Source organism: Glycomyces albidus (genome assembly GCF_009451885.1).
Lineage (GTDB): Bacteria > Actinomycetota > Actinomycetes > Mycobacteriales > Micromonosporaceae > Glycomyces > Glycomyces albidus.
Window position 1 is genome coordinate 57,672 of sequence record NZ_WIAO01000005.1, and the last position, 57,253, is coordinate 114,924.

Annotated in this window: 49 protein-coding genes, 3 tRNA genes and 1 pseudogene (2 of these 53 only partly in view); 42 read left to right on the forward strand and 11 right to left on the reverse strand. The window is 69.7% G+C overall.

All coding sequences use genetic code 11. From position 1 onward, the window contains the following. From GFD30_RS06130 to GFD30_RS06175, 10 genes are all read left to right on the forward strand, one after another. Positions 1–67 carry the end of a HelD family protein gene (locus GFD30_RS06130; protein ID WP_153024452.1) on the forward strand. 1,898 nt of this gene lie to the left of the window's left edge, so 67 of the gene's 1,965 nt are visible here — the last part of the coding sequence; its start codon lies off the left edge, out of view; the stop codon is at positions 65–67. Between the two features lie 296 nt (positions 68–363). Further along, entirely contained in the window at positions 364–2,121 is a 1,758-nt protein-coding gene (locus GFD30_RS06135; protein ID WP_194201864.1) for an ABC transporter family substrate-binding protein, read from the forward strand. A gap of 207 nt (positions 2,122–2,328) precedes the next feature. Continuing rightward, on the forward strand, positions 2,329–4,017 hold the full coding sequence (locus GFD30_RS06140; protein ID WP_194201865.1) for an ABC transporter family substrate-binding protein: 1,689 nt from the start codon (positions 2,329–2,331) through the stop codon (positions 4,015–4,017). Between the two features lie 269 nt (positions 4,018–4,286). Beyond that, entirely contained in the window at positions 4,287–5,993 is a 1,707-nt protein-coding gene (locus tag GFD30_RS06145; RefSeq protein WP_153024328.1) for an ABC transporter substrate-binding protein, read from the forward strand. Positions 5,994–6,278: 285 nt separating this feature from the next. Next, positions 6,279–7,991 (forward strand): ABC transporter substrate-binding protein, encoded by a 1,713-nt coding sequence (locus GFD30_RS06150; RefSeq protein ID WP_153024329.1) that lies wholly within the window; start codon positions 6,279–6,281, stop codon positions 7,989–7,991. Positions 7,992–8,465: 474 nt separating this feature from the next. After that, positions 8,466–10,202: an ABC transporter family substrate-binding protein gene (locus GFD30_RS06155; RefSeq protein WP_153024330.1), complete on the forward strand. Its 1,737-nt coding sequence runs from the start codon at positions 8,466–8,468 to the stop codon at positions 10,200–10,202. A gap of 239 nt (positions 10,203–10,441) precedes the next feature. After that, positions 10,442–11,467 carry an ABC transporter permease gene (locus GFD30_RS06160; RefSeq protein ID WP_153024331.1) on the forward strand — a complete coding sequence of 342 codons (1,026 nt, stop codon included), beginning with the start codon at positions 10,442–10,444 and terminating at the stop codon, positions 11,465–11,467. Further along, positions 11,460–12,371, forward strand: coding sequence for an ABC transporter permease (locus tag GFD30_RS06165; protein ID WP_227995890.1), 912 nt, complete (start codon positions 11,460–11,462; stop codon positions 12,369–12,371). Before GFD30_RS06160 ends, GFD30_RS06165 begins: the two co-directional genes overlap by 8 nt. Before the next feature lie 2 nt (positions 12,372–12,373). Further along, entirely contained in the window at positions 12,374–13,519 is a 1,146-nt protein-coding gene (locus tag GFD30_RS06170; RefSeq protein ID WP_153024332.1) for an ABC transporter ATP-binding protein, read from the forward strand. A gap of 5 nt (positions 13,520–13,524) precedes the next feature. Further along, a complete protein-coding gene (locus tag GFD30_RS06175) occupies positions 13,525–14,559 on the forward strand; it encodes an ABC transporter ATP-binding protein (protein ID WP_153024454.1) in 1,035 nt (344 codons plus the stop codon). A gap of 950 nt (positions 14,560–15,509) precedes the next feature. Here the strand turns inward: GFD30_RS06175 and GFD30_RS28210 are convergent. Continuing rightward, a pseudogene (locus tag GFD30_RS28210) lies at positions 15,510–16,949 on the reverse strand (DUF222 domain-containing protein); the annotation flags it as partial. 60 nt (positions 16,950–17,009) lie between these two features. On the opposite strand from GFD30_RS28210, the gene GFD30_RS06185 reads away from it, so the two are divergent. From GFD30_RS06185 to GFD30_RS06210, 6 genes are all read left to right on the forward strand, one after another. Then, positions 17,010–17,092, forward strand: a tRNA-Leu gene (locus tag GFD30_RS06185). A gap of 516 nt (positions 17,093–17,608) precedes the next feature. Further along, positions 17,609–19,294 (forward strand): sensor histidine kinase, encoded by a 1,686-nt coding sequence (locus GFD30_RS06190; protein WP_322632997.1) that lies wholly within the window; start codon positions 17,609–17,611, stop codon positions 19,292–19,294. Then, entirely contained in the window at positions 19,294–19,716 is a 423-nt protein-coding gene (locus tag GFD30_RS06195) for a roadblock/LC7 domain-containing protein (protein WP_153024333.1), read from the forward strand. Before GFD30_RS06190 ends, GFD30_RS06195 begins: the two co-directional genes overlap by 1 nt. Then, complete coding sequence (locus tag GFD30_RS06200; protein ID WP_153024334.1) at positions 19,716–20,087, forward strand: DUF742 domain-containing protein; 372 nt, start codon at positions 19,716–19,718, stop codon at positions 20,085–20,087. The genes GFD30_RS06195 and GFD30_RS06200 overlap by 1 nt, the downstream gene beginning before the upstream one ends. After that, positions 20,065–20,667, forward strand: coding sequence for a GTP-binding protein (locus GFD30_RS06205; protein ID WP_153024335.1), 603 nt, complete (start codon positions 20,065–20,067; stop codon positions 20,665–20,667). The genes GFD30_RS06200 and GFD30_RS06205 overlap by 23 nt, the downstream gene beginning before the upstream one ends. Before the next feature lie 17 nt (positions 20,668–20,684). Continuing rightward, positions 20,685–21,287, forward strand: a complete 603-nt coding sequence (locus GFD30_RS06210) for a GAF domain-containing protein (RefSeq protein ID WP_153024456.1) — start codon at positions 20,685–20,687, stop codon at positions 21,285–21,287. 68 nt (positions 21,288–21,355) lie between these two features. Here the strand turns inward: GFD30_RS06210 and GFD30_RS06215 are convergent, their stop codons facing one another. Next, entirely contained in the window at positions 21,356–22,555 is a 1,200-nt protein-coding gene (locus tag GFD30_RS06215) for an acyl-CoA dehydrogenase family protein (protein ID WP_227995892.1), read from the reverse strand. 374 nt (positions 22,556–22,929) lie between these two features. On the opposite strand from GFD30_RS06215, the gene GFD30_RS06220 reads away from it, so the two are divergent. After that, positions 22,930–24,648: a bifunctional metallophosphatase/5'-nucleotidase gene (locus GFD30_RS06220; protein ID WP_153024336.1), complete on the forward strand. Its 1,719-nt coding sequence runs from the start codon at positions 22,930–22,932 to the stop codon at positions 24,646–24,648. A 153-nt stretch (positions 24,649–24,801) separates the two neighbouring features. Further along, on the forward strand, positions 24,802–25,581 hold the full coding sequence (locus GFD30_RS06225; RefSeq protein ID WP_194201866.1) for a Bax inhibitor-1/YccA family protein: 780 nt from the start codon (positions 24,802–24,804) through the stop codon (positions 25,579–25,581). On the opposite strand, the gene GFD30_RS27795 is transcribed toward GFD30_RS06225, so the two are convergent. Beyond that, positions 25,526–28,000 (reverse strand): FUSC family protein, encoded by a 2,475-nt coding sequence (locus GFD30_RS27795; RefSeq protein ID WP_153024338.1) that lies wholly within the window; start codon positions 27,998–28,000, stop codon positions 25,526–25,528. The genes GFD30_RS06225 and GFD30_RS27795 overlap by 56 nt on opposite strands. Before the next feature lie 57 nt (positions 28,001–28,057). On the opposite strand from GFD30_RS27795, the gene guaA reads away from it, so the two are divergent. Both guaA and GFD30_RS06240 read left to right on the forward strand, forming a co-directional pair. Beyond that, positions 28,058–29,602: a glutamine-hydrolyzing GMP synthase gene (gene guaA / locus GFD30_RS06235; protein ID WP_153024339.1), complete on the forward strand. Its 1,545-nt coding sequence runs from the start codon at positions 28,058–28,060 to the stop codon at positions 29,600–29,602. Positions 29,603–29,633: 31 nt separating this feature from the next. After that, positions 29,634–30,569, forward strand: a complete 936-nt coding sequence (locus GFD30_RS06240) for an NUDIX hydrolase (RefSeq protein ID WP_153024340.1) — start codon at positions 29,634–29,636, stop codon at positions 30,567–30,569. A gap of 48 nt (positions 30,570–30,617) precedes the next feature. On the opposite strand, the gene GFD30_RS06245 is transcribed toward GFD30_RS06240, so the two are convergent. After that, positions 30,618–31,868 (reverse strand): phosphatidylserine decarboxylase, encoded by a 1,251-nt coding sequence (locus GFD30_RS06245; RefSeq protein WP_153024341.1) that lies wholly within the window; start codon positions 31,866–31,868, stop codon positions 30,618–30,620. A 225-nt stretch (positions 31,869–32,093) separates the two neighbouring features. Here GFD30_RS06245 and GFD30_RS06250 point away from each other — a divergent pair, with 225 nt between their 5' ends. The 4 genes from GFD30_RS06250 (at position 32,094) to pcrA (ending at position 37,505) form a co-directional block, all read left to right on the forward strand. After that, entirely contained in the window at positions 32,094–33,209 is a 1,116-nt protein-coding gene (locus GFD30_RS06250) for a Cys-Gln thioester bond-forming surface protein (protein WP_194201867.1), read from the forward strand. Positions 33,210–33,599: 390 nt separating this feature from the next. Next, positions 33,600–34,703, forward strand: coding sequence for a Cys-Gln thioester bond-forming surface protein (locus GFD30_RS06255; RefSeq protein WP_153024343.1), 1,104 nt, complete (start codon positions 33,600–33,602; stop codon positions 34,701–34,703). Positions 34,704–34,960: 257 nt separating this feature from the next. After that, positions 34,961–35,224, forward strand: a complete 264-nt coding sequence (locus GFD30_RS06260; protein ID WP_153024344.1) for a chorismate mutase — start codon at positions 34,961–34,963, stop codon at positions 35,222–35,224. Positions 35,225–35,279: 55 nt separating this feature from the next. Then, a complete protein-coding gene (gene pcrA / locus GFD30_RS06265) occupies positions 35,280–37,505 on the forward strand; it encodes a DNA helicase PcrA (RefSeq protein ID WP_153024345.1) in 2,226 nt (741 codons plus the stop codon). On the opposite strand, the gene GFD30_RS27480 is transcribed toward pcrA, so the two are convergent. Together GFD30_RS27480 and GFD30_RS06275 are read right to left on the reverse strand one after the other, a co-directional pair. Further along, positions 37,502–38,269, reverse strand: a complete 768-nt coding sequence (locus tag GFD30_RS27480) for a M23 family metallopeptidase (RefSeq protein WP_153024346.1) — start codon at positions 38,267–38,269, stop codon at positions 37,502–37,504. The genes pcrA and GFD30_RS27480 overlap by 4 nt on opposite strands. A gap of 184 nt (positions 38,270–38,453) precedes the next feature. Further along, entirely contained in the window at positions 38,454–39,407 is a 954-nt protein-coding gene (locus GFD30_RS06275; RefSeq protein WP_153024347.1) for a biliverdin-producing heme oxygenase, read from the reverse strand. Between the two features lie 271 nt (positions 39,408–39,678). Between GFD30_RS06275 and GFD30_RS06280 the strand changes: the two genes are divergently transcribed. From GFD30_RS06280 to GFD30_RS06310, 7 genes are all read left to right on the forward strand, one after another. After that, complete coding sequence (locus GFD30_RS06280; RefSeq protein WP_194201868.1) at positions 39,679–39,960, forward strand: hypothetical protein; 282 nt, start codon at positions 39,679–39,681, stop codon at positions 39,958–39,960. A gap of 37 nt (positions 39,961–39,997) precedes the next feature. Continuing rightward, positions 39,998–42,523, forward strand: coding sequence for a putative bifunctional diguanylate cyclase/phosphodiesterase (locus tag GFD30_RS06285; RefSeq protein ID WP_153024349.1), 2,526 nt, complete (start codon positions 39,998–40,000; stop codon positions 42,521–42,523). Between the two features lie 97 nt (positions 42,524–42,620). Continuing rightward, positions 42,621–42,693, forward strand: a tRNA-Thr gene (locus tag GFD30_RS06290). A 75-nt stretch (positions 42,694–42,768) separates the two neighbouring features. Next, a tRNA-Met gene (locus GFD30_RS06295) sits at positions 42,769–42,840 on the forward strand. A 98-nt stretch (positions 42,841–42,938) separates the two neighbouring features. Next, positions 42,939–43,109, forward strand: coding sequence for a 50S ribosomal protein L33 (gene rpmG, locus GFD30_RS06300; RefSeq protein WP_407648983.1), 171 nt, complete (start codon positions 42,939–42,941; stop codon positions 43,107–43,109). Positions 43,110–43,158: 49 nt separating this feature from the next. Next, positions 43,159–43,548, forward strand: coding sequence for an FAS1-like dehydratase domain-containing protein (locus GFD30_RS06305; RefSeq protein ID WP_194201869.1), 390 nt, complete (start codon positions 43,159–43,161; stop codon positions 43,546–43,548). Then, entirely contained in the window at positions 43,545–44,039 is a 495-nt protein-coding gene (locus GFD30_RS06310; RefSeq protein ID WP_153024351.1) for a MaoC/PaaZ C-terminal domain-containing protein, read from the forward strand. The genes GFD30_RS06305 and GFD30_RS06310 overlap by 4 nt, the downstream gene beginning before the upstream one ends. Here GFD30_RS06310 and GFD30_RS06315 read toward each other — a convergent pair. Continuing rightward, positions 44,027–44,878: a 3-hydroxyacyl-CoA dehydrogenase family protein gene (locus GFD30_RS06315; RefSeq protein ID WP_153024352.1), complete on the reverse strand. Its 852-nt coding sequence runs from the start codon at positions 44,876–44,878 to the stop codon at positions 44,027–44,029. The two genes, GFD30_RS06310 and GFD30_RS06315, sit on opposite strands and share 13 nt — an antisense overlap. 25 nt (positions 44,879–44,903) lie before the next feature. Between GFD30_RS06315 and GFD30_RS06320 the strand changes: the two genes are divergently transcribed. The 11 genes from GFD30_RS06320 to GFD30_RS06370 all read left to right on the forward strand — a co-directional run bounded on the left by GFD30_RS06320 (position 44,904) and on the right by GFD30_RS06370 (position 54,804). After that, the gene (locus GFD30_RS06320) at positions 44,904–45,548 is read left to right on the forward strand and encodes a cob(I)yrinic acid a,c-diamide adenosyltransferase (protein WP_153024353.1); all 645 of its coding nucleotides are present in this window, start codon (positions 44,904–44,906) and stop codon (positions 45,546–45,548) included. 100 nt (positions 45,549–45,648) lie between these two features. Further along, positions 45,649–46,647 carry an ABC transporter substrate-binding protein gene (locus tag GFD30_RS06325; RefSeq protein WP_322633000.1) on the forward strand — a complete coding sequence of 333 codons (999 nt, stop codon included), beginning with the start codon at positions 45,649–45,651 and terminating at the stop codon, positions 46,645–46,647. A gap of 72 nt (positions 46,648–46,719) precedes the next feature. After that, a complete protein-coding gene (locus tag GFD30_RS06330) occupies positions 46,720–48,255 on the forward strand; it encodes a sugar ABC transporter ATP-binding protein (protein WP_153024354.1) in 1,536 nt (511 codons plus the stop codon). Then, on the forward strand, positions 48,252–49,301 hold the full coding sequence (locus tag GFD30_RS06335; RefSeq protein WP_322633001.1) for an ABC transporter permease: 1,050 nt from the start codon (positions 48,252–48,254) through the stop codon (positions 49,299–49,301). Before GFD30_RS06330 ends, GFD30_RS06335 begins: the two co-directional genes overlap by 4 nt. After that, a complete protein-coding gene (locus tag GFD30_RS06340) occupies positions 49,298–50,323 on the forward strand; it encodes an ABC transporter permease subunit (protein WP_153024355.1) in 1,026 nt (341 codons plus the stop codon). Before GFD30_RS06335 ends, GFD30_RS06340 begins: the two co-directional genes overlap by 4 nt. Before the next feature lie 134 nt (positions 50,324–50,457). Beyond that, positions 50,458–51,381 (forward strand): ABC transporter ATP-binding protein, encoded by a 924-nt coding sequence (locus GFD30_RS06345; protein WP_227995893.1) that lies wholly within the window; start codon positions 50,458–50,460, stop codon positions 51,379–51,381. Beyond that, complete coding sequence (locus tag GFD30_RS06350) at positions 51,378–52,229, forward strand: ABC transporter permease (RefSeq protein WP_322633002.1); 852 nt, start codon at positions 51,378–51,380, stop codon at positions 52,227–52,229. Before GFD30_RS06345 ends, GFD30_RS06350 begins: the two co-directional genes overlap by 4 nt. A gap of 6 nt (positions 52,230–52,235) precedes the next feature. Then, positions 52,236–52,463 carry a helix-turn-helix transcriptional regulator gene (locus GFD30_RS06355; RefSeq protein ID WP_153024356.1) on the forward strand — a complete coding sequence of 76 codons (228 nt, stop codon included), beginning with the start codon at positions 52,236–52,238 and terminating at the stop codon, positions 52,461–52,463. 103 nt (positions 52,464–52,566) lie between these two features. Continuing rightward, entirely contained in the window at positions 52,567–52,791 is a 225-nt protein-coding gene (locus GFD30_RS27800; RefSeq protein ID WP_153024357.1) for a ribbon-helix-helix domain-containing protein, read from the forward strand. Beyond that, complete coding sequence (locus GFD30_RS06365; protein ID WP_194201870.1) at positions 52,788–53,210, forward strand: type II toxin-antitoxin system VapC family toxin; 423 nt, start codon at positions 52,788–52,790, stop codon at positions 53,208–53,210. Before GFD30_RS27800 ends, GFD30_RS06365 begins: the two co-directional genes overlap by 4 nt. Before the next feature lie 154 nt (positions 53,211–53,364). Continuing rightward, positions 53,365–54,804, forward strand: coding sequence for an alkaline phosphatase D family protein (locus tag GFD30_RS06370; RefSeq protein ID WP_153024462.1), 1,440 nt, complete (start codon positions 53,365–53,367; stop codon positions 54,802–54,804). 40 nt (positions 54,805–54,844) lie between these two features. On the opposite strand, the gene GFD30_RS06375 is transcribed toward GFD30_RS06370, so the two are convergent. The 4 genes from GFD30_RS06375 to GFD30_RS06390 form a co-directional block, all read right to left on the reverse strand. Then, on the reverse strand, positions 54,845–55,282 hold the full coding sequence (locus GFD30_RS06375) for a DUF2550 domain-containing protein (protein WP_153024359.1): 438 nt from the start codon (positions 55,280–55,282) through the stop codon (positions 54,845–54,847). 2 nt (positions 55,283–55,284) lie between these two features. Then, positions 55,285–55,566 carry a F0F1 ATP synthase subunit epsilon gene (locus GFD30_RS06380; protein ID WP_322633004.1) on the reverse strand — a complete coding sequence of 94 codons (282 nt, stop codon included), beginning with the start codon at positions 55,564–55,566 and terminating at the stop codon, positions 55,285–55,287. Positions 55,567–55,732: 166 nt separating this feature from the next. Then, entirely contained in the window at positions 55,733–56,410 is a 678-nt protein-coding gene (locus GFD30_RS06385; RefSeq protein WP_030144656.1) for a Crp/Fnr family transcriptional regulator, read from the reverse strand. Positions 56,411–56,714: 304 nt separating this feature from the next. Next, positions 56,715–57,253, reverse strand: partial view of a MarP family serine protease gene (locus tag GFD30_RS06390; protein WP_153024360.1) — the 3' portion only. 658 nt of this gene lie beyond the right edge of the window; only the last 539 of its 1,197 coding nucleotides appear in the window; its start codon lies beyond the right edge, outside the window; its stop codon occupies positions 56,715–56,717.

Consider the following 57,253-nt stretch of genomic DNA (forward strand, 5'->3'; position numbering starts at 1 on the left):
CACCCGCGCCGTCTCCCGGCTCACCGTCGTCCACGCGCGGGACCTCCCGGCCGAGATGCGCCCCTGAGATACCCCCGGTTTGATACCGATTCGATCACAATCCTCGGGCGCCACGGTGAACGCCGGGATTGTCGCGCAAAGGAATGAAATCTACGGGTCCTTTCCAGAGATGTCCTTTTAGGCCCACTGCCAGCGCTTTCGCCCGCCCCAGGCGCCTCATCCGTATCCAATGGACGGTCAATGAGGACACTTGGGGCGGGCTGGCATCGCATGCTCATATTCGCCTAGAACCGTGCGAAGGGCACTCCGCACGGTCTCCGGCGGACCGCCGGAGGCCGCGCGGCGACGAGCATGAGGAGTGGGATGTTGCGAGCAGGACGACCTGGACTCGGCGCCATCGGCGCGGGCGCCGCCCTGGTCATGGTCGCGGGCGGCACCACCGCCTGCGGAGTCGGAGCGGGAGCCGGCGACCCCGGCTTCCAGGACTGCGCGACCGACCCGGTCGCGTGCAACTCCGGCGAGCGCGCCGACGGCGGCGAGATCACCTGGGGCATCGACGGCTCCTGGACCGGCTGGAACCCCAACCTGAGCGCCGAGTACACCGTGTACACGCTCCAGGTCACCGCCCCCTACTGGCCCGCGGTCGGCCAGTTCGACCAGAACGCCGAGTTCGTCGTCAACGACGCGATCTTCGCCGGCGAGCCCGAACTCGTCAACGAGAGCCCCATGCAGGTCGAGTACACGCTCAACCCCGACGCGAACTGGGGCGACGGCACCGGCATCGGCCTCGACGACTTCATCTACACCTGGTACGCCCGCTCCGGCGACGGCGACCTCTGCAAGGACTGCACCCCCGCGGCCGCCACCGCCGCCGAAGTCGTGTCCATCGAGGAGGGCGCCACCGCCGACAAGATCGTCATCACCTACAGCGACCGGTACGCGTCCTCGGAGTGGAAGTACGAGCCCGTCCTCTCCAACCCCGCGCACATCGCCGACGAGCAGGGCCTCGACTGGAAGCACGACCCCGCCGACATGGCCGCCGCCGAGACCTACTTCTCGCAGACCGTCCCCACCTGGTCCGCCGGCCCCTTCGAGATCCAGGACGCCGTGACCGGCGAGTACGCGATCTTCACCCCCAACGACGACTGGGCCGGCTCCACCGAGGTCACCCTCGACAAGCTCACCCTGAAGTCCTTCGACTCGGTCGAGTCGATCATCACCGAGATGCGCCAGGGCACCGTCGACGGCGCCAGCCCCGGCAGCATCAGCGCCGAGAACGTCGCGCAGCTCGCCGGCGAGGGCGAGATCGACTTCAACGTCGACCGCGGGCCCCTGTGGCACCACATCGACATCAACGTCGGCAACGAGTTCCTCTCCGACCCGGCCCTGCGCACCGCGGTCTTCCAGGCCATCGACGTCGAGGAGATCATCGCCCGCACCTACGCGAACGTCCAGTCCGACGCCGCCCGCAAACTCAACCACCTATACCGCAACGACTCGCCGAACTTCGAGGACCACCTCACCGCCACCGGCCAGGGCGCCGGCGACATGGAGCTGGCCCGCGACACCCTCGACGCCGCCGGGTACACCTGGGACGGCGAGGGCCGCCTCCTCGACCCCGAAGGCGAGGCCGTCGCCTTCGACTACCGGTACGCCGACGGCTCGGCCGACCGCCAGACCATGGCCGACCTGGTCGCGTTCAACCTCGCCGACATCGGCATCGAGGTCGAGCTCAGGCCCTTCCCGGCCGCGGAGCTCGGCCCGACGCTCGACGAGTCGAACTTCGACATGATCGCCTTCGGATGGACCTCCCAGCCGGTCATCGTCAACTCCGCCCGCCAGTTCTGGGCCTCCGACGCCCCCACCAACTACGGCCGGCTCGACGACCCCGCACTCGACGCGCTCATCGACAGCCTCGCCCTCGAACCGGACCCCGAGAAGGCCGCCGAGATCGGCAACGAGATCGCCCGCCAGGTCGTCCAGGACGCCTACCAGCTCCCGCTGGTGAACACGCCCGTCGCGATCATGGCCTCGCCCGAGCTCGTCAACGTCCGCGACAACTGGGCATCCCAGCAGCGGGCGCTGTACAACGTGGCCGAATGGGGCCTCCGCGCCGCATAGCCGAACGAGACCGCCGATCGGGACCGCCGATCGGGACCGCCGGCGGGGGCCGCCCGCGCCCGGGCCCCCGCCCCCCGAACCGAACCCCGGCGGCCACGCTGCCCCTTTCGCCTGAAGTCCCCGAAATCGCCCCTCCCAGGTGTCACGATGAACCGGTCGCGCCCGCCGAGGTGCGGCCCACAAGGGATACACAGGGGGAGTGGTCATATGCGACCTGCAAGGGCAACCGCGCTGGCCGTGGCCGGTGCGGCGGCGCTCGCGGCCGGGGCGCTCGGCGCCTGCGGCGGAGGCGATTCGTCGAGCGGCGGGGACAGCGAAGTCACCTGGGCGATCAGCTCGGGTTGGGACTCGTGGAACCCGAACACGAGCACCGGCAACAACAGCTACCTGACCCAGGTGCTCACCCCGGGGGCTGCGTCACTCGGCGACTTCGACCCGGACGGCGAGTTCGTCTTCAACGACGCGATCCTCTCCCAGGCCCCCGAGCTCACCTCCGAGGCCCCGCTGACGGTCGAGTACACCCTCAACGAGAACGCGCAGTGGAACGACGGCGAGCCCATCCGCGCCGAGGACTTCATCTACATCTGGTACCAGATGTCGGGCAACGCCGAGTACTGCAACCAGGACCAGTGCGCGCCCGCGACCACCGACTGGGGCGCCAACGTCGCCTCCATCGCCGAGGCCGACGGCGTCGTCACCGTCACCTATGTGGAGGGCTACCTCAACCCCGAGTGGGAGTTCGCCTTCCCGAACCTCATGCCCAGCCACATCCTCGAGGCCAACGGCTTCGAGAACTGGCAGAGCGACCCCGCGGTCATGGGCGCCAGCGCCGACTGGCTCGGCACCACCGCCCCGACCTGGTCCGCCGGGCCGTACACGCCGACCGACGCGGCCGTCGGCGACTACGTCATCTACGAGCCCAACGAGAACTACCAGGGCAGCGTCGAACCCGGCCTCGACAGGCTGACGCTGCGGGTCGTGGAAGGCACCGACGCGATCGTCACCGCCCTCCGCAACGGCGAGATCGACGGCTCCTGGCCGAGCGAGTTCAGCCAGGAGGCGCTCGACGAGGTCGCCGGCGACGACGCGATCGCCACCGAGGTCTACGAAGGCAGCATCTGGCTCCACATCGACACGAACACGAACAACCGGTTCCTGTCCGACCAGGTCCTGCGCCAGGCCGTGTTCACCGCGATCGACAACGAGGAGCTCATCACCCGCGCCTTCCCCGACACGGAGGTCTCGCCCCGCACGAACCACTTCTTCAGCGAGACCAGCGAGTTCCACGAGGACTTCCTGAGCCAGACCGACCCGCCGCAGGGCTCGGGCGACGTCGAGGCGGCGAACGCGGCGCTGGCCGCCGCCGGGTACACGACCGGTGAGACGCTCACGACGCCCGACGGCGAGGCGGTGACGCTGACGTTCCGCTACGGCGAGGGCGACGCGACCCGCACGCTCATCGGCGAAGTGGTCCAGTCGCAGCTCGCGGAGATCGGCATCGAGGTGTCGCTGTCGGCGATCCCGGACGGCCAGCTCGGCCCGGTCCTCGCGGAGGCCGACTTCGACCTGGTCATCTACGGCTGGTCGGGCACGCCCGCGTTCACGACCGCGCCGTTCCAGTACTTCGGCTCCGACTCGGGCTCGAACTTCGGGAACTACCAGCTCGAAGGGCTCGACGAGGCGATCGCTCGCGTCACGTCGACCACGTCGCTGGAGGAGGCGGCCGGGTTCGCCAACGACGTCGAGGCGATGGTCATGCCGGCGGCGTTCACGCTGCCGCTGTTCGACGAGCCGCAGTCGACGGTCTACAACCGGAACCTGCTGACCGGGGTGACCGTGAACGGCAACAGCCAGTCCGGTCCGCTGTGGGACGTGCAGAACTGGCAGCCCGCATAGGAGAGACGCGCACCGAGAACACCGGTCGAGGGGCCGTCCCGGAAGGGGCGGCCCTTCGCCGTGCCCGCCGCGGTGCGTATCGGTCGGGTAACAATGATCCGCCAAATCCGTACCGAGGCGTTCCCTTCGCCCGGTCGACATGGCACCGTTTGTCGCAGTACTGCCGAGGCGGCCGTCCGCCCCCTCTGCGGCCGCGCTGCCGGCGACGGCGCCACCCCGCGGCCGCTCATGGGCGTTCACCTCGGCCGACCCAATGGAGGAGAACAGCAATGGCTCTTACCCGTAGAGCATTCGGCGGTCTGGCCATCGGCGGGTCGTCCGCTCTCATGCTGGCGGCCTGCGGCGGCGACGAGGAGGACGGCGGCGAGCCCAGCGGCGAGCTCGAGTGGGCGATCGCGTACCCGTGGGAGGCCTGGAACGAGAACACGAGCACCGGCAACAACTCGGCCGGCCACCTCGCGATGACCCCGATGATCCCGCTCGGCCAGGTCGGCTACGACTTCGACCCCGAGGGCAACGTCGTGTACGACGACGCCCTCTTCGAAGGCGAGCCGCAGCTCATCAGCGAAGCGCCGATGCAGATCCAGGTGACCCTCAAGGAGGGCGCCCAGTGGTCGGACGGCAAGCCGGTCCGCTTGGAGGACTTCATCTTCCAGTGGTACTCGCAGTCGGGCGACCCCGCGCACGCGAACCAGGAGAAGGCCCTGCCGGCGAGCACCGCCTGGGGCTCCACGGTCGCCTCGATCGAGGAGACCGAGCCCGGCGTCATCGTCTTCACCTTCACCGAGGGCAACGTCGACCCGGAGTGGCCCTTCACCGGCGGCGTCTACCTGCCCAGCCACTACGCCGAGGAGAACGGCTTCGCGGACTGGCAGACCGACCCCGAGGTCATGGGCGACGCCATCACCTGGTTCAACGAGAACCTGTGGACGGTCGTCACCGGCCCGTACAAGCCGGTCGACAGCAAGCTCGGCGAGTACATCGTCTACGAGCCCAACGAGACCTACCAGGGCTCGAAGAAGGCCAAGTTCACCAAGCTCACGATGCGGCCGGTGACGGGCATCGAGGCCGAGGTGACCGAGCTGCGGCAGGGCACCATCGCCGGCTGCTGGCCGAACGACTTCAGCCTGGAGGTCCTCGAGCAGCTCGACGAGAACCCCGAGGAGTGGAAGTACGAGACGTACGCGGGCGCGACCTGGTCGCACTTCGACATCAACGTGCGCAACGGCTTCCTCAAGGACGTGAACCTCCGCAAGGCCGTGTTCACGACCATCGACATCAACGAGATCAAGGAGCGGGCCTTCCCCGGCACCGAGGTGCCGTGGCTGGGCAACCACTTCTTCACCGAGGAGAGCCCGTACTACCAGGACTACCTCACCCCGGCGAACTACGGTCTCGGCGACATCGAGGCCGCCCGGACGATCCTCACCGGCGCGGGCTACACCTGGAACGGCGACGAGAAGCTGGTCAGCCCCGACGGCGAGGTCGTGGCGTTCAACTTCCGGTTCGCGACCTCGAACGAGATCCGCAAGCTCACCGGCGAGGTCATCCAGGCCCAGCTCGAGCCGCTCGGGATCGACCTGGAGCTCAAGGGCTTCGGCGACGAGGACTTCTCGGCGACGCTCGCGAGCGCCGACTTCGACATGATCGTGTTCTCGTGGGTCGGCAGCCCGGCGTTCACGACCAGCCCGAACCAGTTCTTCGCGACGGACTCGGCCTCGAACTACGGCGGCTACGACGACCCGGTGATCAACGAGCTGCTGCCGAAGGTCCGGGCCACGTTCGACCTGGACGAGTCGGCCGACTTCGCGAACCAGATCAGCGCCCAGGCGGTCGCGCAGGCGTACACCCTGCCGCTGTACTCGAGCCCGCTGTCGGTCATCTGGAACGCGAAGCTCCTCGACCTCCCGACCCCGGTGAACCCGGCCAGCCAGGCCGGCCCGGTGTGGAACGTCCGCGAATGGCAGGCCCCCTGATAGGGCGTTTCATTCACTGAATTCCCCCGTGGGGCCGATGCCACATCGGCCCCACGGTCCATTCAGACCACACGGCCGCAGGCGCAAAGTCACGAATACATCACGAATAAACTCCAGTTGGACCCTGCGCCGTGTCAATCCGCTCACGTCTGTGCCAGTGTTTGTCACAACACCGCCGAGGGCAGCACGCCTTCCCCCAATCCCGTTCATCCGGACGCGAGGCATCGGCGCCTTTCGCTGCCGGCCGGAGGCCCCTCGGCATCGATATCTGGAGGAGAATCACTCATGGCTCTGACCCGTAGAGCTCTCGGCGGCCTGTCCCTCGGCGGCGGCGCCGCCCTCACCCTTGCGGCCTGCGGCGGCAACGAGGACGAAGGCGGCTCGGGCAAGACCGAGCTGGTGTGGGCCATCTCGTCGGCGTGGACCTCCTGGAACGAGAACACGCAGGCCGGCAACAACTCCTACGGCCACCAGGCGATGTACCCGATGGCCGCCGGCACCGGCGACTTCGACCCGGACGGCAACTTCATCTACGACGACGCGATCTTCGCGGCCGCCCCCGAGCTCGTCTCGGAAGCGCCGATGACGATCAAGTACGTGCTCAACGAGAACGCCCAGTGGTCGGACGGCAACCCGGTCCGCCTCGAGGACTTCATCTTCCAGTGGTACTCGATGTCCGGCAACCCCGCGCACGCCAACCAGGAGAAGGCCCTCCCGGCCTCCATCGACTGGGGCTCGAACATCGCCTCGATCACGCAGGAGGCGGACGGCTCGATCATCGTCACCTACGTGGACGGCTACATCGACCCCGAGTGGCTCTTCTCCTCGACGATCTACCTGCCCAGCCACGTCGCCGAGGCCAACGGCTTCGCCGACTGGCAGACCGACCCCGAGGTCATGGGCGACGCTATCCAGTACTTCGAGACCACCGCCCCGACCGCGGACGGCGCCGGCATCATCGGCACCGGCCCGTACCAGGTCGTCGACGCCAAGCTCGGCGAGTACGTGGTCTACGAGCCGAACCCGAACTACCAGGGCTCGGTCAAGCCGTCCATCCAGAAGCTGACCCTCCGGGTCATCGAGGGCACCGAGGCCATCGTCACCGAGATGCGCCAGGGCACCATCGACGGCGCCTGGCCGAGCGAGTTCTCCGAGGAGGAGAACGCCAAGCTCGCCGAGAACCCCGACCTCGAGATGCACACCTTCGCGGGCGCGGTCTGGCTGCACATCGACTCGAACTGCCAGAACGAGTTCCTCTCGGACGTCGAGCTGCGCAAGGCGGTCTTCACCGCCATCAACGTGCAGGACATCTGCGACAAGAACTACCCCGAGACCGGCGTCAAGCAGAAGCTCAGCCACTTCTTCCAGGAGGGCAGCCCCTACTTCGTCGACCACATCGGCCCGACCGGCCAGGGCTCGGGCGACATCGCCGCCGCCGCGCAGATCCTGACCGCCGCCGGCTACACCGGTGCGGCCGAGGGCGAGACCCTCACCACCCCCGACGGCCGCGCGGTCACCTTCCGGATGCGCTACGCCGACACCAACCCGGTCCGCAAGCTCGCCGCGGAGCTCACCCAGGCCAGCCTGGCCCAGATCGGCATCACGCTCGAACTGGTCGCCATCCCGGACGGCGAGCTCGGCAACGTCCTCGCGCAGACCGACTTCGACCTGGTCATCTTCGGCTGGATCGGCTCCGCCGCGTTCACCGTGCAGCCGAGCCAGTACTTCGAGTCCACCTCGGGCTCGAACTACGGCAAGTACTCGAACCCGGACGCCGACGCCGCCATCGCGCTGGTCCGCTCGACCTACGACATCGACGAGGCCGCGGACTACACCAACGCGGTCGACGCGATCGTCGCCCCGGACGCGTACACCCTGCCGATCCTCGACGAGCCGCAGGTCTTCTACTTCAACCCGGCGGTCCTCGAGGGCCCGACGGTCAACCCGGCCAGCCAGGCCGGCCCGCTGTTCAACATCCGCGAGTGGAAGCTGAAGTAGGGGTTCCCCGAGCCCTAGCGGCGGAGCCCTTTCCAGGGCTCCGCCGCTTCACTGATTTCTGAGCGGAGCGAACCGCGGCTCTCTCGGCGGAGACGCGAACCGCGCCCCGGCGACGCCGGGGACCCGCTCGGAGCCGGACGGTCGGTGCACCGCCCGGCGAACCGCACCCGCTCTCATCGTCGCGACGGGTATTTCCCTGACAGGCTGCCCACCCAGCCAGAACGCTGAAAATCCCACCTTTCGCCGTCATTCAGGGAATGAACATCACGGGAACATAACGAACGAAGCTCATCTCTGGTTCGGCCGTGAGAAACCTGCGATTCCCGTGGAAGGCTGTACCTCGCGTCACCCGACCCGCTGCTCGGAGGCCCCTTCGCGGAGCCGCCGCCCGCAGTGGCCTCGGCCCGGCAGGCACAAGCCCCACGGTGCCCTCCCCGCCGTCCGGTCCGGCGGCGCACACCCACGAGAGGAACCATGAAGCGACACCACATGGCGGCCGTCGCCGCCTTCGCCTGCACCACCCTGGCCCTTGCGGGCTGCGGCCAGGGGAGCACGGCCACGTCCAGCCTGGACGACTGCGTCACCGAACCCGCCGACTGCAACACAGGCGACCGGGCCGAGGGCGGCGAGATCACGTGGGCCGTCGACGCCGGATGGAGCAGCTGGAACCAGAACACGGCCGACGGCAACAACGCCTACGTGAGCCTCGCGCTCGCGGGCATGTGGCCCTACACCGGCCAGTTCGACCCCGACGGCGAGTTCATCGTCAACGAGGGCCTCTTCGCCTCCGAGCCCGAGCTCGTGAGCGAGAGCCCCGTGACCGTCGAGTACACCCTTAAAGAGGGCGCCAACTGGGGCGACGGCACCGAGATCGGCGTCGACGACTTCATCTACCACTGGTACGCCCGCTCGGGCGACGAGTCGCTGTGCGCCGGCTGCACCCCGGCCACCACCACTTACGGCTCCCAGGTCGCCTCCATCGAAGGCGACGGGAACACCGTCACCGTCACCTACGTCGACTCCTACCACTCCGCGGAGTGGAAGTACGAGGAAGTCCTCTCACTGCCCGCCCACGTCGCCGAGGCGCAGGGCTTCGACTGGAAGAACGACCCGGAGCAGATGGCCGCGGCCGAGCTCTACTTCTCCGAGACCACCCCCACCTGGACCACCGGCCCCTACAAGGTCACCGACGCGTCCATGGGCGAGTACGTCATCTACGAGCCGAACGAGGACTGGGCCGGCGACACCGACGTCACCCTCGACAAGCTCACCTTCCGCGTGATCGAGGGCATCGAGAACATCGTCACCGCCCTCCGCAACGGCGAGATCGACGGCTCCTCGCCGTTCTCCGCCACCGCCGAGGCCATCACCCAGCTCGAGACCGCCGAAGGCGTCGACTACTCCGTCGCCGGCGGCCCCAACTGGGAGCACATCGACCTCAACACCCGCAACGAGTTCCTCCAGGACGTCGCACTGCGCACCGCCGTCTTCCAGGCCATCGACCTGGAGAACATCATCGAGCGCACCTACGCGTTCGTGCAGTCCGACATCGAGCGGAAGAACAACCACCTGTTCCGCAACGGCTCCGAGTACTACGAGGACCACCTGACCGCCACCGGCCAGGGCACCGGCGACATCGAGCAGGCCCGCGGCACCCTCGAGGACGCCGGCTACACCTGGGACGGCGACGGGAACCTCCTCACCCCCGACGGCGACCAGGTCACCCTCGACTTCCGCTACCTCGAGACCCGCGAATCCCGCAAGATCACCGGCGAACTCACCCAGGCCACCCTCACCGACCTCGGCATCGACGTCGAACTGCGGGCGATCGCGCCGGACGCGCTCGGCACCGTCCTCGCCGAGGCCGACTTCGACATCATCAACTTCGGCTGGAGCTCCGACCCGCTGTTCGTCGGCTCCCCGTCGCAGTACTGGTCCTCCGAGTCCGGCTCCAACTTCGGGCACCTCGAAGACCCCGAACTCGACGCGCTCATCGAGGACATCAACGGCACCCTCGACATGGACGAGGCCGCCGCCCGCGCCAACGAGGCCGTCAAACGCGTCATCGAGGACGCCTACGTCCTTCCCATCGTGGACGCACCGGTGATGGTGATGGTCTCCGATAGGTTGGTGAACGTCCGGGACAATTGGGCTTCCCAGCAACGAGCCGCCTACAACATTGCAGAGTGGGGTGTGGCAGACACTGAGTAGTTTTCGCTCTTTGAGTGGTTTCATGTACGAATCGCCCACTCCCGATGCGCGCCCGGTCGGCTCACGCGAGCAGCGCCCAGCTCCGCACGGGAAGCAGATGTGAAGAGAGTGCCAGAAGCTCGCCGGCCCGGCCCCCGAAACGGGGAGCCGGTGAGCCCAATGAGGAGCCGCGCGCCAGCGCGGCCGGACCGGTCGGCAGGCGGACCGGTCCACAGCAGAGAAACCGTTAACGAGGCATTATGGTTGTATTCATAATCCGGCGCACCCTGATGATGATCCCAGTGCTGCTAGGGGCCACCATCCTGTGCTTCGCCCTGGTCGACTTGTCGAACGACCCCGTGCAGGACCGGGTCTTCGAGATCGAGCAGTCCACAGGCGAGCCGGTACCCCAGTCGACCATCGACGCACTGGAATCGTCGTGGTACTACGACCGATCCGTGCCCGAGCGCTATTGGATCTGGCTCACCGGGCTCGGTGACACCAACGGCGACATCGGCCTGCTCCAAGGCAAGTGGGGCCCCTCCATCGAGGGCTCCGCCATGGACATCAGCTACGAGGTCTCCACCCGCTTCTGGATCACGCTCCGGCTGGTCCTCTTCGCCACCCTCGCGTCCATCGGCATCGCCATTCTCGCCGGTGTCGTCAGCGCGGTCAAGCAGTATTCGAGGACCGACTACACCCTGACGTTCGTCGGCTTCCTGTTCCTCGCCATGCCCGTCTTCTGGCTCGGCTCCCTGTTCAAGGAGGGCGCCGTCCAGATCAACAAGGTCCTCGGATCCACGGTCTTCCAGACCTACGGGTCCGGGACGACCGGCTTCCGCGGCAACGGCTGGGAGGTCTTCGTCGACTCGCTGCCCTTCCTCATCGTGCCCACCCTGGTGCTCATGCTCGGCGGCTACGCCGCCATCTCCCGCTACCAGCGCGCCAGCATGCTCGAGGTCATGAACTCCGACTACGTGCGCCTCGCCCGGGCCAAGGGCGTCCGCAACGGCACCGTCATGCGGCGCCACGCCCTGCGGACCGCCCTCATCCCGGTCGCCACCTTCGCGCCGCTGGCCCTCTCCGGGGCCATGGGCGGCGCGATGGTCACCGAGAGGATCTTCGGCTGGAGGGGCCTGGGCGTCTACTCGCTCGACGCGATCAACGCCGGCGACACCTTCGCCGTCATGGCCTACGTGCTCATCTCCGGCGTCGTCGTCCTCGTCGGCGTCCTGATCTCCGACATCCTGTACGGCGTGCTCGACCCGAGGATCCGCTATGAGTAACACCGCTGCACCCCGCCTCGACGCCGAGGCCATGGCCACCAAGGAACGCGGCCAGTGGGAGATGGTGGCCCGCCGCTTCTTCCGCCACCGCGCCGCCGTCGTCAGCCTCGTGATCTTCCTGGTCATCGTGCTGTTCGCCTACGTCGGCCCGTTCCTGTGGAAGTGGGACTACAAGATCCACTCGGAGATCCCCTCGTGGGCCTCCCCGAGCCTGGACCACCCGTTCGGCACCGACAAGGCCGGGCGCGACATGCTCGGCGCCATGATGCAGGCGACGAAGCAGTCCCTGAACGTCGCGCTCGTCGTGGCCATCGGCTCGACCGTGATCGGCGCGCTCTACGGCGCCGTCGCCGGCTTCTACCGCGGCTGGGTCGACTCGGTGCTCATGCGCTTCCTCGACATCATGTTCGTGATCCCGTTCCTCGTGATCACCGGTGCGCTCGCCGGCGCCATCGACACCTCGGTGCGCTGGTACCACATGGCGATCATCCTCGCCGTGTTCGGCTGGACCTCGATCGCGCGCGCCGTGCGCGCCGAAGTCCTGTCGCTGCGCGAGAAGGAGTTCATCGAGGCCGCGCGCTCCGCGGGCGGATCGGACTGGCACATCATCACCAAGCACCTGATCCCGAACACGATGAGCGTCATCATCGTGTCCGTGACCCTCCAGATCGCCTTCGCCATCCTCTCCGAGACGACCCTGTCGTTCCTCGGCCTGGGCATCCAGAGCCCCGACACCTCCCTCGGCCTGCTCATCGAGGCCGCGGGCGCGTCGGCGTTCAACGAGCACTGGTACCTGTTCTACATCCCGGGTGTCATGATCATCCTCATCGCGCTGACGATCAACTTCATCGGCGACGGCCTGCGCGACGCGATGGACCCGCGACAGACGATGGTGAGGCGATAGGAATGTCGAACATCTCGGTCTCCACCAGCAACGGGGACTCCCGCGCCGTCGGCGCGAAGGGCGACACCGTCCTGTCCGTGAAGGACCTGGCCGTCTCGTTCCCGACCGACGACGGGCTCGTGCACGCCGTCCGCGGCGTGTCCTACGAGCTCCGCCGCGGCCAGAGCCTCGGCATCGTGGGCGAGTCGGGCTCGGGCAAGTCGGTCACCTCCATGGCGATCATGGGCCTGCTGCCCAAGACCGCCCAGATCACCGGCTCCGCCAAGCTCGAGGGCGACGAGCTCCTCGGCCTCGGCGACGCCGAACTGTCCCGCATCCGGGGCAAGAAGATCTCGATGATCTTCCAGGACCCGCTGACGAGCCTCAACCCGGTCTACACGGTCGGGTTCCAGCTCGGCGAGGCGATCCGCACCCACTACGGGGACCTCTCCAAGCAGGAGGTGCGCACCCGCTGCATCGACCTGCTCGACTCCGTCGGCATCCCGAACCCGCAGCAGCGGGTCGACGCCTACCCGCACGAGCTGTCGGGCGGCATGCGCCAGCGCGTCGTCATCGCGATCGCCATGGCCAACAACCCGGACGTCATCATCGCCGACGAGCCCACCACGGCCCTCGACGTGACCGTCCAGGCGCAGGTCCTGGAGGCCCTGGAGAAGGCCCGCGAAGAGGTCAACGCGGCGCTCATCCTGATCACGCACGACCTGGGCGTCATCGCCGGGCACACCGACGAGGTCCTGGTCATGTACGCCGGGCGCCCCGTCGAGCACGGGTCGGTCGACGAGATCTTCTACGAGCCGCGCATGCCCTACACGCTGGGCCTGATCGGTTCGCTCCCGCGCATGGACGAGAGCCGCGACCAGCGGCTCACCCCCATCCACGGGACGCCGCCGTCGATGCTGAACCTGCCGGTGGGCTGCCCGTTCCGTCCGCGCTGCCCGATGCACCAGGACATCTGCGCCGAGGTGGAGCCGGGCCTGCTGCCCATCAACGGCTCGGGCCACGTGGCGGCCTGCCACTTCTCGGACCAGCTCGAGGGCAAGGCCCCCGACGAGGTGTTCGCGCCCGTCGCCACCGACCTGTCGGTGGAGGCCGAGGTCGAAGCCGTCGAGGCCGAGGCCGCCGCGCTCCACGAAGAGGAGGACAAGTGAACGCCATGCTCGACACTCCGCAGACCGCGGCGAACCCGGTCATCGCCGGGAGGAACCTGGTCAAGGAGTTCCCCGTGCGCTCCAAGGGGATCCTCCGGCGCAAGGTGGGCGCGGTCCACGCCGTCTCCGGGGTGAGCCTGGAGATCGGCGCGAACGAGACGCTCGCGCTCGTCGGCGAGTCCGGCTGCGGCAAGTCCACCACGGCGCGGCTGCTGATGAACCTCATCACGCCGACCTCGGGTGAGGTCCTCTACGAGGGCAAGGACCTGACGAAGCTGTCCCGCAACCAGATGCGCCCGATCCGCCGCGACATCCAACTGGTCTTCCAGGACCCGATGGCCTCGCTGGACCCGCGCATGACGGTCTTCGAGATCATCGCCGAGCCGCTGCGCGTGCACGGCATGTTCAAGAACGGCGGCCGGGACCGGGTCAACAGCCTGATCGAGATCGTCGGCCTGAACCCCGAGCACCGCAACCGGTACCCGCACGAGTTCTCGGGCGGTCAGCGCCAGCGCATCGGCATCGCCCGCGCGCTCGCGCTCCAGCCGCGCGTGCTCATGCTGGACGAGCCGGTGTCGGCCCTGGACGTGTCGATCCAGGCCGGCGTCATCAACCTGCTCGAGGACCTCCAGGACGAGCTGGGCCTGTCGTACCTGTTCGTGTCGCACGACCTCTCGGTGGTGCGGCACATCGCGGACAAGGTCGCGGTCATGTACCTGGGCAAGATCGTGGAGGAGGGGACCACCGACCAGCTTTTCGCCGGTCCGGCCCACCCGTACACGCAGGCCCTCATGTCCGCGATCCCGCTCCCGGACCCGCGCAAGGAGCGGACCCGCGAGCGGATCGTCCTCCAGGGCGACGTCCCGAGCCCGTCGAACCCGCCTTCGGGCTGCCGGTTCCGCACGCGCTGCCCGCTGTTCAAGGAACTGCCGGAGAACGACCAGCGCAAGTGCATCGAGATCGAGCCGCTCCTGCGGACCGACCACGACGGCCTCACGCGCGCCGCCTGCCACTTCGCTCGGAAGAAGCAGCTCGTCTGATCGTCAGAACAGTTGGGCGTCTGAGCGTTGGGCGTCTGAGCGTCTGAACGGACAGCGTGAAGCGAATCACTGAACGGCCGCTCCTCCTCTGGGGGAGCGGCCTTCGGCTTGCTCCGCGGGCGGGGGAGTGAAGTGTCGTGTTCGGCTTTGCAGTGCAGTGCAGTGCAGTGCAGTGCGGTGCGGTCTCCGGTGCGGTGGAGTTCGGTTCGGAGCAGTGGGGTGCGGTGCGATGCCGTCGGGTTGCGGTGCGCCGCTTCGTTTCGCACTGAGGCCGACCGGGTCCGCTGCGGGCCGGGTGTCCGGCGGCCTTGCGGGTCCCGTCCGGTGCGGGTCTTTTGGCGGCGACAAAGAGGTGGAGGGGCGGCCGGGGTCGGACTCGGGCCTTGGGGCCCGTCGAGGTTGCCAGGGCGGGGGAGGCGATCAGGTCCCCGGTGTCGCGATGGACGAGCTCGGGAATCGACCGGGACCGACCTGCGGGACTCGGGTGCCGGGTCGGGGCTGGTGGCCGAGCCGGCGAGGTGAGTGTGCCTATTGCGGCGGGCTTCGGGGCGGGTGGATCGGGGCCTGGACATGCCGAGGGGCCCTATCCCGCAAGGGGAGTCGGGCTGCGCGTCGGTGGTGGACCTGTGCTCCCCCTCGGCGGGCGACCGCCGAGGGCAGGGTAAGAAGGGCGGCCCGCCGGAGTCCTCCGCCTGCTCCTTCACCCTGAACTTCTCTCGGGCTCGGGCGATCGCAGTCTGCATGTTCTTCTGAGCGAACCAGATCGCGTGCTCGGTCAGCTCGCGTTTGAAGGCCGGCGACCATTCGTCCGTACTGTGGCCGTTCGGCAGGTCCTTGAGGAGATCCGCTTCCCACTCGGTGTCGGTGGTGCCGTTGATGTGGGTGATCGTCGCCGTGCCGGGGCCGGTCTTCTCGATCCGCCACTTGTCCGTGTGGATCCTGCCGTGGTGGAACCGGCAGAGGAGGATCAGGTTCTCGGCCGTGGTCTCGCCGCCGTCGGCCCAGTGCCGGATGTGGTGGGCCTCGGTCCAGGAGACGGGGGCGCGGCAGCCCGACCAGGCGCACCCGCCGGGCTGCTCCAGCTCCAGCTTGTGCCGGAGGGCCGTGTTGGGGAGGCGCTTCTCCCGGCCGAGCTCCACGGCTTCGCCGGTGGTGTAGTCGAAGACCGAGGGGATGACCCCGGCCTCGCAGGCGAGGAGGCGGGCCCTGGCGACCGAGATCGGGCGGCCGTCGAGCATCGGCAGCCGCCCCGTCTTCTCGCCCCGGAGGGTCTCGAGGTCGCAGGTGAGGTTGAGCGTCGCCGTGTGGCCGTGGCGCCTCGGGGCCCGGGGTTCGGTGCCGTAGGCCGCCACCATCTGGTGCAGGGCCTCGGCGTTCCGGTTGGAGGCGGAGGGAAGCAGGCCGTCCGCGTCGGCCTCGTCCTGCCGGGGAGGAGGAACCGCGGTCTTCAAGGCGTTGCTCAGCAGTCGGCCGGTGTCCCCGGTGAGCCGCCCGTCCAGGTCCCACATGCCGTCGGGCCGCTCGTAGACTTCGAGCCAGGCCAAGGTCTGCTGGCTCATCTCGTCGAGCAGGGACTGCTGGTCGAACAATTCGGCGCAGATCCGGTCGAAGTGCTCGGCGAGTTCCGAACGGGCCGCGTGGATGCAGTACTCCCGGATCAGCTCTTCGGGAGTCCGACAGGAGATCTCGCTGTCATAGGGGGACTCGACCGGAGTGGGGTATGGGACTCGGGAGTGCACCGCCAGGCCCTCTCGCTCGATGCGGCGCATGGCGTATGCAATGGAGTCGAGACTGGCGATGCCGGAAAGGGCCGCCGCTGCCAAGTGCTTGAACTTCGGGGCGAGTCGTGCAATGGACGCCATCTGACCGGCGCTGGAGGCATTGAAGGAGAAGGACTCCATGATCCAGTCGCGAATGCCGGAGAAGCCGTCGCAGGTCTTGTGCAGACCGGCCGATGTGTAGTCGATGACCGCTTTGAGCGCCGCCGCCTCGAGAGCGCGTGCTTGGGAGGCAAGGGATTCGATTCGTGGGCGGAGGAGAGCGGCCTGGTGGTCCCGGTTGGAAATGGTCGAGATCGTCATCGGATGGCTCACCTCCTCGGTCCTATCCTCTTGTGGCTTGTGTTGCGGTAGTTCGATTGTGACAGGTCGTGGGGGTGGTGGCATCACCTGAACGAGTGAAATAGGGTCCAATGTAGACCGGAGTGGCCGGGTGCCGCCTTTCGCTCCGCGGGCCGAAAGCCCAGGTGGGACATGGAAACAGACGACCCCTTTGTCGCCGCCGCTTGAACCTTGTGGAGCGACGAGCCGCAGGCCGAAGTGCGGACCACGGGCCGATCCAGTCTTGTGTCGGGATGCTGACACTTTGCCGTCTGCGCAGGTCAGGGGCATAGTTGGGTCGAGTGGTGTAATCCACGGAGCGTCAGGAACCGATAGCGTGGCAGCATACGGGCCCGAGTGGTGGAATCTGGTAGACACAGTCGGCTTAAAACCGGCCGTCGGGAGACTTGCGGGTTCAAGTCCCGTCTCGGGCACGGGGGCTCTGCGGGCCAACGGAAGCGGCTCGGGGTCCTGCGGATCGACGGGAGAGGGGCGGGACCGGACGAGGTGGGACTGTCCGGTCCCGTAGTGTCGTATCTCGCATCCAAGAGCATCTCCGGCCATCCCCGGGCCTTCCGCCCGAACGGGTGATCGCACCGGTGTCCTACGGAAGGCGTGGCGCTCGGCCGCCGAACGGCCGCTGACCTGGACGAGAACCACTGTGACCGGACCATTTCACGCGTGCGTCAGAATGCATCCGCAGGTTGACGGCACAGGACCACCGTGATATCCAGGGGACAGAGCGCTGATACCATTCTGTCGAGCCAGCCGGTGGGGGCTAAGCCCTTCCCTTCTGCTGCAACGACTTTGTCACTTCCCGGTATCGCGGAAGCCGATAAGCCAGTGTCGTGAGGATGGCGATGCCCGAAACACCTCGGTCCACAACTCATACCTTTCAACCCTCCGGGCCAGCGCCCCAAGGCTTCTCCGGCGAGGAAGCAGGCGTCCCCGTGAGACTCAAACCCCGATTGATGCGCATGGCGCTGCTGCCGCTCGCGGCCGCAGCGGTTCTCGGCGCCGGCGTCGCCGGCGTCATCGCCGCGACCGGAGCCGATCGTCCTGTATGGATGATCCCCGCGGTCGCCGGCATCGCCGTGGTCCTGCTCGGTGTGGTCGCGTACATCGCGTCCAGCGCCGCAGGCAAGGCCGAATCCGACCTCAGCCGCCAGGTCGAGGCCGTGCGGCGCTCCACTGTGGAGACGCACTACAAGGTGTGGCAGATCCTCGACGACCTCCAGCGCGAACTGCCCCAGGAGCAGCGCTGGTCCGTGCCCCTGCCCAACCCCGGCGCCGGCGCCGCCTCGCCCGAGGAGGCCCTGCGCCTCCTCGCCTCGGAGGCCCGCCACCTGCGCGCCGCCGCGGAGGCCGTCGCGGCCCGCGGCGTCCGCCCCGTCCAGGCCGCGCCCCAGCAGCGCCCGGTCCCGCAGCAGATGGTGACCTCCGGTCCCATCGACGCGGTCGACGTGCACTCCCGCGTCGGCATCTTCGTGAACCTCGCCCGCCGCCTGCAGTCGCTGGTGCACCGGGAGATCGAGCAGCTCGACGAGCTGGAGAACCAGGTCGAGGACCCGGACCTGCTCAAGGGCCTGTTCTCGGTCGACCACCTGGCGACCCGCATCCGCCGCCACGCCGAGAACCTCGCGGTCCTCGGCGGGGCGACCTCGCACCGCCAGTGGTCGCGCCCGGTCAACGTCTACGAGGCGCTGCGCTCCGCGGTCGCCGAAGTGGAGCAGTACGCCCGCGTGAAGCTGGTGCGGCCCATCGAGGGCACGCTCAAGGGCCACGCGGTCGCGGACATCATCCACCTGGTCGCCGAGCTGGTCGAGAACGCGACGACGTTCTCGGCGCCGGGCACCCAGGTGCTCATCCGGGTCCAGCGGGTCCGGACCGGGCTGGCCGTCGAGGTCGAGGACCGCGGTCTGGGCATGGAGAACCACGAGCGGAACCGGTACAACACGATGCTGGCGACGCCCGACCAGGTCGACCTGGACGAGCTGCTCGCGGACGGCCGCATCGGCCTGTACGTGGTCTCGTCGCTGGCCCGCCGGCACGCGCTGACGGTCCAGCTCCAGTCCAACATCTTCGGCGGCACCCAGGCGATCCTGGTGGTCCCCGAGGAGCTGCTCGGCGACGACACGCCGCCGCCCCGGGCCCCGGAGGTGCGCGAGATCCCCGCGGCGGCCCGCGAGATGCCGGTCCGCCAGCCGGGCGCCCAGGCGCCCCCGCAGCTGCCGTCGGTGCAGCTGCGCCCCCTGCCCACGGCGGGGAACGCCCCGCAGCACGCGTCGATGCCGCAGCCGAGGATGGACGCCTCCGCCCCCGGGTACGCGCCGGTCTCGGTGGTGGACACCGGCGCACTGCCGGTGACCGCCGAGATGCAGGCGATCGAGGCGCCCCGGCCCAACGGCTCCCGTGCGGCGTTCGACGCCGACGGGCGCCCCGCCCTGCCCAAGCGCAACAAGCAGACGCACCTCGCACCGCAGCTGCGGGACGAGCCCGCTCCGGGCTCGCGCGGGTCGGAGATCGGCCACGACCCCGGTCTCATGGCGGCGTTCCAGCAGGGCCAGCAGCGCGCGGACGCCGGTCCGCAGATCCCCACCGATTCCGTTTCTCCGTACAGGAATGAGGAGTTCTAATGGCAGGCGACGAGGCAGGCGCGCACACGGATCTCAGCTGGCTGCTGGCGGGCCTCATCAGGAAGGTCCCGCACACCCGCAGCGCGCTGCTGCTGTCCTCGGACGGCATCAAGAAGGCGTTCCACGGGATGGGCACCGACCAGGCCGACCAGTTGTCGGCGATCGCGTCGGGCATGTTCTCGCTGGCCCGCAGCGCCGGCGCCCAGTTCGGCTCGGCCGGCGGGGTGCGGCAGGTCGTGGCGGAGCTGGACGACACGCTGCTGTTCGTCTCGACGGCGGGCCAGGGCGCGGTCCTGGCGGTCGCGGCGGGGCGGGAGGCGGACGCGGGCGTCCTCGGTTACGAGATGTCGATCCTCGTCAAGAGCGTGCGTCCGTACCTCGAGACGCCGGTGCGGAGACCCAGCGGCGAAATGGTGGGCTGATGGCCGACTTCGAGCACCGGCCACTGCTCGACGAGGACGCGGGGCCGCTGGTCCGGCCGTACACCGTCAGCAACGGGCGCACCGCCCCGACGGCGAAGCTGGACCTGCTGTCGCTGGTCCGCTCCACCGGGCAGCTCCGTCCCTCGCAGTTGGAGGCCGAGCACGCCGAGGCGCTGATCCTGTGCCGGGAGCCGATCTCGGTCGCCGAGGTCTCGGCCCACCTGCGGCTCCCCGCCATGGTCATCAAGGTCCTGCTGTCCGACCTGGTCGACTGCGGGGCCGTCACCGCCCACTCACCCGATCCCGCCGTCGACCCCACCGACAAAACCGTATTGGAGGCACTCCTCAATGGCCTACAACGGCGACTCTGACCGATCGCCCGCACAACAATCAGCCCTGCCCACCGCCATCAAGCTGCTCGTCGCCGGGGGGTTCGGGGTCGGCAAGACCACCTTCGTCGGGTCGGTCTCCGAGATCGAGCCGCTGAGCACGGAGGAGACGATCACCACCGCCTCGATCGGCACCGACGACCTGACGGGCGTCGGGGACAAGACGACGACGACGGTGGCGCTGGACTTCGGACGGATCACGCTCGACCCGCAGCACATCCTGTACCTGTTCGGCACTCCCGGGCAGGACCGGTTCTGGTTCATGTGGAACGAGCTGTCGGACGGGGCCTTCGGCGCCGTGGTGCTCGCGGACACGCGCCGCCTGGAGGACTGCTTCCCGGCGCTGGACTTCTTCGAGCGCCGCGGCACCGCGTTCATCGTGGCGGTGAACGAGTTCGAGACCGGCTACCACTACGAGCCGGAAGAAGTCAGGGCCGCACTGGACCTCAAACCGAATATCCCGATCGTCTGCTGCGACGCACGCGATCCACGTTCCGCAACCTTGGTGCTGGTCACCTTGACCAAGCACCTGATGTCGGCCGCTGCTTCGAGCGTCCGGTAAAGGAGCCATCAATGTCCATGCCCGAGAACGAGTTCCGACTCACGATCACGCCCGACGACCCGGGCGCCCCTGAACGGGTCAAACGCCTGCGCCAGCTCGGGATCGGCGATCTGCCGGACCCGGAGTTCGACGAGCTCGCCAAGGAGCTCACCGAGCTCACCGGCGCGCCCTACGCCATGGTGAACTTCATCGACGAGGACCGGCAGTACTTCGCGGGCCTCGCCGCCCCGGAGGCGGACACCGGGAACCAGGCGATCGCGGGCGCCGGCGAGGCGGTCGAGGTCGGCCGCGAGATGGACCGCGACCACGGGTACTGCCCGCACGTGGTGGTCCGCGGGAAGGCGCTCGTGCTCGGCGACGTGTGCGACTACCCCCGGTTCGCGGGGAACCCGGTCGTCGACAAGATCGGCATCCGCTCCTACCTGGGGGCGCCGCTGATCGACGACGAGGGGAACACGCTCGGCACGGTCTGCGTGGTCGACACCGAGACCCACGACTGGGGGCGGCCGGGCCTGGACATCATCAAGGGCATGGCGGCCAAGGTGATGGACCGCATCCGTGAACGCAGCGCGCAGGAGCGGCGGGACCCGTACGGGAGCGAGAATCCGCTCCAGGGGTGAAAAAAGAGAGGAGGCGGTTCCCGCCTCCTCTTCGCGCCGCTCCGGCCGATCCCTCCGGATGGCGCGCTCTAGCTCACCGCGACCGCGCCGCCGTTCGCCGTGATGCGCTCGGACCACTGGCCCTTGGTCCGTCCCATCGCGGCTTCGGCGAGTCTGAGGCGTTGCACGTCGGAGGTGCCTGCGGGCGCGAAGATGTGGTACGCGTCCCGGAGGAACCGCTCGACGGGCCGTTCGGTGGTGAGGCCGACGGCCGCGTGGATCTCCATGGCCTCGCGCGCCGAGTCGAGTGCGGACTCGACGTTGACGAGTTTGGCGTTCATCAGCTCGATGTCGCAGGGCTCGCCGCGGTCGAGCAGGTGGGCGGCGTGGTAGGCGGTGATCCGGGCCGTCATCAGCCTGGAGGTGATCTGTCCGATCTTCTGCTTGATGTTGTCGAGTTCGGCGATGGGCTTGCCGTAGAGCTCGCGCCCCGAGGCGTAGGCGATCGTCTCGTCGAGGATCGCCTGGTGGATGCCGAGTGAGACCGCGGTGAGGTTGGCGCGGCCGTAGAGGATCGACGACGAGTAGGCGACCGCGAGGCCGTCCCCCTCGTCGCCGAGCCGGTTCGCGGCGGGCACCCGGCAGTTCTCGAACAGCAGCTCGCCGAAGCTGAAGCCGTGCAGGCCCATCGTGGACTGCTGCGGCGCCAGCGCGAACCCGGGCCGGTCCGGTTCGACGAGGAAGGCCGTGAGCCCCTTGGGGCCCAGGCCGGTGCGGACGACCACGCCGTGCAGGTCGCCGACGTGGCTGTTGCCGACGAAGACCTTGTGGCCGTTGAGGATGTAGTCGTCGCCGTCGCGGACGGCACGGGCGCGCATGCCGAGGACGTGGCCGCCGGAGGCGGTCTCGGTGACGGCGATGGTGGGGAGGCACGAGCCGTCGGCGACCTTGGGGAGCCAGGTCTTCTTCTGCTCGTCCGATCCGAAGTGGAGGATCTTGGCGACGCCGAGCTGCGACGCCTGGACCATGGCCCCCATGGCGCCGGAGACCCTCGAGAGTTCCTCGATGATGATGGTCTTCGCCAAGTGGCCCCTGCCCATCCCGCCGTACTCGGCGGGTATGGTGACGCCGATCCAGCCCTGTGCGGCGATGAGTCGGGACAGCTCGTGGTGGACGGTCTTCCGGGTTTCCATTTCTGGGATGAGCGGGCGCACTTCGCGTTCGGCGAAGGCCCGCACCTGGGCTCTGAGGGCGTCATGCTGTTCGGTCGTGAAATAGCCGGTCGTCAACGGGTAACCCCCCTGTGGGCGTGTCGCTCGTCGATGTCCGCACGTTGGTGCGGCGGTCCCCACCAAGTGACAAGCTGTATATGCGAAATGTTCTCGCAGTGACTGTAGCAACCGTTATCGCATGGGGCAAGGGTCAGCAATGTGGACATAAGTCGGTTACGTGGCAGTAACGAATTGTTGTGGCCCAAGGGATCAGAATGTTCCCATATCCCGGGAGTGAGGGTGTGCGAACGGTCGCGCTGTGCTACCGACCGGGATGTTGCCGGACCTTTCCGGAGGCGTTATCCTGCGGTGACTCGCGGGCAATCGTCCCATGATTGGATCAGGCCGGGACGTCCTGCCCCGCCCATCGACCCCACCCCGTATGGAGAGCCATGTTCAACTTCAAACGCCGCGCGGCCGCGGCCGCCGGGGCGCTCGCCCTCGCGGCGGCGACGGTCGCCGCCGGCGCCTGGTCGTTCGGACCGGACCACGGCAGCGGCCACGGCCGCGAGGTGGACCTGCAACTGCTGGCGATCAACGACTTCCACGGCAACATCGAGGCCTCCTCGGGCCTGACCTGGCCCGGGCACACCGCCCCCGTCGGTGGCGCCGAGTACCTCGCGACCCACCTCGAGCTCGCGCGCGAAGGCGAGGACCACTCGACCACCGTCGCCGCCGGCGACCTCATCGGCGCGAGCCCGTTCCTGTCCGCCGTCTTCGACGACGAGCCGACCATCGAGTCGCTCAACGCGATGGGCGTCGAGGTCTCCGCCGTCGGCAACCACGAGTTCGACGCCGGCATCGACGAGCTCAACCGCATCATCGAAGGCGACGACGACTTCGAAGGCGCCGACTTCCCCTACCTCGGCGCGAACGTCGTCGACGAGGCCACCGGCGAACCGGTCCTCGACCCGTACTGGATCAAGGACTTCGGCCGCGGCGTCAAGGTCGGGTTCATCGGCATGACCCTCGAGGGCACCGGCGACATCGTCTCCAAGTCCGGCATCGAGGGCCTCGTCTTCGAGGACGAGGTCGCGACCGCGGAGCAGTACTCCCGCGAGCTCAAGCGCAAGGGCGTCAACGCGATCGTCGTGCTCCTGCACGAAGGCGGCGTGCCCGTCGCCGAGGACACCGGCCACGACTGCGAGTCCGCCGCCGGCACCGCGACCGGCATGTCCGGTCCGATCGTCGACATCGCCGAGACCATGACCCCGCTCGTCGACGTCATCGTCTCCGGCCACACCCACCAGGAGTACGTCTGCTCCGTCGACGACCCGGCCGGGAACCCGCGCCTGGTCACCTCCGCGTCCAACTACGGCCGCGTGTTCACCGAGATCGACGCGACCTACGACAGGCGCACCAAGGACATCGTGCGCTCCACCGTGGTCGGGTCGAACACCGTCGTCACCCGCGACGTCGACGCCGACCCCGACCAGACCGCGATCCTCGAGGAGTACGGGCCGCTCGCCGCGGAGGCCGGGAACCGCCTCGTCGGCTACATCGCCGAGGACATCAAGCGCGGCCAGACCCGGGCCGAGGAGTTCCCGCTCGGAAGCCTCATCGCCGACGCGCAGCTGTGGAACACCGCGAGCGCCGACACCGGCGGCGCCGAGATCGCGTTCATGAACCCCGGCGGCGTCCGCGACGACCTCCTCTACGCGGAGGGCACGCCCGGCGAGGCCACGTACGCCGACGTGTTCGACGTGCAGCCGTTCTCGAACTACGTCGTGACGCTCGACCTCACCGGCGCGCAGATCCTCGAGGCGCTGCGCCAGCAGCTCCCGAGCGCGGCCCGGTCCACGACTCTGTTCCTCCAGGTCTCCGAGGGCTTCACGTACACGTGGGACAAGACGAAGACCGGCACCGACCAGATCGTGGCGGACTCGTTGGCGCTCAACGGGGAGCCGATCGTGGCCGACCGGACCTACCGGGTCACGGTGAACTCGTTCCTCGCCGACGGCGGCGACTCGTTCACCGCGTTCGCCGACGGCGAGAACCGCCTCTTCGGCGAGCTCGACGTGGACGCGTTCGAGGACTACATCACCGAGTTCGGCACCCAGGCGAACCCGCTGGAAGCGCCGGACCTGGGCCGGGTCACGGTCGTCTCGTAGATTCCTGAGGACATTCACAGGCGGCGAGGGCCCTTGCGGCCCCGCCGCCTGTCGTCATCGGGGCACGGACCGGATAGTCTTGTACCACCCTGAACATTTGACGGAGGACCGCACGTCATGGCAATGCAGAGCAGGAACTCATCCCTTCGCAACATGGTGAAGGCGCAGTACAACGACCAGCAGCAGCACATGGGCGCCGCATACGGGCCCTACGGGCAGATGACCCAGGCGCCGCAGGTGCAGACCATGACGATCGACGACGTCGTCGTCCGCACGGTGGCCCTCGTCGGCGCGACCTTCGTCGCCGCGCTCCTGACCTACGGCATGGTCGGCAGCGGCGACGCCGCCTCCGCCGGCACGGCCGGGCTCCTCATGGCCGTCGGCGGCGTGGTCAGCATCGGCATCATCCTCTTCTCGATCTTCAAGCCGATCACCAACCCGTTCATCGCGTTCGCCTACGGCATCGGCCAGGGCTTCCTCCTCGGCGGGTTCAGCGCCGTCATGGAGGCGCAGTTCCCCGGCATCGTCGTCAACGCCCTCGTCGCGACGATCCTCGTGTTCTTCGGGATGCTCGCGCTCTACAAGTTCCGCATCCTCAAGAACTCCCCGGTGTTCACCAAGGTCATCGTCGGCGCCGGCTTCGGCATCGGCGGCCTGCTGCTGGTGAACCTCGTCGCGAGCCTGTTCGGCGTCAACCTCGGCCTGTTCGCGGCCCCCGGCGGCGACCCGACCACCCTCCAGTGGATCATCGCGATCGCCCTCACCCTCTGGGCCGCGTTCTCGTTCGTCCTCGACTTCGACATGATCGAGTGGTCCGCCCAGAACGGCGCCCCGAAGAAGTACGCGTGGGCCGGCGCCTTCGGCCTCACCGCGGGCCTCATCTTCCTGTACTGGAACCTGCTGCGCCTGCTCTCGTACTTCCAGGGCGAATAGCCTCGGAACCGAAGCACGGACAGGGCGAACCACCGCATTGAGCACCGAACTCGAGCGGGCGATCGGGCGCGTCGTCGAAGGCACGCGCCACTGGTCGCCCGCTCGCTGGTCCTCCCGCGGCGACGCGATGCACCGACTCGTGCAGGCGCTCGCCGACCTCGCCGCCGACGTCGAGGGCCGGCCCCGCCGACCCGTCCCGCGGCTCCCCAACGACATGAGCCTGCCCGACCAGCTCCAGGTCGTCGGCCTCGACCTCATCGAACTCGAACCCCTCGACGAGGCCCGGCGGCGGGCCGCCGAGCGGGCGATCACCGAAGCCCGCCGGGCCCTGTTCTAAGTCGATCCACGCGGCCATGAGCAGCGCCGCGTCGTCGAGCGCGTCCACCAGGTTGTCGGACTCCCAGCGCAGCACGTTCCGCCGGGTCCGCGTCTCCCGGTCCTCGACCGCGCCGAGCCGCAGGTCCAGCCGTTTCGCCGCGTCACTCAGGTCGATGCCGCGCGGCGGCGCCGCGTTCCGCGCCAGCGCCGCCAGCCGCTGGTACGCCGCGTCGAGCGAATCGGCGAACTCGTCCACCCCCGCCAGGCCCGGCGCGTCCTGGTCGCCGCGGCCGAGGGTCGCGTTCACCGCCACCAGGGCCCGGGCCGCGCGCGAGAGCGCGGCCTCGGCGCCGAGCACGTCCGCCGACAGCGGGCCCGGTCCGGCGACCGGCTCGGCCTTGGCCTGGTCGGCGGCCTGCGTGAGCGCGGACCGGCGGGCCCGGACCCGGTCGATCGCGGCGTGCATGGTCTTGCGGTCGTAGTCGGACGGGTGCGCCTGGCGGTCGAGGGCGAGGCGCGCGTAGTCGCGGTAGGCGTCCACGAGGTCGCCGAGGAGGTCCCCGAGGCGGCGGGTCTGCCAGGTCGGGACGAGCACGTAGAAGCCGATCGCGAGCGCGGCGCCGGCGAGGGTGCACGCGCCCCGGTCGATCGCGCCGAGGACCGGGTTCTCGCCGGTGAGGTCGATCTGGAACACGGTGAAGCCCGAGACCGCGGCGGCGAACACGAGCATCGACACGGGCCGCAGCAGGTAGGCGACGAGCGCGAACGCGAGGATCGTGAGGCTGATCCACACCTGGCCCTCGGGGATCAGGAGCCCCAGGAGCGAGGCGACGACGACGCCGCCGGTGGTGCCGACCGCGCGGGTGGTGCCGCGGGTGAGCGTCCCGGAGAAGTCGGCCTGGAGGACCAGCCAGGCGGTGAGGGGGATCCAGTAGCCGTGGTCGGTGGGCCACATGAGGCCGATCGTCATCGCGAGCGCGATGACGCCGGCGCGGCGCAGCGCATGGTGGATGACCGGGTCGTGCCGGTGGAGGCGGGAGCGGAGCTGGCCGACGGCCTGGCGGGCGGTCGAGGTGGCGTGGGCGAGCGCGGGGTCGGCGACGACGGCGCCGCCGCCGGCGGTGATGCGCTCGGCGAACCCGCCGGTCTCGTGGAGGACGCGCAGGAGCCCGCCGATCTCGGTGGGCATGGTGCCGGTGGCGGTCGCCATGGGGTTCTGGGAGAGGCCCGCGAGGAGCTCGTCCCAGTCGAGGTCGGCGGGGCGGCGGGCGGTGATGCGCTCGGCGAAGTGGGTGAGCAGGCGCGCGGCCATCTCGAGGGCTTCGGAGTAGAACGCGACCGTGTCGCGGTCCTGGGCGTCGGCGCGGGCGCGGGCGGAGGCGGTGCGGCCGATGGCGGCCGAGATCGCGTAGATCTGGCGGCGGGCCTCGAGGATCGAGGCGGGCAGGGCGCGGCGGCGGTCGAGTTCGCGGGCGGCCTCGTGGAGCGCCTCGGTGTCGAAGGGCGCGTTGGGGTTCGAGGCGAGGGTCTGGGCTTCGGCGGCGAGGGCGAGCCAGGCTTCGGCGAGGGTGCGGCGGTCCTCGGCCCACCGGAAGTACGGGGGCAGGAGCGCCATGACGGCCTGGAGCGCGCCGCCGGCGACGACGGCCCCGGCCGCGAGCAGGGGCGTGGTGCCGGTGGTGATGTGCTCGGCGAGGAAGAACATGATGCCGGAGACGGTGAAGGTCACGCCGGCGACGTGCGTCACGGAGCCGATGAACGTGAGCGTGAACGCATACGCGGCCGCGGCGGCGACCAGGGCGACCGGCTGCTCGATGGCGCCGAGGGCGACGCCGAGGGCCCCGGCGAGGCCGACGAGGAGCGGCAGGGCCGGGCCGGTGCGGGTCCCGGGGGTGAGGAGGGCGACGCCGCCGAGCCACGCGCCCATGATCGCGGCCTGGCCCCAGGCGGGGTGGCCGGCGAGGCCGACCGCGCCCATGGCGATCGCGATGCCGCAGGCCGCGCGGACGGCGAGCACCGGGGCGGCCTCGCCGGGGGTCCACGACCGGAGGTCGTCGCCGACCCGGCGGAACGACTCGTCGACGCCCGGGTTGTTGAGCACGTCAAAAGCGTAGCCGCGCCTACGGGTGTGAGGCCGACTACCGGTTACGCTGGTGTCATGCGACAAACGGTGCTGGTGGTCGACTTCGGGGCCCAATACGCGCAGCTCATCGCTCGCCGCGTCCGGGAGGCCCACGTCTACTCGGAGATCGTCCCGTCTTCGATGCCCGCGGAGGAGATGCTCGCGAAGGAGCCCGCCGCGATCATCCTGTCCGGCGGCCCTTCGAGCGTGTACGCCGAAGGCGCCCCGCAGGTGGACCCGGCGCTGTTCGCGGCCGGGGTGCCGGTGCTGGGGATCTGCTACGGCTTCCAGGCGATGGCGGCCGCCCTGGGCGGGACCGTCGCGAAGACGGGCGTGTCGGAGTACGGCGGGACCGAGCTCGACGTGGTGTGCCCTTCGAAGCTCCTCGCCGGGCTGCCCGAGCACCAGTCGGTGTGGATGAGCCACGGCGACTCGGTGACCGAGGCGCCCGAGGGCTTCCAGGTGGTGGCGACCAGCGCGGGTGCGCCGGTGGCGGCGTTCGAGAACCTCGAGTCGCGGCTCGCGGGCGTCCAGTACCACCCCGAGGTGGCGCACACGCCGCACGGCCAGGCCGTGATCCGGCACTTCCTGCACGACATCGCCGGGATCAAGCCGAACTGGACGAACGCGGCGATCATCGACGAGCAGGTCGAGGCCATCCGGGCGCAGGTCGGCGACAAGCGGGTCCTGTGCGCGCTGTCGGGCGGCGTGGACTCGTCGGTCGCGGCCGCGCTCGTGCACCGGGCCGTGGGGGACCAGCTCACGTGCGTGTTCGTCGACCACGGGCTGCTGCGCGCCGGCGAGGCCGAGCAGGTCGAGAAGGACTACGCGCAGCTCACCGGCATCGACGTGCGCACCGTGGACGTCTCGGAGCAGTTCCTGGCCGCGCTCAAGGGCGTCACGGACCCCGAGGAGAAGCGCAAGATCATCGGCCGCGAGTTCATCCGCACGTTCGAGGCGGCGGCGCGCGGGATCGCCGAGGAGCAGGGCATCGACTTCCTCGTCCAGGGCACGCTGTACCCGGACGTGGTCGAGTCGGGCGGCGGCACCGGCACTGCGAACATCAAGAGCCACCACAATGTCGGGGGTTTGCCCGAGGACCTGCAGTTCGACCTGGTCGAGCCGCTGCGGACCCTGTTCAAGGACGAGGTGCGCGCGATCGGCCTGGAGCTGGGCCTGCCCGAGGCGATGGTGTGGCGCCACCCGTTCCCGGGCCCGGGCCTGGGCATCCGCATCGTCGGCGAGATCACGCGCGAGCGCCTCGACATCCTGAAGGCCGCCGACGCGATCGCCCGCGCGGAGCTCACCGCGGCCGGCCTGGACCGGTCGGTGTGGCAGTTCCCGGTGGTCCTCCTGGCCGACGTGCGGAGCGTCGGCGTCCAGGGCGACGGCCGCACCTACGGGCACCCGGTGGTGCTGCGCCCGGTCTCGTCCGAGGACGCGATGACCGCCGACTGGTCGCGGCTGCCGTACGAGCTGCTCGCGAAGATCTCCACCCGGATCACGAACGAGGTCGCCGAGATCAACCGGGTCGTGCTCGACGTCACCTCGAAGCCGCCGGGCACCATCGAATGGGAGTAGTGGTCCCGTGAACACGCCGTACAGTTGAGGGATGCAATTCCGGATAGCTGCGTACGGGGAGGTACGTGACGAGAACGGCCGAGTCCTGCTGACGCGCCGGAAGCGCGCGGGGAGAGAGTCGGGGCCGTGGCACCTGCCGGGCGGGGTCATCGACCACGGTGAACCGCCGAAGCGGGCCGCCGGACGGCTCGTGACCGAGCACACCGGGTACGAGGTGACCGTCGGCAGGGCCCTGGAGGCCGTCGCGGTCGCGCGGCGCGGCGTCCACACCAACGCGATCATCTACTCCGCCCGGGTCCAGGGCGGAGCGGACTCCGGCGCCTTCGACGAGCACGGCGGCGCCGAGGCCGCCGAGTGGGTCGACCCGGCCCGGGCGGCGGCCGAAGCCCATTCGCCGTTCGTCTCGGCCGCCCTGGGGCTGGCCGACGACCGGCTCGCCGGGCGCGTCGACAAGGCCCCGCAGGAGGCGCGGCCCGTCCCGCCCGCGAAGGCGAAGAAGGGCCGCCGCAGGCGCGGCCAGCGCTTCGGCGCGTACGGGGTCGTCGCGGACGGCGGCGGCCGGATCCTGCTCGCCCGCATCGCCGAGGGGTACCCCGGCGGCGGCACCTGGCACCTGCCCGGCGGCGGCGTCGACTTCGGGGAGTCCCCGGAGGCCGCCGTCGCGCGCGAGATCTACGAGGAGACCGGCCAGGAGGCCCTGGTCGGGACCCTGCTCAACGTCACGTCGTTCCGCCACCGCCGCGCGATCGGCCCCGAGGGGTACCCGCTGGACTGGCACGGTGTGCGCGCGATCTACTCGGCCACGGTGCCCGACCCGTCGGCCGCGCAGGTCGTGGAGGCCGCGGGCGGGTCCACCAGCGAGTCCCGCTGGTGGGACGCGGCGGCGCTCGACGACCTGCCGCTCTCGGCGGCCGTCGAGGACGCGCTCCAGGTCGTCGACTTGAAGAACCTCGCCGCCCAGGCGTGAGCGCGGGTCGCCGGCACCCTCGGCGGCGGACCGGACTCGGGACGCTTCCTAACGCCAGCGTGCGATGACCGTCTCCCCGGCGCGGATCGGCTCGCCCGGGACGACCGCGGCTTCGGCGGCTCCGGCCGGCAGGTACACGTCGGTGCGGGAGCCGAACCGGATGAGGCCGTAGCGCTCGCCCTTGGCGAGGGACGCGCCGGGCTTGGTGCGGTTGACGATGCGGCGCAGGACCGCGCCGGTGCGCTGGGCGATGACGACGCGGCCGCGCGCGGTCGCGACCACGGTGTAGCAGGCGGCGTTGTGCTCGGCCTCGGCCGTGGCGACCTTCGCGTAGCCGCCGCGCTCGGTGAACACGTCGACGACCTCGCCGGCGACCGGTGAGCGGTTGATGTGGACGTCGGTGAGCGAGAGGTACGCGCTGACGCGGAGCCATTCGGCGCCGGCCGCGCCGGTGGCGGCGCCGAAGCGCTCGTCGGCGACGGTCTCGACGGCCATGATGCGGCCGTCGGAGGCCGCGAGGACCGCTTCGGGCTCGTCGTCCTCGCCGCGCAGGTCGGCGTCGCGCTGCGGGTCGCGGAAGAACGCGGCGACCGGGACGGCGGCCAGGGCCGGCAGGAGCCACGCCTTCGAGGAGGGCCGGATCTTCCTCGCGGCCCAAGCGGTCCCGAGGAGGAGGCCGGCGGCGATGACGCCGTTCGAGTCGAGGTGGACGTTCGGGGTGACCGCGACCGAGGAGGCGCGCCAGGCCGGGGCCAGGTCCTCGGCGGGGGCGATCGCGCGCGGCTCGCCCTCGTGCTTGGAGGCGGAGCCGATGCGGAGCTTGTGGATGCGCACCGGCGGGAGCGAGCGCACGATCAGGTCGGTGCCGATGCCGTAGTCGGCGACGAGTTCGGCGATCTCCTCGCGCGCGGGCGCGGTCAGGGTGGCGGCGAAGGAGAGGACCCCGCCGGGCTCGACCTTCTCGCGCAGGAGCGCGAGGCGCTCGATGAACTCCTCGGCCTCGACGGTGACCGGGGCCGCGAGCATGACGTCCTCGGCGGGCTCGGCGTCTTCGAGGTCGGCCACGGTGGTGACGTTCCCGGCGGTCCAGGAGCCCTCCGCGGTCAGCGACGCGCGAAGATCCTCAATGGAGTGGGCGTCGGCGACGACGGTGAGCCGGTCGGCGGGCATGAGCGCTTCGAGCGCGGCCGTCAGCACCGGGTTCCCCCAGGACGCGCCCACGACCAGCCCGGTCTTGGGGCCCCTCCGCCGGGCGAATTCGTCCGTGATGCCGCGAGCGGCGGCTTTCGAGATCGGCATGACTCCGACTATAGAGCGCGCCGGGGAATGCCCCGGCTTGCGCTCGCGTGTTGCGCGAGTGCAGAGAGCGGCCCTTGCCCCGTTTCGTCCTCGTACTTTCGGCGGATTCTCCACATCGTTCGGACGAGTGCCCGCGCCGCCGCGTCGGGGGCCCTCGTTTCCCCTCTTGAAGGCGGCCCCCGCAGCCCCGCACCGCAGATCCACTCCCAGGAGGACCGAATCACGATGAGACTCAAGCCGATCCGTACTCCGCTCGCCGCAGCCGCGGTCCTCGCCGCCGCCCTCGCCGGCGGCCCCGCGTTCGCGCAGGAGGAGCCCGAGCCGATCACCGGCGACCCCACGGCCGAACCCGGCCTGGAACTGCGCGGCGAACTCGACGGCGACCGGTACGACGTGTGGGCCAACGTCCTCGGCCTCACGCCGCACGGCTCCGAGGAGACGTACACGGTCTACTGCATCGACATCCGGACCCCGCTCGACACCGAGAGCCCCTACGCCGAAGGCGACTGGGAGGAGTCCGGGGTCGCGAACCTCGAATCGGTCCGCTGGGTCCTGTTCAACGGCTACCCGAACGTCGGCGCCGAGGAGCTCATCGAGTCGTCCGGCGGCGAGGTCAACCCCGAGTGGACCGACGCGGAGACCGCCGAGGTCGCCTACGCGGGCACCCAGGCCGCCGTGTGGCACTTCACCGACGCGTGGGAGCTGCTGAGCGACAACCCCGTCAAGGGCGGCAACAGCGGCGAGGACGAGGCCGTCCTCGCGGTCTACGAGCACCTGACCGAGGACACCGGGCGCGTGCCCGACCCGTCGGAGTTCATCGTGGACCTCGAAGGCGAAGCGGAGGCCGGATACGAGGGCGGCCGGTTCGGCCCCTACACGATCCGCTCCAACGCCGGGCCCGTCGAGCTCGAAGCCGACGGCGGCAGGCTCGAGAAGGCGAACGGCGACATCGTCGAGTCCCTCGAGGACGGCGAGGAGTTCTGGATCGCCATGGACGAGTCCAGCAGCGAGGTGACGATCACCGGCACCGCCGCGTACGACCTCCCGGTCGGGCGGGTCTTCCTCGCCACCACCGAGGCGTCACTGTCGGGCGACGCCGCCAACCGGGTGATCTCCGGCGAGTCCCAGAAGCTCATCCTCGCCGAGCCGCGCGCCGGCGAGGTCCCCGCCGAGTGGCGATTCGCCCTCGACGCGCCCACCGACGAACCCGAGCCCGGCGGCGCGCAGCTGCCGAAGACCGGGACCGGCCTCACCGTCGCGTTCGCGGCCGGCCTGGCGCTCCTCGTCGGCGGCCTCACCGCCACGGTGTTCGCCAAGCGCCGCACCGGCTCGGTGCACTAGACCTCGGGGATGCGGACGGGCCCCGGCCCGTCCGCTGCCGCAGGAGCGTTCCGGACCACCTCGACCCGGTCCGGACCCGGGCGCGCTCCAGCGGCTCGCACATCGGCCCGGCGCATGATGCGGCCGGAACCGGGGCAAGCGATCCGCCCCGGTTCCGGCCACTCGCGTCCCGGCAGTCGCGTCCCGTCACGGCCCCCGCCGCACCACCCCAGTCGATACCGAATCGTTATAGTGGCGCGCCTCCCCGAGGTCGCGCCGTTTTCGTTGCCCCGCAAGCGGACCACCGCTCAGAATCTCCCCCGTCCCGCGTGCAACCGGCGGGGTGCCGCTAACGTGTCGGAGGAAGATTCAACGCGTCAATCCCTCGGAAAAGCAAAGGGACTTCAACGAATGATGAGCAAAGCCCTCAAAGGGACGCTCGCTGTCGCAGCGGGCACCATGCTCGGCCTCAGCGGTCTCACCGCAGCCCAAGCGCAGGACGAGGAACCCACGCCGTCGGGTGCGTCCGGGACCGTCGTCCAGGAGCCGGGCATCACCCTCCACGGTGACACCCAGGACCCCACGGCCGTCATGCTCGGCCTCGACCTCGGCGACGGCGAGACCCGCACCGTCTACTGCATCCAGATCGAGGTCGGACTCGAAGACGACCTGATCCACGAAGAGCGCCCCTGGGACGACATCCCGGTCGAGGACCTCCCGCTCGTGCTCGGCGTCCTCCTCAACGGCTACGACGGCACCAACGCCGCCGAGCTGCTCGAGGCCGCCGGCGTCTCCGGCGAGACCATCGACCCGTTCACCGCGGAGCAGGTCGCCTACGCCGGCACCCAGGCCGCCATCTGGGAGCTCACCGACGGCTGGGCCATCACCGCCAGCGACCCCACCGAAGGCGAAGCCGGCGTCGACACCGCCGTCCTCGCGGTCCACGACTACCTGATCGCCGAGTCCGAGCCGGTCGACGAGCCCGACTTCGAGCCCTACTTCGAGGTCGACGACTCCGCCGCCGTCACCGACGGCGCCAAGGTCGGCCCCTTCACCGTCGCCACCAACTTCGACAAGCTGACGTTCGCGCAGCCCGAAGGCGCCACGATCGTCGACGAGAACGGCGACGCCGTCACCGAGTTCACGAACGAGCAGACCTTCTACGTCGAATTCGACGAGGCCGCCACCAGCAGCGTCACGCTCGTCACCGACACGATCACCTGGACCACCCCCGCCGGCCGCACCTTCGTGCCGGTCGACGCCGAAGGCGCCGACGTCGAAGGCCAGCGCCTCATCCTCGCCGAGGAGTTCGCCTCCGAGTACGCCGCCGAGATCGAGTTCGAGATCGTCGTCGAAGAGGTGCCCTCCGAGTCGCCCAAGCCGCAGCTCCCCGTCACCGGCACCAGCCTGACCTACGTCGCCTCCATCGGCGGCGCGGTCCTCGTCGCCGGCGTCGTCGCGATGGTGCTCATGCGCCGCCGCGCCGCCCGCGCCGACTGGGGCTCGGACGCCTAGGCAGAAGGCACCGCGACAGCAGGAGAACACTGCGATCACCACCACACGCCCGCTGGTCCGACCGGCGGGCGTGTGGCATACTTGCGGCGTGACCCAGAGCGCGCGATTTTACTTTTACTACGGCACGGACTCCCCGAGCCGTGGGTCGTCGCGCTGACACACAGACCTACAGCCCCGGGCGGATCCGCCCGGGGCTTTTTTCACGCCCAGGGCCACCGCCCGGACACCGATCCGCATCCGCTCGCAAGGAGGCCCTGATGACCGCCAAGACCGAAGTGACGACCGACGAGCTCGACGACCTGCGCACCGAGATCAACGCCATGGACGACGAGATCATCCGACTCTGGCGGCGCCGCGCCGCCGTCTCCAAGCGCATCGGCGAGATCCGCATGGCCAACGGCGGCACCCGCCTGGTCCTCGACCGCGAACGCGCCATCCTCGAGAAGTACCGCGCCGCCCTCGGCGAAGACGGCGTCCAGATCGCCATGCTCGTCCTCCGGTCCGGCCGCGGACCGCTCTGACGAGTGACGGCCGCGCCGGAGGAGTGTCGTACCCGGCGCGGCATAATTGATCCCGATGAACGACCTTCTGACCGGCCTCAACGAACCGCAACGCCAAGCCGTCGAGCACGCCGGATCACCGCTGCTCATCGTCGCAGGCGCGGGCTCGGGCAAGACCCGCGTCCTCACCCACCGCATCGCGTACCTCCTGGCCGAACGCGGGGCCCACCCCGGCGAGATCCTCGCGATCACGTTCACGAACAAGGCCGCCGCCGAGATGCGCGAACGCGTCGCCGACCTCATCGGCGCGCGCTCGCGCGCCATGTGGGTCCTCACCTTCCACTCCGCGTGCCTGCGGATCCTCCGCCGCGAAGCCCACCGGCTCGGCTGGAAGTCCAGCTTCACGATCTACGACACCGACGACGCCCGCCGGCTGCTCACCCAGATCGTCAAGGACCTCGGCCTCGACTCCAAGAAGCACTCCCCGCGCTGGCTCGCCGCCGAGATCTCCCGGTTCAAGAACGAGCTCATCGGCCCCGAGCAGGCCGCCGCGGCCGCCGACGACGCCCGCGCGCAGCTCGTCGCCGACGTGTACGCGCAGTACGACGAGCGCCTGCGCCTGGCCCAGGCGGTCGACTTCGACGACATCATCGGCTCCACGGTCCACCTCTTCCGGGCGTTCCCGGAGGTCGCCAAGTCCTACCGGATGCGGTTCCGGCACGTCATGGTCGACGAGTACCAGGACACCAACCACGCCCAGTACACGCTCGTGCGGGAGCTCGTCGGCACCGGCGACGACCGGGCCGAGCTGTGCGTCGTCGGCGACGCCGACCAGTCGATCTACGCGTTCCGCGGCGCCACCATCCGCAACATCATCGAGTTCGAGCGCGACTTCCCGGACGCGAAGACGATCCTGCTCGAGCAGAACTACCGCTCCACGCAGACGATCCTCGACGCCGCGAACGGGGTCATCCGCAACAACACCGAGCGCGGCCGCGAGAAGCGGCTGTGGAGCGACGAGGGCCCCGGCGGCCGGATCCTCGGGCACACCGGGGACAACGAGCACGACGAGGCCGCGTGGGTCGCCGCCAGGATCGACCAGCTCGTCGACGAGAAGGAGACGAGCTTCGGCGACACCGCGATCTTCTACCGGACCAACGCGCAGTCGCGCGCGTTCGAAGAGGTGTTCGTGCGCCGCGGCATCCCGTACAAGGTCGTCGGCGGCGTCCGCTTCTACGAGCGCAAAGAGGTCCGCGACATGCTCGCGTACCTGAAGCTGACCGCGAACCCGGACGACACGGTCTCGGCGATGCGCGTCGTCAACACCCCGAAGCGGGGCGTCGGCGACCGGGCGGTCGCCGAGGTCGAGGCCCTCGCGGCCCGGCTGCGGATCTCGTTCCCCGAAGCGCTCCACCGCGCCGACGAGGCGCCCGGGATCTCCGGGCGGGCCCGGCCCGGCATCAAGCGGTTCTGCGAGATCATCGACGCCGCCACGGAACTGGCGAAGACCGCGCCGCCCGAAGAGGTCCTCGACCGGCTCATCACCGACACCGGGTACCTCGAAGGGCTCGAGCAGTCCAGCGACCCGCAGGACGAGGGCCGCATCGAGAACCTCCAGGAGCTCGTCGCCGTCGCCCACGAGTTCACCGAGTCCGTCATGCGCGGCACGACCGAGGACGACGAGCAGGACCTCGCCGCCGACGTGCCGTCGTTCCTGGAGCACGTCGCGCTCGTCTCCGACGCCGACTCCATCCCCGACCCCGACGCGCAGGAGGGCGGGGTCGTCACCCTGATGACCCTCCACACCGCGAAGGGCCTGGAGTTCGACACGGTGTTCCTCACCGGGCTCGACGACGGCCTGTTCCCGCACGAGCGGTCCATGAACAAGCCCGGCGACCTCGAAGAGGAGCGCCGCCTCGCGTACGTGGGCCTCACCCGCGCCCGCAAGCACCTGCACCTGACGCGGGCCGGGACCCGGAACATCTTCGGGCAGCCCGAGTACTACGCCGCCAGCCGGTTCCTCGCCGAGATCCCCGCGGACCTCATCGAATGGTCCGAGTCGGCGCCGCCGCCGCGCGTCGTGAAGTCGAAGGCGCCCTCGTTCGGGCAGCCGATCGTCATGCGCAGCTCCGGCGACGTGCCCGTGCTCGACGTCGGCGACCGCGTCACCCACGACAAGTGGGGACTCGGCCGGGTCGTCGAGCTCAAGGGCTCGGGCCCGCGGGCCCAGGCGCGCATCGACTTCGGCGACGGCGAACCCAAATGGGTGATCCTGCGCCTCGCGCCGATCACGAAGCTCTAGCGCAGGTCCAGGCCGGCCTCGGAGAGGTAGCCCAGCGGCTCCACCGGCCGCCCGTCCACATGCACTTCGAAGTGGACGTGGGAGCCGAACGAGAACCCCGTGTTGCCGGCGTCGGCGATGCGGGTCCCCGAGTCGACCCAGTCGCCTTCGCTGACGTGCAGGGCCGAGTTGTGCGCGTAGTAGGTCTCCACGCCGTCGCCGTGGTCGATGATCACGAGGTTCCCGAAGCCGGACTCCCAGCCGGCGTGCTTGACCGTGCCCGGGTAGGCCGCGTAGACCGGGTCGCCGGTCTCGGCGTCGAAGTCGACCCCGTTGTGGTTGCGGCCCCAGCGCTGCCCGAACAGCGAGGTGATGGTGATCTCGTCGAGCATGGGCCGCCACTGGATCTGCGCGTCCTGGCCCGTGACCGGGGTGGCGCGCTCGGTGTCGGACGCGGCCCCGTCGGCGGCGGCCGCCGCGGGCTGCGCCTCGGCCTCGACGGACTCCTGCGGAGCGCTCGCCTCCGCGGCGAGGGCCGCGATGTCGTCGACGGCCCGCGACGGGGCGGGGGCCTCGCCGGACGGCATCCCGGCGGCGGTCGCCATCGCGACGACGGAGGCCCCGGCGACGGCGGAGCCGACGACGGCGGTGTAGCGGCGCTGGGTCCCCGCCAGCAGCGGAGCGAGTTCTGCGGCCCACGAGGCGCGGTGCTGGCCCCTCGTGCGGTGCGGCCGGGCGGCGTGGCGCCTGATCGCGGCGACGGCAACCGGTCCGGTGTCGGACAAGACATCCTCCGGGTCAGTGGCTGACTCATCGGACGGGGCGGCGGGCCGCGGTCTCGCGCGGGCTCCGGGGGGCCGTCCGTGAGCATGGCAACCGGGCCACGGTAACGCCGCGGGCCCCGGGCGGGCGAGATTCGTCACCGCGCGGCGTGTCGCGACAATCAGGACAATCCGGAACGGTAAGGCGTCAGGCTTCGAGGAGCGCCTTCGACTCGGTGAAGATCCGGACGATCTCGGGGCGGACCTCGGCGCGCTCGGTGAGCGGCCGGGCCCAGGCGATGCGGATGGGGACCTCGCCGTCGCCGACGGCGGCCGCGAAGTCGGCGCCGTCGCCGTCGAAGCCGGTCATGCGGGCCGCGTGCGCCTCGGGCCGGCCGCCCGCGCCGCGGCAGATGACGAGCGTGTCGGCGGCGTGGTCGTGGTTCATGTGGTGGCAGACCGCGGCGACGACCTTGGGCTCGAACGGGTTCCGGTCCAGGTTCGCGCCGAGTTCGGCGAGCACCGCGCCGTTGTGGTCGTAGGCGGCGAGGACCTCCTCGACGAGCCGGGACTTGGCGTCCTCGTCCAGGCCGATCGCGTCGAGGCGCGAGCGGTACTCGTCCTTGAACGCCTTGGGGCTGCCGATCCCGGTGAACTCGTAGAAGGACGCGCCGGCGCCGTCGAAGCCGTAGTTGCGCCGCGCGGCCTTCCCGAACGCCTGGCCGCCGGAGAGGTCGCCGAGGTAGCGCGTGTACGCGTGGGCCACATAGCCGGCCGGCTCGGCGGCGGCCTCGTGGATGCGTTCCACGTACGCGCGGGTCGCCGGCAGCGGCTCCGCGCCCGAGCGCCACTTCGGTCCCATGAGGAATCGCAGGTCCGCCTCGAGCGCGCCCAGGCGCGCCAGCTCGGGGAACACGAACGGCCCGGCCACCGGATCGGCCGCGAGACGGTCGCCGGCGGCCTCGATCGCCTCGTAGGCGAAGAACTGCTGCGCGTGCCAGCGGGTGTAGTCCGCGAGGGAGAGGGAGCCGTCGAAGAGGCGGTCGAACAGGCCCGGCTCGCGATCCGCATCGGACGAAGGGTCGAGGCGCCGGTGCCGCGACCACGAGGCCTCGCGGATCCGGGCCGAGAACGACATCGCGGCGGCGGTGTCTGCAGACATGGGCGAGTTCCTTATCGCGAAGTGACCGCTGTGACAGTAAGGCAAGCCTAACCTATACGGCCCGGCGTGTCGTGGACTGCGATCGGCCGACCCGTCAGCGAACGCCGGCGGGGCATCGGCGAGAATGATCTGAGTCCTACTCACGCGTAAGGCTGAACCAGAAAGAGCGCGAGAATCACGGTCGCAAGCCTTCCCTAGTGCGATCCGACTGTGGCACCATGGGCTCAACTGGTCCCCTGACTGAACGTACCCACCACTCACGGGAGGCCCTGTGAAACCGGCCAGAATTTTGAAGATGCTCGGCGCCGCGATCGCCACGGGCCTCATCGCGCTGGGCATCGTCCTCGGAGCGTCCGCGGTCGCGTCCGCGGGCAACTCGGGCGACGTCTCGGACGCCGAAGGTGGGAACTCCGGAGACGTCTCCGCCGTCCTCGCCGAAGGCGGGAACTCCGGCGACGTCTCCTACGTGATCGCCGAAGGCGGGAACTCCGGGGACGTCTCTGGATCCGACACGGACGAGGCCGCTCCCGGCAACTCCGGCGACGTCTCTTGACGGCGGTAGCGCCGCCGCTCCGTTAGGCGGGTCGCCCATGGACCGAGAGCGGTATCCATCGCTGTTCCGCATCCTCCCGTGGGCGCTGACCCTCATCATCCTCGCCGTCGACGCGGCGGTCATGGTCGCGCACGGCATTCCGGGCGAACTGCCGGTGGGGCAGGTCGTCCTCTTCGTCGCCGCCTTCATCGTCGCGCAGAACCTGCTGATCCAGCAGGACGTCCGCGGGCTGAGGATCGCGTTCAACCTCGCCGACGTCCCGCTGATCCTGGCGCTGTTCTACCTCGACCCGTTCTGGATCCTGGTGGTGCGCGCGGTCTCGGCCGTCGCGTTCTACGCGGGCCGCTACCTCCGGTCCGACGTCGGACTGCTCAAACCGCTGTTCAACATCGGGATGTCCCTGTTCGGCGCCGCCACGGCCGCCGCGTTCGTGCAGTACTTCCAGATCGGCGCCGCCGCCGACCCCCGCACGTGGCTGGTCCTCGTGGGGGCGATCGTCTCCGCGGGCTTCACGACCACCATCCTCATCTCGATGCTGCTGTTCCTCATCAACAGCTGGAGCAGCGTCGTCAAGGCGTGGTCGAGCTTCGCGATGACACTCGCCGGGCCCATCATGGCCTCCTGCGTCGGGTTGATCTTCCTGGTGCTCCTCGAGGCCGCTCCCTGGGCCTGGGTCCTGATCGTCTTCATGCTCCTGACGATCGTCGCCCTCGCCCGCAGCTACATGAAGCTGCGCGGCCAGCGGCACGTCCTCAACGAGCTCAACAACTTCACGCACCTGGTGGCCGGCTCCGTGCGCTCGAACCGGCTCATCGACGCGACCCTGGGCCGGTTGCGCGAGATCCTCTCGGCCGAGTCGGCGACGGTGTGGGTCCCGGCCGACGGCCGCAACCCGGAGATCCGGCTCACGTCCTCGGTGGACGACGTCGGGCTGACCGACCTCGACCCGGTGCCCGAAGCGCTCCAGCGGGAGGCCATCGACGCGAACCGACCGATCCTGGTGACCCCCAAGCACGGCAGCCAGGAGCACCGCGACATCCTCGCCGGCGCGGGGCTGCGCAACGTCCTGCTGGTGCCGCTGCGGTCAGGCGACGAGGTCTACGGGTGCCTGTCCGTGGCCGACCGCATCGGCGGAGAGATGTCGCACTTCGACACCGCCGACCTCCAGCTCCTGGAGACCGTCGCCGCTCATGTCAGCATCGCCGTCGACAACTCGCGCCTGATCGACCAGCTCCGGTACGACGCCTACCACGACCCGCTCACCGGCCTGCCGAGCCGCAGACGGTCCCTCGAAGCGCTCCAGGAGGCGCTGTCGATCACCGTCCCCGGCGAGGTCGTCGCCGTCCTCATGTTCGATGTGGACTCACTGCACGAGATCAACGACGCGCTCGGCCACGAGGCCGGGGACACCGCGCTGCGCGAGTTCGCGAGGCGGCTCCAAGAGCACGCGCCCGCGGCGTCGTTCATCGGGCGGATCGACTCCGACGAGTTCATCCTCCAGACCCGCCTGGCGTCCACCGAGGCGGCGATCGAGACCGCTCGGCGGCTGCGCGAGGGGATCCAGGGGCCGTTCGAGGTCGGCGGCGTCTCGGTGAGCCTCTCCGCGGCCGTGGGCGTCGTCACCCACCCGGACTTCGCGGCCGACGCCGACGAGCTCCTCAAGCGCGTCGACGGCGCGACCCGCCAGGCCAAGGACGCCCCCGACGGCGTCCAGCTCTACCACGCCGGGCTCGAATCCGAGAGCCTGCGGCGCATCGGCCTCGCCGCCGACCTGCGCCGGGCCCTCGACAAGGGCCGGCTCGAGGTGCACTTCCAGCCGAAGGTCCGCCTCGACCGCTCCCTCGAGAACGGCGGCGCGGTCATGGGCGCCGAAGCGCTCGTGCGCTGGTCCCACCCGACGTACGGGACCGTCGCGCCCGAGGAGTTCATCCCGATCGCCGCGTCCACCGGGCAGCTCGGGCAGCTCACCGACACCGTCCTCGACCAGGCCCTGCGGCGCTCCGCCGAATGGGCCGGGGAGGACGGGCCGCTGCCGATGTCGGTCAACCTGTCGCCGCGCACGCTCGCGGACGCCGAGTTCCCCGGCCGGGTCGCCGCGCTGCTGGAGCGGCACGGGGTCCCGCCCGAGCGGCTCACGTTCGAGATCACCGAGGACGACGTCGTCTCGGGCGAGCCGAGGCTCACGCCGGCGCTCGACCGGCTCCACGAGATGGGCGTGCGGCTGTCCGTGGACGACTTCGGCGCCGGGTACTCCTCGCTCGCGTACCTGCGGCGGCTGCCCGTGCAGGAGATCAAGATCGACCTCCGGTTCGTCCAGGGCATGGCCACCGACGACGACGACAAGGCCATCGTCGAGGCGGTCCTCGGCCTCGCGCGGCACTTCGCCATCGACGTCGTCGCCGAGGGCATCGAATCGCACCAGACCGTCGAGCAGCTCCGCGAGCTCCACTGCGAGGCCGGCCAGGGGTACTACTTCTCGCGGCCGCTGCCCCCGGACCGGTTCGCGGCGTGGCTCGACGGGCAGGGCTGGACCCGCGGTCAGGCGCGCCTGCGGGTCGTCTGAGCGGGGGCTGTGGCGCGCACCGCAAGGCGGGCCCCGGCTCGGCGCTCCGGTCGCGATCATGTACTCTTGTCAAGGCCGCGCGGGAAGCCGCGCGAACGCCCCCTTAGCTCAGTCGGCAGAGCGTCTCCATGGTAAGGAGAAGGTCTACGGTTCGATTCCGTAAGGGGGCTCGGAGACACCTCGAGGCGCAAGCCGACCGGTGTCGGACTGCTCAACCAGAGCCAATCTGGCGGCAGTGAGCACACGGCGGTGTAGCTCAGTGGTAGAGCAAACGACTCATAATCGTTGTGTCGGCAGTTCGATCCTGCCCATCGCTACTTTTGGCAATCGGCGACCACTGCGTTACGCTGGTCGCCGTTTTGTTTTGCAAGGAAGAACCCCGCCGACCGGCGGGTTCCGTTAGAGGAAGGCACTCATCGTGGCCAAGGCTACCGACGTCCGCCCCAAGATCACCTTGGCGTGCGTGGAGTGCAAGGAGCGCAACTACGTCACGAAGAAGAACCGGCGGAACAACCCCGACCGGCTCGAGCTCAAGAAGTACTGCCCGCGCTGCAAGACCTCGCAGGTCCACAAAGAGACCCGCTAGTCTTCCCCGCTTCCGGTACATGCTCAGCACTTCGTATGTGGGCCGGTCCTTGCCGACCACCCCGCCGGTGACGGTCACCGCCGAATCGGTGACCCGCTTCGCCGAGGCCCTCGGTCTCGCCGACACCGGACTGGTTCCGCCTACCTATCTGATCTCGCTGACGCTGCCCGCGGCGGACCGGCTCATCGACGACCCCGATTTCGGTCTCGACTGGAGCCGCGTCCTCCACCGCGAGCAGCGTTTCGCGTACCACCGGGAGCTGCGAGCCGGCGCCGAGGTGACCTGCACCGTCACCGTCGAGTCGATCAAGACCGTCGCCGGGAACGACCTCCTCGCGCTGCGCACCGAGGTGAACGACGCCGAAGGGCTCGCCGCCGAAGTGTGGACGACCCTGTTCGTGGGCGCCGCCGAGGAGCAGAGCGCCGGAGGCCCCGCATGATGCAGCCCGAACTCGAAGTCGGCGCCACCGTCTTCTCCACCTCGTTCCCCGTCGAGCGCGCGGACCTCGCCAGGTACGCCGACGCCTCCGGGGACCACAACCCGATCCACCTCGACGAGGCGGCCGCGAAGGCAGCCGGACTGCCCGACGTCATCGCCCACGGCATGTACACGATGGGCCTGGTCTCCCGCGCGATCCTCGAATGGCTCGCCGCCGCGGGCGTCGACGCGAGGATCACCGAGTTCTCCGCCCGCTTCGCCAAGCCCGTGGTCGTGCCCGCGACCGGGACGAGCGTCGAGGTCGAAGGCAAGGTCCGCAAGGTCGAAGGCGCGACCGTCGAGATCGCCGTCACCGCCGTGAGCGGCGGCGAGCGGGTGCTCGCACCCGCCCGCGCCACGCTCGCTGCGACGTTATCCACAGGTCTGTGGACGACCGCGGCCGGTGAGTCGACCGGTCCGGTGAATCAACACCAGGTGCCTCACGCGGTGTAGTCGAAGAACCCCTTGCCGCTCTTGCGGCCGATCTCGCCCGCGGCGACCAGGCGGCGCAGCAGCGCCGGCGGGAAGAACTGCGGGTCGGCCGTGTCGTCGTAGATGTTCTCGGTCGCGTGCGTGATCACGTCGATGCCGGTGAGGTCGGCGGTCGCCAGCGGCCCCATCGGATGGCCGAAGCCGAGCCGGCAGGCCGTGTCGAGGTCCTCGGCCGAGATGACGCCGTTCTCCACCAGCCGGGCCGCCTCGTTCACGAGCGCGCAGATCAGGCGGGTCGTCGCGAAGCCCGCGACGTCCCGGTTGACGACCACGCAGGTCTTGCCCGCCGCCTCGGCGAAGGCCCTGGCGGTCGCGAGGGCCTCGTCGCTGGTGTGGATGCCGCGCACGAGCTCGCAGAGCTGCATCATCGGGACCGGCGAGAAGAAGTGGGTGCCGACCACGCGCTCCGGGTGGGTCGCCGCCGCCGCGATCTCCGTGATCGGGATCGCCGACGTGTTCGTGGCGAGGACCGTCTCGGGGCTGCAGATGCCCGAGAGCTGCCGGAAGACCTCCTGCTTGACCGGGAGGCGCTCGAAGACCGCTTCGACGGCGATCGACGCGCCCGCGGCGGCCTTGAGGTCGGTGGAGGTCGTGATCCGCGCGAGCGCCGCGTCGGCGTCCTCCGCGGTCACCTTCTCCTTGGCGACGAAGCGGTCGAGGGAGGAGCGGATCGCCGCCAGCGCCCGGTCGAGCGCCCCCTCGTCCGTGTCGATCAGTGCGACGTCGGAACCGCCGAGGCTTGTGACCTGTGCGATGCCCGAACCCATGAGTCCCGAACCGATTACCGCGACTTGTGTCATGGGGGGAGGCTATATGGTCGGGGGTATGGCGGTCAATCTCACCAGGATTTACACGAAAACCGGCGACGACGGCACGACCGGGCTCGCCGACTTCACGCGCGTTCCGAAGACCCATGTGCGGCTCGCGGCGTACGGGGACGTGGACGAGGTGAACGCGGTGATCGGTTCGGCGCTCGCGCTGCACACCGGGGAGATCGGGGAGCGCGAGGGCGAGATGCTGCTCGCGGTGCAGAACGACCTGTTCGACGTGGGGGCGGACCTGTCGACGCCGGTCGCGGCGGACCCGAAGTACCCGCCGCTGCGGATCGACGAGTCGTACGTGGCGCGGCTCGAGGGGTGGATCGACGAGGCGAACGCCGATCTGGAGAACCTGCGGTCGTTCATCCTGCGGGGCGGGACGCCGGGGGCGGCGCTGCTGCACCAGGCGTGCACGGTCGCGCGGCGGGCCGAGCGGTCGGTGTGGGCGCTCCTGGAGGCCGAGCCCGAGACGACGCACGCCGTGCCCGTGACCTACCTGAACCGGCTGTCGGACCTGCTGTTCGTGCTGGCGCGCAAGGCGAATCCGGGCGGGGACGTGCTCTGGTCGCCTCGTGCGTCGCAGGAGTTACCGAGCGGGCGCTCGCGGCGCGTTGTGAAATCGTTACGGCACCTGAGGGGCCGCCGAGCTTGACGAGACCGATAACACGGGTAAGGATATGAGCGGTAACATGCGTACTCGCAAATATCGACAACCCTCGTGAACACCGCTCTCTCGAAAGGCGAACCCCCAAGTGCTTAAGCAAGTTCTGGCCGGCATCGGCGCCGGTGCACTCCTCTTCGGCCTCACCGCATGCGGCGGGGGTGACGACTCGGGCGACGGCGGCGGCAGCGGCGACGGCCTGGTGGTCGGCTTCGCCCAGGTCGGCGCCGAATCCGCTTGGCGCACCGCCAACTCCGAGTCCGTGCAGGCCGCCGCCGAGGCCGACGACCGCATCGCCGAGCTCAAGTTCGTCGACGCGCAGCAGGACCAGGAGAAGCAGATCGAAGCGGTCCGCAACTTCATTACCCAGCAGGTCGACGTCATCGTCCTGGCACCGGTGGTCGAGACCGGCTGGACCGACGTCCTGCAGGAGGCCGCGGACGCCGGCATCCCGGTCGTCCTCGCGGACCGCGGCGTCGAAGCCGCCGACGAGGACCTCTACGTGACCCGCCTCGGCTCCGACTTCGCCGAGGAAGGCCGCAAGGCCGGCGCGTGGGCGGTCGAGACGTTCGCCGAGGACCCCGACGGCACCACCCGGATCCTCGAGCTCCAGGGCACCACCGGCTCGGCCCCCGCCAACGACCGCAAGGCCGGCTTCTTCGAGGTGCTCGACGCCGAGGGCCTGCCCTACGAGCTGGTCGACTCCCAGTCGGGCAACTTCACCGCCGAAGAAGGCAAGGCGGTCATGGAGACCTTCATCACGACCCACGGTCTCGACGGCATCGACCTGCTGTACGCCCACAACGACGAGATGGGCCTCGGCGCGATCCAGGCGATCGAGGAGGCCGGCTACCAGCCCGGCACCGACATCCAGATCATCATCGTGGACGGCTCCAAGGCCGGCTTCCAGGCCGGCGTCGACGGCAAGCTGAACTACATCGTCGAGTGCAACCCGGTCTTCGGCGAGCAGCTCATGGACGTCGTGGTGCAGGTCGCCAACGGCGAAGAGGTCGAGAAGTTCACCCCGGTCGAGGAGGGCGTCTTCGACGCTTCCCAGTTCGAGGCCGAACTCCCGAACCGCAAGTTCTAGAGCCGAATGACGATGCCGCCGCCCGGGCCGGAAGGCCGGGCGGCGGCTCCGCTCCAAACGAAGGACGAGTCCATGCCCGCGACAGCCCCGCCCGGTGCTGCCCTGGTCCAGATGACCGGCATCGTGAAGGACTTCACCGGCGTCCGCGCCCTCGACGGCGTCGACTTCACCCTCAGGCCAGGCGAGATCCACGCCGTCATGGGGGAGAACGGCGCCGGGAAGTCCACACTGATCAAAGTGCTGACCGGCGTGCACGGCCACGACGCCGGCGAGATCCTCCTCGACGGCGAGCCGGTCCGCTTCCACAGCCCCAAGGCCGCCCAGGCCGCCGGCATCTCCACGGTGTACCAGGAGGTCAACCTCACCGACAACCTGTCGGTGGCCGAGAACCTCTTCGCCGGGCGCGAACCGCGCCTGGGGCCGTTCATCAACTTCCGCGCCATGCGCCGCAAGGCGAAGGCGCTCCTCGACGACATCGGCATCGACCTGAACGTCGCCGCGCCCCTGTCGTCCTACTCGATCGCCATGCAGCAGCTCGTCGCGATCGCCCGCGCCGTCGACATCGAGTCGAAGGTCCTCATCCTCGACGAGCCCACCTCCTCGCTCGACCGCGACGAGGTCGAAGTGCTCCTCGGGGTCATGCGCCGCCTCGCCGCGGACGGCACCGCCATGGTGTTCATCTCCCACTTCCTCGACCAGGTCTACGAGATCAGCGACCGGATGACCGTCCTGCGCAACGGGACGCTCGTCGGCGAATGGGCCACCGCGGACCTGCCGCAGAGCGAGCTCATCGGCCACATGCTCGGCCGCGAGGCCGCGACCCTCGAGCAGATCGAGCGGGCCGCCTCCGCGCACCGCGTCGAGGACGAGGAACCGCTCGTCGAAGCCCGGGGCCTCGGCCGCAAGGGCTCCATCGCCCCGTACGACCTGACGGTCCGACGCGGCGAAGTCGTCGGCCTCGCCGGCCTCCTCGGATCCGGGCGCACCGAGACCGTCCGGCTCATCGCCGGCGCCGACCGCGCCGACTCCGGCGCCCTGCAGTTCGAAGGCAGGCGCGTCGGCGGGCACAACTCGCGCACCGCCGCCGCCCGCGGCATCGCGTTCTGCCCCGAGAACCGCAAGACCGAAGGGCTCGTCGGCGACCTCACCGTCGCCGAGAACATGATCCTGGCGATGCAGGCGTCCCGCGGCTGGGCCCGGTCCATCCCGGTCGCCCGCCGCGACAAGCTCGTCGCCGAGTTCATCGAGAAGCTCGGCATCCGCCCGGCCGACCCCGACATGCCCGTCAAGAACCTCTCCGGCGGCAACCAGCAGAAGGTGCTCCTGGCCCGCTGGATGCTCATCGAGCCCAAGCTCCTCATCCTCGACGAGCCCACCCGCGGCATCGACGTCGGCGCCAAGGCCGACATCCAGCGCCTCGTCGCCGAGCTCTCCGCCGACGGGCTGTCGGTGCTGTTCGTCTCCGCCGAACTCGACGAGGTCACCCGCCTGTCCGACCGGATCGCGGTCCTCCGCGACCGGGAACTCATCGCCGTGCTCGAATCCGAGGCCGACATGACCACCGAACGCATCGTGGACACCATCGTGGCCGGAGGGCGCGAGTCGTGAACTACGCGAAGCGCCTGATGTGGCCGCTCATCATCCTGCTGGCCCTCATCGTCGTCAACATCGTCGCCACCGGCGTCGACTTCATCGTCCCGAGCGTCAACGAGGACGGCCGCCTCGGCGGCGCCTTCGTCAACATCCTGCGCCGCTCGGCGCCGCTGCTGCTCATCGCGCTCGGCATGACCCTCGTCATCGCCACCAAGGGCATCGACCTCTCGGTCGGCGCGGTCTACGCCATCGGCGCGGCCATCGCCTGCCAGACGATCATCGACGCGCCCGACCAGACCGCCGCGGGCCTCGTGTTCTCCGCCGTCGCCATCGCGCTCGTCGTCACCGCCGTCATCGGCGCGTGGAACGGGGTCATGGTCGCGTACTTCGGCATCCAGCCGATCGTCGCCACGCTCATCCTCATGATCGCCGGGCGCGGCATCGCCCAGCTCGTCACCGGCGGGCAGATCCCCAAGGTGCAGGACTCGAGCCCGTTCACCGAACTCGGGCGCGGCGCGTTCCTGGCCGTCCCGATCCCGATCTGGATCGCGGCCCTCGTGCTGACCGCGCTCGCGCTGCTCACGCGCCGGACCGCGCTCGGGATGCTCCTCGAGTCCGTCGGCGGGAACCCCGAGGCCAGCCGCCTCGCGGGCATCCGGTCCAAGGGCATCACCGTCCTGGTGTACCTGGTGTGCGCGCTGTGCGCCGGCCTGGCCGGGCTCATCGGCGCGGCCAACCTCGGCAGCGCCGACGCCAACAACGGCGGCCTGTGGATCGAGCTCGACGCGATCCTCGCCGTCGTCATCGGCGGCACGGCACTGCTCGGCGGCCGGTTCTTCCTGCTGGGCACCGCGATCGGCGTCGTCATCATCGGGACGCTCGAGGACACCATCATCAACGTCGGCCTCTCCAGCCAGTGGCAGTTCACCGCGAAGGCCATCGTGGTCTTCGTCGTCGCACTGCTCCAGAGCCCCGAGTTCCGGGCCTGGATCCTGAAGCCGATCAAGCGGCGGCCGGCAGCCCCGGCGCCGGCGCCCGCCGAGGAGGTCCAGGCGAAATGACCACCCAGACACTGACCGAGCGCCCCGCGCGCTCGACCCTGTTCGACGGGCTCACCCGGTACGTCCCGATCGGGGCGACCGTGGCGCTCCTGATCGCCCTGTACCTCGGCGGCGTCGCGAACTACCCGAACTTCGACAGCCCGCAGGTCGTCGCCAAGCTGTTCATCGACAACGCGCCGCTGCTGGTCATCGCCGTCGGCATGACGTTCGTGATCCTCTCGGGCGGCATCGACCTCTCGGTCGGCTCGGTGATGGCGTTCTCGACGATGGCGTGCGCGTGGCTCACCGTCGACGCCGGGATCCCGGCCCCGGCGGCGCTGGTCATGGTGCTCGCCTTCGGGACGCTGTGGGGCCTGGCCATCGGCGCGGTGATCCACTACTTCAACGTGCAGCCGTTCATCGCGACCCTGGTGGGGCTGTTCCTGTTCCGGGGGCTGACCCTCCAGATCAACAGCGAAGACGTGTCCATGCGCGAGATCGAGTTCTGGCAGTGGGGCATGACGCACGTGGACTTCGGGGAGATCCGCGACGGCGGCTTCTGGCTCCCGTACCTGTCGTTCGTGGCGTTCGCGGTCGTCATCGTCGCCTTCGTGACGCTCCACTACACCCGGTTCGGGCGCGGCGTGTACGCCGTCGGCGGCTCGGAGTCCTCCGCGCTCCTCATGGGCCTGCCGGTGGCGCGCACCAAGATCGGCGTGTACGCCGTCAGCGGCTTCTGCGCGGCCCTCGCCGGGGTCCTCGCCGCGTTCGCGACCAAGAGCGCCAACCCGCTCGCGAACGTCGGCGCCGAACTCGACGCGATCGCCGCCGTCGTCATCGGCGGGACGCTGCTCACCGGCGGGGCCGGGTTCGTCCTCGGGACCGTCGCCGGCGTCATGGTCTGGGGGATGCTCAACACGCTCATCGCCTTCCAGGGGAACCTGTCCTCGTGGTGGGCGCGGATCGTCATGGGGATCCTGCTCCTCGCGTTCATCCTCCTGCAGCGGGTCCTCGCCCGCTCCGGGGAGAAGCGGCGCACCTAAGCTCTCCTCTTCGCACCAGAGGGGCCGTTCACCGACGTGTGAACGGCCCCTCGTCTTATACGGCTCGACAGAGGTGTCGGACGAGATGTAGCATGAGTGCTATCGAAGAACGAACACCTGCAACGGAGCCATCCATGGGACACCCCCGACCGCACGCCGGCCCCGCCATCGCGGTGTCCGACCTGCGCATGCGCTACGGCGACAAGGACGTGCTCACCGGCCTCGACCTCCGGGTCGAAGCGGGCGGCGTCACCGCGCTGCTCGGCCCCAACGGCGCCGGCAAGACCACCACCATCGAGATCCTCGAAGGCTTCCGGGCCCGCTCCGGCGGCGACGTCGAAGTCCTCGGCGTCGACCCCGTCAGCGGCGGCGAGGCGTGGCGGGCGCGGCTCGGCGTCGTCCTCCAGGAATGGCGCGACAACGGCAAGTGGCGGGTGCGGGACCTCCTGCGCCACTTCGCCGAGTACTACCGGCCGTACGCCGACCCGTGGGGCGCCGACGAGCTCCTCGAACTCGTCGGGCTCACCGCGCAGGCCGGGCAGCGGATCCAGACGCTCTCCGGCGGCCAGCGCCGCCGGCTCGACGTCGCCATCGGCATCATCGGCAGACCCGAGCTCCTGTTCCTCGACGAGCCGACCACGGGCTTCGACCCGCACGCGCGCCGCGAGTTCCACGAGCTCATCCACCGGCTCACCGACCTCGACGGGACCACGATCCTGCTGACCACGCACGACCTCGACGAGGCCGAGAAGCTCGCCGAGCGGATCGTCATCCTCGCCGGCGGCCGCATCATCGCCGACGGCTCGCCCGACCAGCTCGCCCGCGCCGCGGCCACCGTCGCCGAGGTCTCGTGGACCCAGGACGGGCGGCGGCACGTGCACGCCACCGAGGACGCGACCGACTTCGCGCGGGGGCTCCTCGCCACCGACGACGGCGCGGTCACCGACCTCGAGATCCACCGCGCCAGCCTCGAAGAGGCGTACCTGACGCTCGTCCAGCAGTTCGAGACCGGCCAGACCGAAACCGCCGTCGACACCTTCAGGGAGGCGACGAAGTGAACACCACCGCACACGAGTACCGGACCGGCTGGAAGCGGGCCCTGATCGAGACCCGCAACACGCTGACGTCCCCGAGCGACCTCGCCGGCCTGGTCGTGCCCATGCTCGTCGCCGTCGCCGTGCTGTACTTCATGCGCGGCGTCGAGGTCGAAGGGGCACCGGTGTCCCTGGGGGCCATGAACATGCCGGGCCTCATCGGCATGAACGTCGTCTTCGGCGGCATCATCACCCTGGTCAGTATGCTGGTCATGGACCGCGTCAACGGGACCCTCCTGCGCGCCAAGTCGATGCCCGGCGGCATGACCGGCTACCTCGTCGGGCAGATCGGGTCGGCCGCGATGTTCCTGTCGCTCACCTCGATCATCCTGCTGGCCGTCGGCCTGCCGCTGTTCGACGGACTCGAGTTCGCGACCCCCGACCGGTGGCTGCTGTTCCTCGCGGTCCTGGCGATCGGCCTCGCGGCGGTCATGCCGCTCGGCGCCGTCCTCGGGGCGCTCATCAACAACCCCAAGAACATGAGCCTGGTGATGTTCCCCGTCATGGCGTCCGTGGCGGTCTCGGGGATCTTCTACAAGATCACCGCGCTGCCCGAATGGCTCCAGTGGATCGGGCAGGCGCTGCCGATGTACTGGATGGGCCTGGGGATGCGCCAGGCGCTGCTGCCGGACTCGATGGCGGCGGTCGAGATCGGCGGCGAGTGGCGGACCCTTACGATGTTCGCCGTGCTCGCGTTGTGGGCGGTCGCGTCGATGGCCCTGGCGCCCAGGCTGCTGCGGCGCATGTCGCGGCGGGAGTCGGGCTCGGCCGTCGCGTCGCGGCGGCAGCAGATGCAGCAGCAGTGGGGATAGGGGCCGATGGCCGACGACGTCGTCTACAACCGGATCGCGGTGCTGCGCGCCGAGCGGGGCGTCTCGCGCCGCCAGCTCGCCGACGCCCTCGGCGTGCACTACCAGACCGTCGGCTACCTCGAACGGGGTGAATACAGCCCGAGCCTGTTCCTGGCGCTGAAACTCGCCGAGTACTTCGAAGTCCCCGTGGAGGTCGTCTTCTCCACCAAGCCCTTCCCGCGCATCGGCGCATAGCGGTCGGGCCCGCCCCGCGCTCCGGAAACACCCCGGCCGACGGCCGTCCGGAGCGCGGGGCTTTCAACGTGCGGTGACACCATACGTATGGCAGAATGGGAGCATGTTCAAGACCACCGTGTACCTCACCGACGAGGAGAAGGACGGCCTTCGACGAGGTGCAGCCGAGCGCGGAGTCTCGGAGGCGGAGCTGATCCGTGAGTTCATCGACGCCGGCCTGGCCTCTACCGCTCCGCAATGGGATCTACTGCCGGTAATCCACAGCCCGGAACTCGCTCAGGTCGACGACGAGGAGGAGTTCCTCCGCTCGAACGGCTTCGATCGGTGATCATCTGCGACACGAATTGCCTGCTCAGTCTGGTCAACGACGCAGATCCGCACCACGAAGAAGTCCGCAAGATCGCGACCTCCGAGTCGCGCCCGCTCGTCGTAAGTCCGCTTGTGCTCGCGGAGTTCGATTACCTCGTGCGCAAGATCGTCAGCGGCGCTGTCGCCCGATCGCTTCTGGAGCGGCTGCTCCAAGGCCGGATGATCGAGGTGGCGGCGATGTCGCACACCGACCTCCTAACCGCGGTCAAGGTCGACGCCAAGTATGCATCGCTCGAACTCGGACTCGCCGACGCGAGTCTTGTCGTGCTCGCCTACCGCTACAAGACTTTCGATCTGCTCACCCGTGACGAGCGGGACTTCCGCCCCATCGTCCCGCTCCAAGGCGGCGCATTCCGGCTGCTGCCCAAGGACCGCTGAGCAGGGCCTTACTGTTCACTCCTGTGACACCCGTGTGTCGACCCCGCCTGAGAGCGTGAGGTCAAACGACCCCCACGGTATTGGAGAGACCAGAGTGCACATCGACCGACGGCGGCTGCTGTCCGCCGGGGCGGGGAGCGCGATCGTGCTGGGCATGCCCGGCATCTCGTACGCGTCCTCCCGTCCCCAGCTCACCCACGGCGTCCAGTCCGGCGACGTCAGCGAGAACGGCGCGGTGCTGTGGACCCGGGCCGATCGCGGCTCGCGGATGCGCGTCGAACTCGCGACCCGCCCCGACTTCAAGCACGCCCGCGAGATCACCGGCCCCGCGCTGACCGAGGCGACCGACTACACCGGGAAGCTGCGCCTCAGCGGCCTCCGGTCCGGGAAGACGTACCACTACCGGATCCGGGCCGAAGGCGAGCGCGGCTCCGAACCGCTCGAAGGGTCGTTCACGACCGCATCGGACGAGCCGCGCGACACCACCTTCCAGTGGTCGGGCGACCTCGCCGGGCAGGGCTGGGGCATCAACCCCGAGTTCGGCGGCTACCGGATCTTCCAGGCCATGGCCGACGCCGAACCGGACTTCTTCCTGTGCTCGGGCGACTTCGTCTACGCCGACGGGCCGCTCGTGGAGACCGTCGCGCTCCCCGACGGGACCACCTGGCGCAACACCGTCACCGAAGAGAAGACGAAGGTCGCCGAGACCCTCGAGGAGTACCGGGGCCAGTTCAAGTACAACCTGCTCGACGACAACCTCCGCGCGTACCTGGCGCGGGTGCCGATGGTGAACCAGTGGGACGACCACGAGGTCACCAACAACTGGTACCCCGGCGAGATCCTCGACCTGCCGCAGTACACCGAGAAGAACGTCGACGTGCTCGCCGCTCGGGCCCGCCGGGCGTTCGCCGAGTTCACGCCCGGCGGGTTCGACGCCGAAGGGCGCATCTACCGGAAGATCTCCTACGGGCCGCTGCTGGACCTGTTCGTGCTCGACATGCGGACCTACAAGAGCGCCAACCCGGACGCCGACGGCGCCGCGGGGGCGGTCCTCGGCGAGCGGCAGCTCGCGTGGCTCAAGCGCGAACTGCGCCGCTCCAAGGCGACCTGGAAGGCCGTCGCGGCGGACCTGCCGATCGGGCTGATCGTCGGCGACGGCACCGGTGCGCAGGAAGGGGTCTCCAACGGCGCCGAGGGCGCCCCGGGCGGCCGCGAGAGCGAGATCGCGGACCTCCTGTCGTACTGCAAGCGCGAATCGGTCGCGAACATGGTGTGGCTGACCGCGGACGTGCACTACACGGCCGCCCACCACTACAGCCCCGACCGGGCCGTGTTCCAGGACTTCGACCCGTTCTGGGAGTTCGTGTCCGGGCCGCTGAACGCCGGCGCGTTCGGGCCCAACCGGCTCGACGGCACGTTCGGCCCCGAAGCGGTCTTCGTGAAGGCCCCGCCCGCGGCGAACACCTCGCCCGCGGTCGGGTACCAGTTCTTCGGCGAGGTCCACATCGACGCCGAGACCGAGGTGCTCACCGTGTCGCTCAAGGACATCGACGGTGAAACCCAGTTCACCCAGTCGGTCGAACCGGTCGCGTAGACGGGGAACGCCCGCTCCGGTGAACCGGGGCGGGCGTCGTTCATTCCCTGTCGCTGTAAAAAGCCGCCCCGGGCGGGGCGGCTTCGAGCCAGCTGAGGAATCCGGTCACGGCCGAGGTCGTCATCGCGAGCTCGACCTCGCCGGAGGAGTTCTTGCAGCGGAGGATGGCGACCTCCGGGGGGAAGATCTGGGCCTCGGGGCCGGCCGGCACGCGCCGGTCGGCGATCTGGAGGTCCTCGCGCGAGAGCGAGTAGCGCGGCCCGAACGCCAGGGAGAACATGCGGTACCAGCGGAGCGTGCCGCGCTCGTAGACGGCGAAGCCGGGGGCCCAGCCGCGGCCCTCCATGTGCTTGGAGAGGCGGGCCGCCATCGCGACCGAGCCGGATCGGGAGAAGAACGAGCGCCGGACGTACGTCAGCACCAGGAACACCGCGACGGCCGCCGCCAGAGCGGCGACGACGAGCAGTGCCTTCAGCATGGTCAGACCGAAGTGGAGGCGACCGCTTCGGCGGTCTCGGCGAGGATGGTGACGCCGTCGGTGGTGACCGACAGGAATCCGCCTTCGATCTTCCAGGCGAGTTCGCCCCCGTCGAGCGGCTGTACCCGTACGGTGCTGTCGATGCGCAGCTCGCCCAGGAGCGGCTGGTGACCGGGCAGGACGCCCAGTTCGCCTTCGGTGGTGCGCGCGTAGACGGCCTTGGCCGTTCCGGACCACACCTTCGAGTCGACTGCCACGACTTCGACGTTCAGTTGCCCTGCCACAACGCTCCTTCAGTCAGACTCCGGGGATGGTTACCGGAAGTCTAAACGGCCGGACCTGCGGGCGTCTAATCGGCCAAGCGCGGGAGGGGGAGTGATCACCCTTACGAGCTGGAGAACCGCGAAGGCCCCCGGCGATGCCGAGGGCCCCGAAGTCCGACCGGAGGCGTTACACGCGGGCCCGGCGGGCAAGGCGCTCCGGGTCCATGATGATGACGCTCTTGCCGTCCAGGCGCAGCCAGCCGCGGCCGGCGAAGTCGGCGAGGGCCTTGTTCACGGTCTCGCGGGAGGCGCCGACGAGCTGGGCGAGCTCCTCCTGGGTGAGGTCGTGGGTGACGCGGAGGACGCCGCCGTCGCGGGTGCCGAAGCGGCTCGCCATGTGCAGGAGGGCCTTGGCCACGCGGCCGGGCACGTCGGTGAAGATGAGGTCCGCCATGGAGTCGTTCGTGCGGCGCAGCCGGCGAGCTATCACCCGCAGGAGCTGCTCGGCGATCTCGGGCCGGTTCGCGAGCCACGGCCGCAGGGCGGTCTTCGAGAGGCGGGCCAGGCGGGTGTCGGTGAGAGCGGTGGCGGTGGCGGTGCGGGGGCCGGGGTCGAAGAGCGCGAGCTCGCCGACCATGTCGGACGGGCCCATGACCGCGATCAGGTTCTGGCGGCCGTCGGCGGAGCGGCGCCCGAGCTTCACCTTGCCGGACATGACGATGTACAGACTGTCGCCCGGCTCGTTCTCGGTGAAGACGGTCTGGCCCTTGTTGACGTCGATGTACTCCATCTCTTTGATGAGCGACTCGACAGCTTCCGGGTCGACCCCCTTGAAGAGGGCGGCTCTCGCCAATACGTCTTCCATGTCCGTTCGCACCTTTCTTCAACGCACCGCTAGTGCAAGTACTGAGTCTATGCCTCTTGTCCGCATTGCGGGAGCGAGACCCCCGTAAATCCACATGCGCACTGCGACGCCGAAATCGACATTCGTATCCGGATGAATGCGTTCCGTCCGTTCCGCGCGTCACCGCGTGAGACTCGCCGCGCCGTTTCAGCAGGGGGTTCGTCCGGGTGAACGGAATGCGTCGACGGCGACCGCTACAGCCTACCCGCATTGTGACGCGAGGCCCAACATCAGGCAATGGCGAAAATCCCCAAGATCGCACATCTCACGTGCAGGAACCGGTCCCGACGGGCCCGTCGGCGGTGCGGCCGGCCTCGAGCACCGCCGCGGACTCGTCCATCGTGAGCGCGTAGCCGGTCTCGGGATCGTCGACCGCGGCCGCGAAGATCACGCCGATCACCTCGCCTTCGGGGTTGAGGAGCGGGCCGCCGGAGTTGCCGCCGATGATCTCGGCGTAGAGCTGGTAGACCTCGCGGGTGACGGTGCCGTCGTCGTAGATGTCGGGGCCGGTGACCACCCGCGCCTCGCGGATGCGCGCGGCCGTCGGCGTGTACGGCCCGCCGCCGGGGTAGCCGAGGACGATCGCGTCGTCGCCGGAGGCGGCCGTGGCGTCCTCGAGCGGCAGCGGGTCGACGTCGAGATCGGGGACGCGGAGGATCGCGAGGTCCTTCTCGGGCTCGAACACGATCACCTCGGCTTCGAGGAGGTCGCCGTCGGACTCGACGCGGACGTCGTCGGTCCCGGCGACCACGTGCGCGTTGGTGACCACGAGCCCGTCGTCGTAGACGAAGCTGGAGCCCTCGA

What these genes read in the sequence shown, in the direction of transcription:
- GFD30_RS06340 (WP_153024355.1), top strand. Translation starts at nt 49,298, where the DNA reads ATGACCACCCAGACACTGACCGAGCGCCCCGCGCGCTCGACCCTGTTC.
- GFD30_RS06145 (WP_153024328.1), top strand. Translation starts at nt 4,287, where the DNA reads ATGGCTCTTACCCGTAGAGCATTCGGCGGTCTGGCCATCGGCGGGTCG.
- GFD30_RS06310 (WP_153024351.1), top strand. Translation starts at nt 43,545, where the DNA reads ATGATGCAGCCCGAACTCGAAGTCGGCGCCACCGTCTTCTCCACCTCG.
- GFD30_RS06225 (WP_194201866.1), top strand. Translation starts at nt 24,802, where the DNA reads ATGGTGAAGGCGCAGTACAACGACCAGCAGCAGCACATGGGCGCCGCA.
- GFD30_RS06150 (WP_153024329.1), top strand. Translation starts at nt 6,279, where the DNA reads ATGGCTCTGACCCGTAGAGCTCTCGGCGGCCTGTCCCTCGGCGGCGGC.
- guaA (WP_153024339.1), top strand. Translation starts at nt 28,058, where the DNA reads ATGCGACAAACGGTGCTGGTGGTCGACTTCGGGGCCCAATACGCGCAG.
- GFD30_RS06375 (WP_153024359.1), bottom strand. Translation starts at nt 55,282, where the DNA reads ATGCTGAAGGCACTGCTCGTCGTCGCCGCTCTGGCGGCGGCCGTCGCG.
- GFD30_RS06370 (WP_153024462.1), top strand. Translation starts at nt 53,365, where the DNA reads ATGCCCGGCATCTCGTACGCGTCCTCCCGTCCCCAGCTCACCCACGGC.
- GFD30_RS06250 (WP_194201867.1), top strand. Translation starts at nt 32,094, where the DNA reads ATGAGACTCAAGCCGATCCGTACTCCGCTCGCCGCAGCCGCGGTCCTC.
- GFD30_RS06385 (WP_030144656.1), bottom strand. Translation starts at nt 56,410, where the DNA reads ATGGAAGACGTATTGGCGAGAGCCGCCCTCTTCAAGGGGGTCGACCCG.
- GFD30_RS06140 (WP_194201865.1), top strand. Translation starts at nt 2,329, where the DNA reads ATGCGACCTGCAAGGGCAACCGCGCTGGCCGTGGCCGGTGCGGCGGCG.
- GFD30_RS06165 (WP_227995890.1), top strand. Translation starts at nt 11,460, where the DNA reads ATGAGTAACACCGCTGCACCCCGCCTCGACGCCGAGGCCATGGCCACC.
- GFD30_RS27800 (WP_153024357.1), top strand. Translation starts at nt 52,567, where the DNA reads ATGTTCAAGACCACCGTGTACCTCACCGACGAGGAGAAGGACGGCCTT.
- GFD30_RS06245 (WP_153024341.1), bottom strand. Translation starts at nt 31,868, where the DNA reads ATGCCGATCTCGAAAGCCGCCGCTCGCGGCATCACGGACGAATTCGCC.
- GFD30_RS06195 (WP_153024333.1), top strand. Translation starts at nt 19,294, where the DNA reads ATGGCAGGCGACGAGGCAGGCGCGCACACGGATCTCAGCTGGCTGCTG.
- GFD30_RS06315 (WP_153024352.1), bottom strand. Translation starts at nt 44,878, where the DNA reads ATGACACAAGTCGCGGTAATCGGTTCGGGACTCATGGGTTCGGGCATC.
- GFD30_RS06275 (WP_153024347.1), bottom strand. Translation starts at nt 39,407, where the DNA reads ATGTCTGCAGACACCGCCGCCGCGATGTCGTTCTCGGCCCGGATCCGC.
- GFD30_RS06220 (WP_153024336.1), top strand. Translation starts at nt 22,930, where the DNA reads ATGTTCAACTTCAAACGCCGCGCGGCCGCGGCCGCCGGGGCGCTCGCC.
- GFD30_RS06155 (WP_153024330.1), top strand. Translation starts at nt 8,466, where the DNA reads ATGAAGCGACACCACATGGCGGCCGTCGCCGCCTTCGCCTGCACCACC.
- GFD30_RS06330 (WP_153024354.1), top strand. Translation starts at nt 46,720, where the DNA reads ATGCCCGCGACAGCCCCGCCCGGTGCTGCCCTGGTCCAGATGACCGGC.
- GFD30_RS06200 (WP_153024334.1), top strand. Translation starts at nt 19,716, where the DNA reads ATGGCCGACTTCGAGCACCGGCCACTGCTCGACGAGGACGCGGGGCCG.
- GFD30_RS06260 (WP_153024344.1), top strand. Translation starts at nt 34,961, where the DNA reads ATGACCGCCAAGACCGAAGTGACGACCGACGAGCTCGACGACCTGCGC.
- GFD30_RS06135 (WP_194201864.1), top strand. Translation starts at nt 364, where the DNA reads ATGTTGCGAGCAGGACGACCTGGACTCGGCGCCATCGGCGCGGGCGCC.
- GFD30_RS06170 (WP_153024332.1), top strand. Translation starts at nt 12,374, where the DNA reads ATGTCGAACATCTCGGTCTCCACCAGCAACGGGGACTCCCGCGCCGTC.
- GFD30_RS06320 (WP_153024353.1), top strand. Translation starts at nt 44,904, where the DNA reads ATGGCGGTCAATCTCACCAGGATTTACACGAAAACCGGCGACGACGGC.
- GFD30_RS06240 (WP_153024340.1), top strand. Translation starts at nt 29,634, where the DNA reads ATGCAATTCCGGATAGCTGCGTACGGGGAGGTACGTGACGAGAACGGC.
- GFD30_RS06175 (WP_153024454.1), top strand. Translation starts at nt 13,525, where the DNA reads ATGCTCGACACTCCGCAGACCGCGGCGAACCCGGTCATCGCCGGGAGG.
- GFD30_RS06160 (WP_153024331.1), top strand. Translation starts at nt 10,442, where the DNA reads ATGGTTGTATTCATAATCCGGCGCACCCTGATGATGATCCCAGTGCTG.
- GFD30_RS06355 (WP_153024356.1), top strand. Translation starts at nt 52,236, where the DNA reads ATGGCCGACGACGTCGTCTACAACCGGATCGCGGTGCTGCGCGCCGAG.
- GFD30_RS06255 (WP_153024343.1), top strand. Translation starts at nt 33,600, where the DNA reads ATGATGAGCAAAGCCCTCAAAGGGACGCTCGCTGTCGCAGCGGGCACC.
- GFD30_RS06285 (WP_153024349.1), top strand. Translation starts at nt 39,998, where the DNA reads ATGGACCGAGAGCGGTATCCATCGCTGTTCCGCATCCTCCCGTGGGCG.
- GFD30_RS06210 (WP_153024456.1), top strand. Translation starts at nt 20,685, where the DNA reads ATGCCCGAGAACGAGTTCCGACTCACGATCACGCCCGACGACCCGGGC.
- pcrA (WP_153024345.1), top strand. Translation starts at nt 35,280, where the DNA reads ATGAACGACCTTCTGACCGGCCTCAACGAACCGCAACGCCAAGCCGTC.
- GFD30_RS06345 (WP_227995893.1), top strand. Translation starts at nt 50,458, where the DNA reads ATGGGACACCCCCGACCGCACGCCGGCCCCGCCATCGCGGTGTCCGAC.
- GFD30_RS06205 (WP_153024335.1), top strand. Translation starts at nt 20,065, where the DNA reads ATGGCCTACAACGGCGACTCTGACCGATCGCCCGCACAACAATCAGCC.